The organism is uncultured Chloroflexus sp. (genome assembly GCF_938091255.1).
Taxonomy (GTDB): domain Bacteria; phylum Chloroflexota; class Chloroflexia; order Chloroflexales; family Chloroflexaceae; genus Chloroflexus.
In genome coordinates this window covers 115344-173014 of record NZ_CALLJH010000002.1, presented here as the reverse complement: position 1 = coordinate 173014, position 57671 = coordinate 115344, and the positions used below count along the sequence as shown (strand labels likewise).

Annotated in this window: 52 protein-coding genes, 1 tRNA gene and 1 pseudogene (2 of these 54 cut by a window edge); 32 read left to right on the top strand and 22 right to left on the bottom strand. The window is 59.0% G+C overall.

Annotation, left to right across the window (positions count from 1 at the left end):
- Positions 1–96, top strand: partial view of an adenylosuccinate lyase gene (gene purB / locus Q1A00_RS01155; protein ID WP_298404620.1) — the 3' end only. It extends 1305 nt beyond the left edge of the window; only the last 96 of its 1401 coding nucleotides appear in the window; its start codon lies beyond the left edge, outside the window; it ends in the stop codon at positions 94–96.
- Positions 97–531: 435 nt separating this feature from the next.
- The gene (locus Q1A00_RS01150; protein WP_366144839.1) at positions 532–816 is read left to right on the top strand and encodes an NAD(P)H-dependent oxidoreductase subunit E; all 285 of its coding nucleotides are present in this window, start codon (positions 532–534) and stop codon (positions 814–816) included.
- A 238-nt stretch (positions 817–1054) separates the two neighbouring features.
- Here Q1A00_RS01150 and Q1A00_RS01145 read toward each other — a convergent pair whose 3' ends face one another.
- The 10 genes from Q1A00_RS01145 to Q1A00_RS01100 form a co-directional block, all read right to left on the bottom strand.
- On the bottom strand, positions 1055–2002 hold the full coding sequence (locus Q1A00_RS01145) for an ABC transporter ATP-binding protein (protein ID WP_298404615.1): 948 nt from the start codon (positions 2000–2002) through the stop codon (positions 1055–1057).
- Between the two features lie 16 nt (positions 2003–2018).
- Positions 2019–3890: a hypothetical protein gene (locus tag Q1A00_RS01140; protein ID WP_298404613.1), complete on the bottom strand. Its 1872-nt coding sequence runs from the start codon at positions 3888–3890 to the stop codon at positions 2019–2021.
- Positions 3887–5578, bottom strand: a complete 1692-nt coding sequence (locus tag Q1A00_RS01135; protein WP_299754837.1) for a PH domain-containing protein — start codon at positions 5576–5578, stop codon at positions 3887–3889. The genes Q1A00_RS01140 and Q1A00_RS01135 overlap by 4 nt, the downstream gene beginning before the upstream one ends.
- 39 nt (positions 5579–5617) lie before the next feature.
- Positions 5618–6310: a (d)CMP kinase gene (cmk, locus tag Q1A00_RS01130; protein ID WP_298404608.1), complete on the bottom strand. Its 693-nt coding sequence runs from the start codon at positions 6308–6310 to the stop codon at positions 5618–5620.
- Between the two features lie 33 nt (positions 6311–6343).
- Entirely contained in the window at positions 6344–7885 is a 1542-nt protein-coding gene (guaA, locus tag Q1A00_RS01125; RefSeq protein ID WP_298404605.1) for a glutamine-hydrolyzing GMP synthase, read from the bottom strand.
- A 111-nt stretch (positions 7886–7996) separates the two neighbouring features.
- A complete protein-coding gene (locus Q1A00_RS01120; protein WP_298404603.1) occupies positions 7997–8389 on the bottom strand; it encodes an isoamylase early set domain-containing protein in 393 nt (130 codons plus the stop codon).
- A 149-nt stretch (positions 8390–8538) separates the two neighbouring features.
- On the bottom strand, positions 8539–10125 hold the full coding sequence (locus Q1A00_RS01115; RefSeq protein ID WP_298482283.1) for a diguanylate cyclase: 1587 nt from the start codon (positions 10123–10125) through the stop codon (positions 8539–8541).
- A 210-nt stretch (positions 10126–10335) separates the two neighbouring features.
- The gene (locus Q1A00_RS01110) at positions 10336–11259 is read right to left on the bottom strand and encodes a branched-chain amino acid transaminase (protein WP_298404597.1); all 924 of its coding nucleotides are present in this window, start codon (positions 11257–11259) and stop codon (positions 10336–10338) included.
- A gap of 94 nt (positions 11260–11353) precedes the next feature.
- Positions 11354–12571 (bottom strand): MFS transporter, encoded by a 1218-nt coding sequence (locus tag Q1A00_RS01105; RefSeq protein WP_298404595.1) that lies wholly within the window; start codon positions 12569–12571, stop codon positions 11354–11356.
- A gap of 341 nt (positions 12572–12912) precedes the next feature.
- Complete coding sequence (locus tag Q1A00_RS01100; RefSeq protein WP_298404592.1) at positions 12913–14100, bottom strand: methyltransferase domain-containing protein; 1188 nt, start codon at positions 14098–14100, stop codon at positions 12913–12915.
- Positions 14101–14228: 128 nt separating this feature from the next.
- Between Q1A00_RS01100 and Q1A00_RS01095 the strand changes: the two genes are divergently transcribed.
- The 5 genes from Q1A00_RS01095 (at position 14229) to hutH (ending at position 21504) form a co-directional block, all read left to right on the top strand.
- Positions 14229–15482, top strand: a complete 1254-nt coding sequence (locus tag Q1A00_RS01095) for a hypothetical protein (protein ID WP_298404590.1) — start codon at positions 14229–14231, stop codon at positions 15480–15482.
- 227 nt (positions 15483–15709) lie between these two features.
- Positions 15710–16435 carry an MBL fold metallo-hydrolase gene (locus Q1A00_RS01090; protein WP_298404588.1) on the top strand — a complete coding sequence of 242 codons (726 nt, stop codon included), beginning with the start codon at positions 15710–15712 and terminating at the stop codon, positions 16433–16435.
- A gap of 103 nt (positions 16436–16538) precedes the next feature.
- Complete coding sequence (gene hutU / locus Q1A00_RS01085) at positions 16539–18191, top strand: urocanate hydratase (protein WP_366144838.1); 1653 nt, start codon at positions 16539–16541, stop codon at positions 18189–18191.
- 44 nt (positions 18192–18235) lie between these two features.
- A complete protein-coding gene (hutI, locus tag Q1A00_RS01080; RefSeq protein ID WP_298404586.1) occupies positions 18236–19522 on the top strand; it encodes an imidazolonepropionase in 1287 nt (428 codons plus the stop codon).
- 428 nt (positions 19523–19950) lie between these two features.
- Positions 19951–21504: a histidine ammonia-lyase gene (gene hutH / locus Q1A00_RS01075; RefSeq protein ID WP_298404584.1), complete on the top strand. Its 1554-nt coding sequence runs from the start codon at positions 19951–19953 to the stop codon at positions 21502–21504.
- Between the two features lie 284 nt (positions 21505–21788).
- On the opposite strand, the pseudogene Q1A00_RS18440 reads toward hutH, so the two are convergent.
- The 5 genes and pseudogenes from Q1A00_RS18440 to Q1A00_RS01055 all read right to left on the bottom strand — a co-directional run.
- Positions 21789–21875 (bottom strand): annotated as a pseudogene (locus tag Q1A00_RS18440) (hypothetical protein); the annotation flags it as partial.
- A 111-nt stretch (positions 21876–21986) separates the two neighbouring features.
- On the bottom strand, positions 21987–22208 hold the full coding sequence (locus tag Q1A00_RS01070) for a hypothetical protein (protein WP_298404582.1): 222 nt from the start codon (positions 22206–22208) through the stop codon (positions 21987–21989).
- A gap of 148 nt (positions 22209–22356) precedes the next feature.
- The gene (locus Q1A00_RS01065) at positions 22357–23433 is read right to left on the bottom strand and encodes an aminopeptidase (protein ID WP_298404580.1); all 1077 of its coding nucleotides are present in this window, start codon (positions 23431–23433) and stop codon (positions 22357–22359) included.
- Positions 23434–23444: 11 nt separating this feature from the next.
- Positions 23445–25946 carry a DUF3656 domain-containing protein gene (locus Q1A00_RS01060; protein ID WP_366144841.1) on the bottom strand — a complete coding sequence of 834 codons (2502 nt, stop codon included), beginning with the start codon at positions 25944–25946 and terminating at the stop codon, positions 23445–23447.
- Positions 25947–25979: 33 nt separating this feature from the next.
- Entirely contained in the window at positions 25980–26981 is a 1002-nt protein-coding gene (locus Q1A00_RS01055; protein WP_298404576.1) for a radical SAM protein, read from the bottom strand.
- Positions 26982–27475: 494 nt separating this feature from the next.
- Between Q1A00_RS01055 and lepB the strand changes: the two genes are divergently transcribed.
- From lepB to Q1A00_RS01025, 6 genes are all read left to right on the top strand, one after another.
- Complete coding sequence (lepB, locus tag Q1A00_RS01050; RefSeq protein WP_298404574.1) at positions 27476–28186, top strand: signal peptidase I; 711 nt, start codon at positions 27476–27478, stop codon at positions 28184–28186.
- Positions 28187–28197: 11 nt separating this feature from the next.
- Entirely contained in the window at positions 28198–29331 is a 1134-nt protein-coding gene (locus tag Q1A00_RS01045; RefSeq protein WP_298404572.1) for a glycosyltransferase family 1 protein, read from the top strand.
- Positions 29332–29445: 114 nt separating this feature from the next.
- Complete coding sequence (gene tatA / locus Q1A00_RS01040) at positions 29446–29634, top strand: twin-arginine translocase TatA/TatE family subunit (RefSeq protein ID WP_066791399.1); 189 nt, start codon at positions 29446–29448, stop codon at positions 29632–29634.
- Positions 29635–30048: 414 nt separating this feature from the next.
- Positions 30049–31368, top strand: coding sequence for a GTPase ObgE (obgE, locus tag Q1A00_RS01035; protein ID WP_298404571.1), 1320 nt, complete (start codon positions 30049–30051; stop codon positions 31366–31368).
- Entirely contained in the window at positions 31365–32843 is a 1479-nt protein-coding gene (locus tag Q1A00_RS01030; protein WP_299643701.1) for a peptidase S10, read from the top strand. The genes obgE and Q1A00_RS01030 overlap by 4 nt, the downstream gene beginning before the upstream one ends.
- Positions 32840–33670: an alpha/beta fold hydrolase gene (locus tag Q1A00_RS01025; RefSeq protein ID WP_298404566.1), complete on the top strand. Its 831-nt coding sequence runs from the start codon at positions 32840–32842 to the stop codon at positions 33668–33670. The genes Q1A00_RS01030 and Q1A00_RS01025 overlap by 4 nt, the downstream gene beginning before the upstream one ends.
- Before the next feature lie 2 nt (positions 33671–33672).
- Here Q1A00_RS01025 and Q1A00_RS01020 read toward each other — a convergent pair whose 3' ends face one another.
- A complete protein-coding gene (locus Q1A00_RS01020; RefSeq protein ID WP_298404564.1) occupies positions 33673–34626 on the bottom strand; it encodes a tyrosine-type recombinase/integrase in 954 nt (317 codons plus the stop codon).
- Positions 34627–35230: 604 nt separating this feature from the next.
- Here Q1A00_RS01020 and Q1A00_RS01015 point away from each other — a divergent pair.
- On the top strand, positions 35231–35596 hold the full coding sequence (locus Q1A00_RS01015; protein ID WP_299643708.1) for a hypothetical protein: 366 nt from the start codon (positions 35231–35233) through the stop codon (positions 35594–35596).
- A 20-nt stretch (positions 35597–35616) separates the two neighbouring features.
- Complete coding sequence (locus Q1A00_RS01010) at positions 35617–37932, top strand: RNA-binding domain-containing protein (protein WP_298404561.1); 2316 nt, start codon at positions 35617–35619, stop codon at positions 37930–37932.
- A 97-nt stretch (positions 37933–38029) separates the two neighbouring features.
- Here Q1A00_RS01010 and Q1A00_RS01005 read toward each other — a convergent pair whose 3' ends face one another.
- From Q1A00_RS01005 to Q1A00_RS00990, 4 genes are all read right to left on the bottom strand, one after another.
- Positions 38030–39127, bottom strand: coding sequence for a DICT sensory domain-containing protein (locus Q1A00_RS01005; RefSeq protein ID WP_298404559.1), 1098 nt, complete (start codon positions 39125–39127; stop codon positions 38030–38032).
- Between the two features lie 281 nt (positions 39128–39408).
- Entirely contained in the window at positions 39409–40158 is a 750-nt protein-coding gene (locus tag Q1A00_RS01000; protein ID WP_298404558.1) for a class I SAM-dependent methyltransferase, read from the bottom strand.
- Between the two features lie 30 nt (positions 40159–40188).
- Positions 40189–42087, bottom strand: coding sequence for an ABC-F family ATP-binding cassette domain-containing protein (locus Q1A00_RS00995; RefSeq protein ID WP_298404557.1), 1899 nt, complete (start codon positions 42085–42087; stop codon positions 40189–40191).
- A 51-nt stretch (positions 42088–42138) separates the two neighbouring features.
- Positions 42139–42214, bottom strand: a tRNA-Gly gene (locus Q1A00_RS00990).
- Positions 42215–42307: 93 nt separating this feature from the next.
- On the opposite strand from Q1A00_RS00990, the gene Q1A00_RS00985 reads away from it, so the two are divergent.
- Positions 42308–42934: a hypothetical protein gene (locus tag Q1A00_RS00985; RefSeq protein ID WP_298404556.1), complete on the top strand. Its 627-nt coding sequence runs from the start codon at positions 42308–42310 to the stop codon at positions 42932–42934.
- Positions 42935–43113: 179 nt separating this feature from the next.
- Here the strand turns inward: Q1A00_RS00985 and pufM are convergent, their stop codons facing one another.
- Together pufM and Q1A00_RS00975 are read right to left on the bottom strand one after the other, a co-directional pair.
- Positions 43114–44028 carry a photosynthetic reaction center subunit M gene (gene pufM, locus Q1A00_RS00980; protein WP_298404554.1) on the bottom strand — a complete coding sequence of 305 codons (915 nt, stop codon included), beginning with the start codon at positions 44026–44028 and terminating at the stop codon, positions 43114–43116.
- 16 nt (positions 44029–44044) lie between these two features.
- Entirely contained in the window at positions 44045–44980 is a 936-nt protein-coding gene (locus Q1A00_RS00975; RefSeq protein ID WP_298404552.1) for a photosynthetic reaction center subunit L, read from the bottom strand.
- Between the two features lie 301 nt (positions 44981–45281).
- Between Q1A00_RS00975 and Q1A00_RS00970 the strand changes: the two genes are divergently transcribed.
- From Q1A00_RS00970 to nuoL, 16 genes are all read left to right on the top strand, one after another.
- Positions 45282–46181 (top strand): glycosyltransferase family 2 protein, encoded by a 900-nt coding sequence (locus Q1A00_RS00970; RefSeq protein ID WP_298404550.1) that lies wholly within the window; start codon positions 45282–45284, stop codon positions 46179–46181.
- On the top strand, positions 46135–47622 hold the full coding sequence (locus Q1A00_RS00965; RefSeq protein WP_298404548.1) for an undecaprenyl-phosphate glucose phosphotransferase: 1488 nt from the start codon (positions 46135–46137) through the stop codon (positions 47620–47622). Before Q1A00_RS00970 ends, Q1A00_RS00965 begins: the two co-directional genes overlap by 47 nt.
- 275 nt (positions 47623–47897) lie before the next feature.
- The gene (locus Q1A00_RS00960; RefSeq protein ID WP_298404546.1) at positions 47898–48263 is read left to right on the top strand and encodes a hypothetical protein; all 366 of its coding nucleotides are present in this window, start codon (positions 47898–47900) and stop codon (positions 48261–48263) included.
- A gap of 87 nt (positions 48264–48350) precedes the next feature.
- Positions 48351–48872 carry a tRNA (adenosine(37)-N6)-threonylcarbamoyltransferase complex ATPase subunit type 1 TsaE gene (gene tsaE, locus Q1A00_RS00955; RefSeq protein ID WP_298404544.1) on the top strand — a complete coding sequence of 174 codons (522 nt, stop codon included), beginning with the start codon at positions 48351–48353 and terminating at the stop codon, positions 48870–48872.
- Entirely contained in the window at positions 48872–49558 is a 687-nt protein-coding gene (gene tsaB, locus Q1A00_RS00950) for a tRNA (adenosine(37)-N6)-threonylcarbamoyltransferase complex dimerization subunit type 1 TsaB (protein WP_298404541.1), read from the top strand. The genes tsaE and tsaB overlap by 1 nt, the downstream gene beginning before the upstream one ends.
- 19 nt (positions 49559–49577) lie before the next feature.
- Positions 49578–50294, top strand: a complete 717-nt coding sequence (locus Q1A00_RS00945) for a DUF3662 and FHA domain-containing protein (protein WP_298404539.1) — start codon at positions 49578–49580, stop codon at positions 50292–50294.
- A 3-nt stretch (positions 50295–50297) separates the two neighbouring features.
- The gene (locus Q1A00_RS00940) at positions 50298–50762 is read left to right on the top strand and encodes an FHA domain-containing protein (protein WP_298404536.1); all 465 of its coding nucleotides are present in this window, start codon (positions 50298–50300) and stop codon (positions 50760–50762) included.
- Positions 50763–50892: 130 nt separating this feature from the next.
- Positions 50893–51249, top strand: a complete 357-nt coding sequence (ndhC, locus tag Q1A00_RS00935) for an NADH-quinone oxidoreductase subunit A (protein ID WP_298404534.1) — start codon at positions 50893–50895, stop codon at positions 51247–51249.
- A 2-nt stretch (positions 51250–51251) separates the two neighbouring features.
- Positions 51252–52046 carry an NADH-quinone oxidoreductase subunit B gene (locus Q1A00_RS00930; protein ID WP_298404532.1) on the top strand — a complete coding sequence of 265 codons (795 nt, stop codon included), beginning with the start codon at positions 51252–51254 and terminating at the stop codon, positions 52044–52046.
- The gene (locus Q1A00_RS00925) at positions 52039–52566 is read left to right on the top strand and encodes an NADH-quinone oxidoreductase subunit C (RefSeq protein WP_298404530.1); all 528 of its coding nucleotides are present in this window, start codon (positions 52039–52041) and stop codon (positions 52564–52566) included. The genes Q1A00_RS00930 and Q1A00_RS00925 overlap by 8 nt, the downstream gene beginning before the upstream one ends.
- Positions 52567–52778: 212 nt before the next feature.
- Positions 52779–53888: an NADH-quinone oxidoreductase subunit D gene (locus Q1A00_RS00920; RefSeq protein ID WP_298404527.1), complete on the top strand. Its 1110-nt coding sequence runs from the start codon at positions 52779–52781 to the stop codon at positions 53886–53888.
- Complete coding sequence (locus Q1A00_RS00915; protein ID WP_299643721.1) at positions 53885–55006, top strand: 4Fe-4S dicluster domain-containing protein; 1122 nt, start codon at positions 53885–53887, stop codon at positions 55004–55006. The genes Q1A00_RS00920 and Q1A00_RS00915 overlap by 4 nt, the downstream gene beginning before the upstream one ends.
- Positions 55007–55093: 87 nt before the next feature.
- Complete coding sequence (nuoH, locus tag Q1A00_RS00910) at positions 55094–56416, top strand: NADH-quinone oxidoreductase subunit NuoH (RefSeq protein ID WP_298404521.1); 1323 nt, start codon at positions 55094–55096, stop codon at positions 56414–56416.
- 60 nt (positions 56417–56476) lie between these two features.
- The gene (locus Q1A00_RS00905) at positions 56477–57130 is read left to right on the top strand and encodes an NADH-quinone oxidoreductase subunit J (RefSeq protein ID WP_298404518.1); all 654 of its coding nucleotides are present in this window, start codon (positions 56477–56479) and stop codon (positions 57128–57130) included.
- 3 nt (positions 57131–57133) lie between these two features.
- Entirely contained in the window at positions 57134–57451 is a 318-nt protein-coding gene (gene nuoK / locus Q1A00_RS00900) for an NADH-quinone oxidoreductase subunit NuoK (protein WP_298404515.1), read from the top strand.
- A 45-nt stretch (positions 57452–57496) separates the two neighbouring features.
- Positions 57497–57671: the start of an NADH-quinone oxidoreductase subunit L gene (gene nuoL / locus Q1A00_RS00895; RefSeq protein ID WP_298490179.1), read on the top strand. 2018 nt of this gene lie beyond the right edge of the window; only the first 175 of its 2193 coding nucleotides appear in the window; the start codon lies at positions 57497–57499; its stop codon lies off the right edge, out of view.

Here is a 57671-nt window from a genome sequence, read left to right as displayed (position 1 = left end):
GCCGAGTTGCAGGCGCTGACGCCGGCAGCCTATATTGGGTTAGCCGTAAAGCTTGCCCAACTTCGCGATGAGGCGACCGTCGGCAATTGGACGTGAGACGGCGGTCGTTATCGCGCGTGCTCTCTTGTCGTGGCCAAGCTGCTTGAGCAGGAGCATCGCACCACGATGCCCCTGCTTAGGCGGTATATAACTATCGTTCGCTTCCCAATGGACGGAGCGAGATTCGTTTGCCAGATAATTCCACGACTCCAACTGGGAGGTTGGAGCCGCGCTGTTCGTTTGGCTCAACGTATGCACAATTTTGTATTTGCAATCTATTGGCAAAGCGTGTACACTAGAAGAGTACGTTGTGCTTGTTTGCACAGATATTGCGTATCGGCCTCGATATTCATTGCAGCAACGGCGACTCGCTCAATGTTGATACGATGCCTCGTAGTTTATTTCAACCTTGCAGCGGTGGCCGTTCTGGCATCTCTACACGCATGAACGCATTGTACACATTTCATTGCACCCTAGCAATCCAATGGCCTCTTGCCTTTGGCCCGGCGCTCAGATCAGAAAGGAAGGCAGAGGATGGCCGTGGTTGAATTAACCGTCTGCCGGCTTTGCGCGCGTAGCCGCCCCGATATTTGGCAGACGTTGGCCCGCCTGCGCGCTGCCCATCCCAACGAGCTGCACATTGTTGAGCTTGATTGTATGGCCGCCTGTGATGACGTGCCAGCAATTATGATCGAGTACGACTATCACCCCCGCGTGACGCCTCAGCAACTGGTTGAGTTGATCGAGAGCCGTCTGAAGGCGATGGCTGCGTCGTAGGGCAATATTTTTCACCTGCCGGTATGAGATTGGTCGTAAGATCCTTTCACACTGTCAGTGGGGAAGACTGGCGCGGGGAAGCGACGAGTTTACCGCCACGATGGGCACAGAGGATAAAGAAATGATGCTTCATGCTCGCCTCCGCTGCCCTCTGCGCTTTTGCGTTTCACCCTCTGCGATCTTTATGCCCTCTGCATCTTGATGTTAGCATCTTTACCTGCCGGCTGGGTAATCGCCCTCACCCCACTACGCCCTCAGTCACTTTGAGGAAGATCTCTTCCAGATTGCTAGTTTGGGCGGCAAAATGGGTAATCTCGACCTTATTCCGCACTAATTGCCCTAACAAGGCACTCACCGCATGGTCATCGCCGTCGATGTCTACCTCAATCCGCGGTGGGCCATCGTCGTTGAGCACCCGTACTGCCAGTACGTGTTCCGCGGTAGCGGCCACCTCAGCCGCTGCTTGCGCATCGCTGATCACATGCGCCACAAACGTGCGATGCGGGCGTAACGAACGCATAATGGTCTCGACATCACCCGATGCTAGCAACGTGCCGCGCTCGATAATGCCGATATGGGTACACATCTCGGCCAGCTCGGTGAGGATGTGCGAGCTGATCATGATCGTCTTGCCCAGCCGGCGCAACTCGCGCAGCAGTTCGCGCAATTCCACCCGCGCGCGCGGGTCTAGCCCGCTGGCCGGTTCATCTAAAATCAGCAACTGCGGGTCGTGGATGAGTGTGCGGGCTAGACTGAGCCGCTGTTTCATGCCGCGCGACAGCGACATCACATCGCTATCCCGCTTGTGACCGAGATCAACCAGTGCCAGCAGATCGTCAATGAGGGCAGGCCGGCGGGCCGGCGGCACGTGGTAAGCAGCGGCAAAGAAGTCAAGATATTCGGCGGCGGTCATGTTATTGTAGAAGCCGAACGAGTCGGGCATAAAGCCGACTGCGCGCCGCACCTCAGCGCGTTGATGCGTGACCGACGATCCCGCCACCCATGCTTCACCGCCTGATGGACGCAGCAGGGTTGTCAGAATCCGCATGGTGGTCGTCTTGCCGGCACCGTTAGGGCCAATAAACCCGTATACAGCTCCCGCCGGGATCTGCAAGTTCAAATGGTTGAGGGCAAGGTGTTCACCGTAGTAACGGGTCAGGTTTTTCGTTTCGACAATAGCGGTCATAAGCGATTCCAATGTGCTAACGCAGCGCAATGATATACAACGTTTCGCCGCGGGCAGCCGCCGGTGCGCCATCGATCTGCACGACCGGCGCCACCTGATCGCTCCATCCGATCAAGTAGATGTCATCGCCGGGTAGTGCCGGGCCGTTCATGAATGGATCGAAGCGACTCGACACGTACCAAAACAAGTTTTCGAGCACAAAGGTATGGCTAAACAGACTCTCTGCCTCGATGGGCATAAAATCGCGCAGAAAGTTATCATTGTCGATACTCAGATCGATTGCGACTTCAGCGCCGGGAGCCAGCGCGCCGATCCACTGCATATCATTCCGATGCACCACCATCGCATCGCGTAAGGGTATCGAACTGGCGTTGGCGAGGGTTCCAATCCAGCGCTGGCCATTCAGCGCGATTTGGTGGCGGATTTGCACTGGGCTAGTTGTCATTTGTTCGACGATCAAGGTGCGGAAGGCCGCCGCATCCAGCAAGAGGTCGGGGATGGTGAGTCCGGCATCGCTATGTTCGATCACAAGGCGTTCGTCTATCCGCAACGGTGTGACGAGAGCCGAGTCGGCAAAGGTCAAGGTATAGCTCTGCCGTTGCGGCGCAAAGATGCCGGCAAAGGTCGTAGCTGTCGCCTCGCCGCCGGTGGCTGCGCTTTGCACGATCGCCAATTGCAGCAGTTGGGTTTGCGTGCCGCGCAGCGCAAAACTCATTCCGTAAGACGTAGCCAGAAAGATGACGACAAGGAGCGGTGTCGTTACCCAAGCCCATTCTAACCGGCGCAACCGGCGCAGGGCGAGGAAGTTGATCGGGCCGATTACGATGATGTATACGCCAATCAATGCCAGCAATGCCATCGTGGAGGGAAGCGGGAAGAGGCTGGTGTTTAAACTGCTTTGCAGCAGGTCATTGAAGCTGAAACGGAAGGTAGCACCGATATCGAGCCGCGGTTGCAGGTCGAGCACAGTTGCCCACACGTTGCTCTCTCCCGGCCATGCCCGCAGCGCGGCGAGATCGAACGAGGCGAAGATGATCTTACCGGCGCCGATCGTTATTTGGCTAATCAGTCCATCGTTGGTCAGCGTTTGCGCATTAGGCCGGAGCGTCACCGTATTGGCGGTGAGCGATGGCACGAAGTTGCTGATCCCGCTCAGATTCGCCAATCGCTCCAACTCGCCAACCGGCGCATCGCGGCGCAGCGGCCCTACCGTGACCGGCAAGACATCGGCAAACGCGCGGATCGCCGTCTCGCCCACGGCGCCGCCACCGATTAGCAAGGTGCCTCCTTGCTGCACCCAGAGGATGATCGCGTCACGTTGGGCTGGCCGTAAATCCGTGGTCAATTCCCGTACAACCAGCGCGTCGAACGTTTTTAGCAAGAGCGGATCATCAGCTAGCACGGTAGGATTGAGCGGCAAGATCACTGCGCGCCGTCCGCCGTCAAAATCGGCAGTGGCAATGCTGCTCAATACGGATGGATCGGCGCTGAGTAACCCGATTGTCATCAGATCGTTTCTCAGTTGATTGAGGTTGATCCGCTGGCGGAAGATCTCTGACCCATCAGTGGTAGCGACGAGCTGCGCTGATGATCCCGACTGCATCACCGGGAAGGTAATCTGCTTGCGCGCGCCGCCGGGCAAGTCAATTGCATACCGTTGGCTCAGGATGGCATTGTTCAGATCGCGCCATTCGAGCGTCACCCGGCGATCAGGCCCGTCATTGGCGAGTGTGACCTGTACCGGAAACCAGTGGTTAGTGCGGAAGGAACCCTCGCCATCAATACCGGCCTTCAACGAGATGCTAATCGGTGATGGCGGTTGGGCAGCGACGGGGAACGGCGCTAACAACAGCGCCAACAGCAAGATCAAACCAAGATACCGGATCATGCAGACTTCTGCTCCTCGGTAGCGCGCGGTTGCTGATCGTCGTGGCTTGGTGGCGTCCTATTCCCTTGCGGTGGGAGCAGTTCAACCATTGCGGGCGGCGATTGGCCGGCAGCAGCGGGTGCTTTCTCATCTCCCGGTGGTAAGAGCAGTGTGGTTGTCGCCTCTGGCGCTGGTGCAATATGCGTGGCGCCATTGGGATGAGGAGAGAGGATTTCATTGTGCCGTTGCTGGGCAAGATGATAATGGCGCAACAATTCGAGCATATCATTCAGCGAGCGCTCTTTTTCGCTCCGCTTGAACATGACGTAGTAGTCATTAATAATCGACACGACATTGCGCGGGTTAGGCACGTGCGTAAACGTGAACTTGCCGCCGCTGCCTGCCGTCTCGACCACAACATTGCCGTAGCCGAGCAGGTTGCTGACAAACGTCGTCTCAAACGAGACATTGGTAATCGCACCGAGACTAGCGGCGCGCCGATCTTCGGGGCCGATCGGTTTCTTCTCTACGTCAATAATGTTGGTGGGGGTGAGAATGTACACATCGTTGCGATAATCCTCCACCTCCCACGCCGACCATGCCAGAAATGCGATCACGAGGGCAATGCTCAGCACCGTCAGCCACACGGGCGGTAACAACCCCCAACTCCCCAGCAACACGATCAGAATCCAGCCAATGAAGAGCATCACCAATGGCGGAAAGATGCCTTGCAACAAAAATAGCCAATGTTGGCGCCAGATGATGGTCTCTTTTTCAGCTTGGACTTCCGGGTTCGGCGGCAAGATCCAGCTCAACCATCCCAAACTTGGCCGTATTTCTGGCAGCGGGCGCTTCACCTTGGGCGGCGGTTCATTATACACCCGAGTTTCGATCATCTTCTCTAAATCGGCTTCGCTCCGTTTGCGCCGGTTTTCATTCACCTGCGTCATAATCCGGCGCTGCATCTCCTTCGGGTTGCGCGCACCGTGAAACACGATGTTGCCGCCAATCCGGGCCGATTTCACTTCGATCGTGCCATACTTGAGCCAGTGTTGTGGGTAGGTCTTGGTGGCCGCCTGCACGTCTTGGATTTCTTCGATGAAAATCTGTTGCTGGATGCGCTGTTCGAGCAATTTAGGGATGAAGACTTGGTCGTTATCATACACAACACGGCGGTTGGTGAGAATCAGCTCATCGTTGAGCCAGTCGTAGACGACGAAGAAGACAAAGAAGAGACTCACCGTCGCTAACCCTATCAGCAGCAGGTTAAGCGGATCGAAGGCTTGGCCGAAGAAGCGACCGGGATCGATATAGAAGATGCGTCCGCCATTGTAGCGGAAATAGATTAAGCCGAGTACGGCCAGATTGGCTGCCAGCAGCACCCGGCCCGGATTAGGATCTTTGCCGCCGCGCACCCACAACGCCACCCAGAAGAGCATCAACACCGCTTCGATCAAGACCAGAATAATGTTGAAGAGATCGAAGCCGGTTGGCTCGCCGGTTTCGGTGACGAGAAAGCTGCCACCGATCGCGCGATAGATCGCAATGCCGCCAAAAAAGCTAATTCCCAACAATGGGATAATAAGCCGTGACAGGAGAATGACCCAATGCCGGCCCGTCACGTAGAGAATCTGCTCATTTTCCGCCAGATCGAGGGCGGCATCGGCGTCTTCATATAAAAGCTGGTCGATGAGATTGCCGAGCTTCATGGCGTTCTCCCCTTCTGCAACCCGCAGCGGGGCGAGTGCTTAGTGCCCGCTCTCAAGCGCTTGTTCGCCATGCACAAATTGGCGCAGCACCCATGCCACCTCTTCATCGGGCGATAACCCGTCGTTCACCAATACAATCGCATCGGCAGCCGGTTGCGACACGTGAGCATCGAGCGCGTCACGTTCGGCCAATGCTGCGGCAATCTGATCGAGCGGCAGATCAATATTGCGCTGGCGCAGATCGGCTAACCGCCGGCGGGCCCGTTCGGCCAGCGACGCCTGTAGGTAAATCTTGAGGTCGGCGTCGGGCATGACCACCGTGCCGATGTCGCGCCCGACCATCACCACCCGCCCACGGCGGCCAATGATCTGTTGTTGGCGCACCATTTCGCGCCGTACCGCCGGGAAGCGGGCTGCACGCGAGACGATCCGTTCAACTTCTGGCGCCCGAATCGCCCACGTCACATCCTCGCCATCGATCAGGACCGTGTATTGCCTCCCGTCGGCAACGGTTGGCGGGAGCACATCAATGGCCAGCCGGTGCGCCAATTCCGTCAGCGCCGTTTCGTCATCAGGATCGATGCCGGCGCGCAGGGCAGCTAACGCCAATGCGCGATACATCACGCCGGTATCGAAATACAGATAGCCGAGCGCATTGGCCAACAATGCGCCGAGCGTGCTTTTGCCTGCGGCTGAGGGGCCGTCGATTGCGATGGTTTGTGGTACGCGCATGGCTTCATTGTAGCATGTCAGCGGTGATTGTGGCTACTCCCACTCGATCGTTGCCGGCGGTTTGGAAGAAATATCGTACACGACGCGGTTAACGCCTTCGACCTCATTGACGATCCGGCTGCTGACGTGGGCTAGCAGTTCATACGGCAAGCGCGCCCAATCTGCCGTCATATAGTCTTCGGTTGTGATGGCCCGCAGCGCAATTGTCACCCCGTAGGTGCGGCCATCACCCATCACGCCGACGCTCTGCACCGGCAGCAGCACCGCAAACGCCTGTTGGGTAGCGCGATAATAGCCGCTCGCGCGCAGTTCATCGAGGAAAATCTTGTCGGCTTGGCGCAATATCTCTAACCGCTCCCATGTGACTGCGCCGATAATTCGCACCGCCAAGCCGGGACCGGGGAAGGGGTGCCGCCAGACCCACTCTTCGGGCAGGCCGAGCTGTAAACCGGCGGCACGTACTTCATCTTTAAACAAGTAGCGTAGCGGTTCGACCAGTTTCAACTCCATATCGGCAGGTAAACCGCCGACATTGTGGTGAGTCTTGATCTTGGCCGCCTTGGGTCGGTCAGGCGCCGTCGACTCGATCACGTCGGGGTAGAGGGTGCCTTGGGCGAGAAACTCGACCCCTTCCAGCGCGCGTGCCTCGCGCTCGAAGATGCGGATAAACTTCTCGCCGATGATCTTGCGCTTCTGTTCGGGATCGACGACCCCCTCTAGGGCAGCGAGAAACTCTTCGCAGGCATCGACCGCGATCAGCGGCACATGGAAATGTTCGCGGAAGGTGCTGATCACTTGTCTGGCTTCACCAGCGCGCAAAAGACCGTTATCTACGAACACACAGGTCAACCGGTCGCCGATGGCGCGATGGATAATCAACGCTGCCACCGCCGAATCGACCCCGCCAGAGAGGGCGCAGATCACGCGCCCCTGCGGGCCGACTTGCTCGCGCACTCGCTCGACCGCTTCGGCTACGAAACTGCCCGGTTGCCATTCGGGTTGGGCGCCGCACAGTTTGGCGAAGTTGGCTAGCAACGCCCGCCCGTACACCGTATGCACCACTTCGGGATGGAACTGGACGCCGTACCAGCGCCGTTGATCGTCGGCGATCGCGGCAAACGGCGTCGCCGGGTTCGCCGCGATCGAGCGAAACCCAGCGGGCAATTGCTCGATCCGGTCGCCGTGGCTCATCCAAACCGGCTGCTCGGTGGGCGTATCGGTAAAGAGCGGGTGCGGTTGGGTGACGGTAATCATCGCCGGGCCGTACTCGCGTCCGGCTGGCCGGTTGACGACCCCGCCGAGGGTGTGGCTGATCAATTGCATCCCATAGCAGATGCCGAAAACTGGCAGATTACTCTCTGCTAGCCACGCCGGCAAGGTAGGTGCATCCGGTTCGTACACGCTGGCCGGCCCGCCGCTCAGCACGATCCCAACCGGGTTGAGGGCGCGCACCTGCGCTTCGGGCGCATCGTGCGGCAATAGTTCGCTGTAATAGCCCAATTCGCGCAGCCGGCGCACGATTAATTGCGCTGTCTGCGAACCAAAATCGAGCACGGGTATGCTGTGTGTGGTCATGATATACCTTATGCTGGTAGCGTGTGATCGGTGATTAGCCATCAATATGCGAAAGGGCGCAGGTTGCTGCGCCCCTCTCGCATCGCTACCGGCATTATAACAAACTTTTTCTTAGCCGGTTGAGACGAGGCGAAGGCGCGTGTGAACGTGCGGAACAGGCGTTATCGACTCACCCACTGCGCGCACTTCTTCTTGCTTCAGTTCGGCAAAAATCGTTGTATCGATGACCGAATTGTCGCCACCATAGGGGTTTGGCGCATACCCGTCAGCGTTCCAGTCGTTATGCCATTCGTTGTCATTAATCAAATAGCGGTACTGGTAGGTGCGGCCAGCTTCAAGGTCAAGCGTAATCATCCAGCCGTGTTCGGTGGCGCGTAGCGGGGTAGCGTGGCGATCCCAACCGTTAAAGTCGCCGACGAGGTAGATGGTGTCGGCCCATAATGCTGAAGGCAGTGAAAAGGTGACACGCACTTTACCGGAAGGGTCGAGACGTTTCGTGATCATGGCCAAACTCCTTTGTCGGGCCGTTGGTTTGACAACATTGTCACAGTTTGATTGCCATTATAGCACGGCTGCTGCGGTGAGTCGAGGGGAAGAATACTTGTCCAATCCCAACCATCGTTTGCCGGCTAAGCAGAGGAATGTCGGCTCGCTCATTGACCCGCGGCAAATGGCAGTTCGGCGATGATGGTCTGGTTGCGCCCATTCTGTTTGGCCTGATAGAGCGCCACATCGGCGCGTTGCGCCAGTTGTTCGAACGTTTCGTCGCGGGTATGCGTGCTGATGCCGGCGCTAAACTTGATGGCTAGAGGTTCGTTGTGAGCGGCTAACGGTGTGGTTAGCGTCTTGCCCCGGACGCGCTCGACTAGTTGCCGGGCTTGTTGCTGGTTGGTTTCTGGCAGTAGCAAAATGAACTCTTCGCCGCCCCAGCGGGCAAAGATGTCTTGGGCGCGCTTTTCCGCCGTCCAAACTGCCGCGAAGTATCTTAACACTTCGTCGCCGGTGTGATGGCCAAACCGGTCGTTGATCGCTTTAAAATGATCAATGTCGATCAAAACCAGTGCTAGATCGTGCTCATAGCGTTGCGCGCGCCCGAGTTCAATAGCAGCCAGCCGCACGAATTCACGCCGGTTGTAGATGCCGGTCAGGGGGTCATAGTTGGCGAAATGTTGCAATTGGGCTTGCAGATGTTTGAAGTCGGTAATCTCACGCCACACAATCAAATGCCCGAGCAGTCGGTGACGTAGATCGTAAATTTGGGTCACTTGTAGGTCGAGCACACGCCCCGTTCGTTCGAGGGTGACTTCGAGCCGCTGGTCGTGATCGAGCGGAAGCTGTTGCAATGTGACCGGTAATTGATCCCGCAGTTGGTTGAGCGAGTCTCCAATCGCGACATATGGCAACCATTGTTGACCCGCTAAGTTGATATCAACGATCCGCTTGTTGGCATCGAGCACTAACACGCCATCTTTCATTTGTTCGATGACTAAACTGCGCGCTATCGGCACAACATCGAATAGGCGATAACGGAACAAGGCATACGCAAAGAGGCTACTTGCGATTGAAAAGGCAAAGGGCGTGTTATCGGTTCCCGGCAGCGGATTGATACCGGTGACGAAGATGATGCTGTTGGCCCACGTGATGGCAAAGCTCAGCAAGACGATCAGAATCTGTTTGCGGAAGATGCCGTTGGCTCGCGCATAACCGGCGGCCAGAATGCTCAGACTGAGCAACAAGAGCAGATATGAATAGATGACATTGCTCCAGAACAATAGACCGCCGCGTAAAATCACGCCTTGATAGTTGGTGCGCAACCCGGCAAAAAAGAGGTTGTGCCACTGGTCAGTCCATAATGCCAGCAAGGTGAGGATTGGCTCAATCGCCATCACGAGAAAGAAGGGCCAGCGCAGCAGCCGTGAGGAGTCGAACAGGCCACTGATCTGGATCGCAAAGATGAAGATGAGCGTTGGCGTGCTGACGACGCCAACGTAGGTCACATCAACCCAGAATTGGTCAGTGGGCGCCGGTGCGTCAATCCAGTACAACGCATAGGTGATGTCCCACCAACTGAGGGCAATCAGGAGTAATCCTAGAGTGATGGCGTCCGGCGAGTGGCGCGCAAGTAGGAAAATCTGCAAGGCTAGGATGAGGCATATCAGCCCGATTGCGAAAAGCGCTGTCCCATACCAGAGCACTGGTGGAACTAAGGTGGTAGTTGCTAGGAAGAAATGCTCTGGCAAGGACTAGCTCCTTTGCGCTGATGGTTGGGAGTGGAATGATTGGGGAGTGCAGCGGCAACGTGTACGGATCAAGTTTGGCTTATATCATACCGCAGTGTAGATGCACGTTGAGGGGTGAACAAGTTCACGCGGAATAGTGGTGCTATAAGATTTGGATGCGGCAGGATCACTGCCGCACTCCGTATGATTTCGCTGTGATGGTGTTGCCACTCACGCTGCGTACACCGGCGTACACCAGTGGCGGTACGCGCCGATCCGTCCGCGCACCACGTCGGCGTACAAATTGACCAGCATCGTACCGATCGGGCCGATCGCACCGGTACCGATCGGGCGGCGGTCAATCTCGATAATCGGCTTAATCTCGGCCCCGGTGCCGCAGAAGAAGGCTTCGTCGGCGACGTAGAGTTCGGTGCGGTCAATCGGCGCTTCCCGCACCGGAATGCCCAACTGGTTGCGAGCCAGTTCCATTACCACCTGCCGGGTGATACCTTCGAGAATGTCGCCGCTGGTAGGCGGCGTGATCAGCACGCCATTGCGCACAATAAAGAGGTTCGCTGCCGACGCTTCGGCCACGTGGCCATCATTGCTGAGCACGATCGCCTCGTCGTAGCCATTGAGCAGCGCCTCGCTCTTAGCCAGCGCCGAGTTGAGGTACGAGCCGCAGGCTTTGGCCCGCGAAGGAATGATGTTGTCGTCGATCCGCCGCCACGATGAGATGCATGCTCTGATAGCTGAACCGGCGAGATACTGGCCGAAACCGACTGCGAACATGGTGAAGCTGTCAGTCAGATGATGCATCTGCACCGCAATCGCCGGATCGCTCTTGTAGAGCAGCGGGCGAATGTAGACATCTTCGCGAAACTCTTCGCGCCGCAGCAGATCAATCGTAATGTGGCACAGTTCATCAACACTGTATGGCAATTTCATCAACAAAATGCGGGCCGAGCGGTGGAGCCGCTCCATGTGTTCGCGCAGACAGAAGACGTAGAGCTGTTGGTAGTCAGGGTTCCAGTAGCCGCGAATACCTTCAAAACAGCCAGTTCCATAATTGAGCGCATTGGTCATCACGCTGACCTGCGCTTGCTCAATGGGTACAATCTCTCCGTTAAAAAAGGCGAAACGATTATTGGGCACGGTGGTTATCCTTTCTTGGCTAACAAGGTGTGGCACCTATTGTAAAACATCGATGCCGATGCATGGTAGCGCCGGTAGCGCGGCGTATGCTTTGTTACCGCTGTTGCACCCCGACCAGATGGGCGGTGGCACGACGTTGTTGCAGGTAGTTGCCGAGGATCATCAAACCAATCGCGCTGGCCAACCCGATACAGGCGAAGGCGATCCACGGCAGGGCCGGCGCTTGGAGCGCATTGGCGAGGTCAATCAGCAGGCCGCCGCTGAGATTGCCCAATCCGCCGCCGACAGCCAAGGCCAGCGCGTTGACGCCGAAGTATGAGCCAAGCGCGCGCGGATCGGCCAGTGCTGCGGTCACACTCTGTTGCGAGGGGGTAGCGAGGAGAGTGCCGAGGGTGAAGACGATGACGCAGCCGATCAAGCGTGGGAACGAGTCGGCCAGTGCCACCATGCCCAGCCCCAACGCCATCAGGGCAATGCCAAGAATGAGAATGCTGAGCGGGCGCAGCCACCGTTCCAAGAATCCGATTAGCGGCAATTGCAATATGACCGTCATCCCAGCGTTGACACCATAAATCCAGCGCACCGCATCGGCAGCGTTGGCCAGCCGTTCGCCGGCCAATGGTAAGCTGATGGTCAGTTGCACCCACATATACCAGAAACCCATCAGCAGGGCGGTGAAGATGAGGAAGGGTCGGTCGTGCAACGCCAGCCTTAAGCCGAAGCCGAGGCGGCTACGGTCGGTGGCCGTCTCGATCGGGGGCAAGAGCAGGCTCATCGCGCCGATCAGGGCGAAACAGGCTGCCGCCGCCAGCGCCACGGTACTGAAGCCGAATTCGAGCAGTAGTGATCCTGTAAAGGGGCCAATGACCATGCCTAGCCCGCCGCCAACGCCGTTGATCGAAAAGGCGCGCGCCCGTTCGTCTTCGGTGGTGAGGGTGGCGATCCCGGCCCGGCTCGGCGCTTCAAACAGTGCGCCGCCCAACGCCGAGAGCAGCATAGCGAAGAACAGAAACGGCGGCGTGTTGGCGAACGCGAGACTGGCAAAACCGGCAGCGCGCACCAAGACGCCGGCAGTGATCAAGCTGCGCCCGCCAAACCGATCTGAGAGCACGCCGCCGCCGACGCTGACCCCTTGCTGCACCAATTGGCGTAACGCTAGCGCTATTCCTACCGTTACCGCGGCAAAGCCGAGCGTTTGCACGTAATGCACCGACACCAGCGGGATGACCATAAAAAAGCCGGCATACATCATGAAGTTGATGACGATCAAGAGAATCAAGCCCCGGTAACGGGCGGCGCGCGAGAGGGTCATGGCGTACAACTTTCTGATCCGTCAACTAATCTCGGTATACAGTACCATAGCCGGTTGTGGTTTGCGATCAATCGTTGGATGGATCGTTGCGTCCCTCATCCCCTGTCTCTCTCTCACTTCGTGGGAGAGGGGCAATCATTGCGTTCGGCGGAGGGTATGGCTTGGCCGGCAGTGCAGCGGCTCCCCCTCGCCCGCCGTCAGGTGGGCGAGGGGGCTGGGGGGTGAGGGAAGCTGCCGCCGGACGAGTTGCCCCGCGAAGGGCGCGGAGGACGCAGCGATCCGTTTCCTAATCCTTCGCGCCCTCTGCGTTCTCTGCGGTAAAATACGTTATCCCCACCTCCCTACACCCCCCTCCCCACTCCCTCAGCACACACCACCGCTACCGGCCCGCTTGGCATCTGCGTCAACACCACCACTAACGCCCGGCGACCCTTCCCGCTTAGTTGGCGCGCCAGCGCATCGGGATCGAGGGGCGAACCGCGCTTCTTGACTGTCACCGGCCCGGCGTTGAGGTCGCGCAGCAATGTGCGCAGCCGCTTGAGTTGGAACGGAATCCACGTGATCACCGGCCATGCGCGGGCAAATGGCGTCGGGCGATAGGCCGGTGCGGTGAGGTAAGCAATATCGGGCGCGAGTTGGGCTGCGCCGAGTTCGGCGGCCAAGGCGGCCACCAAGCCGGCGCGAATCACCGCCGGATCGGGTTCGTAGAGGATGGCCAGCGGTGCGCTCAACGGCGGTGGCGATGCGGCGGCGTCCGCCATTGTTGCCGTTGCACCATCGCTGCGCAGCACCGTCGCTCGCCGGTTGGCCGTCGCCAACGGCCCGCACCAGAGCACTGCTTCTTTCAGTTCACCATCAAGTGAAACAAACTCCACCTCGGCATCAATCGGCAGGTGTGCCAGATCAATCCCCGGTGCCAGTTTCACCGCCAGCGCTGCAGTCTGTTGCCGCCAACCCAGCACGTGACTAAGCGGCGGTTGGAATGATTCAGGATCGAACACGCGCCGGTCGCCGGCGCGGCGGGCCGGATCGCAAAATAACGCCGATGCCGGTGGCGGCGGTTCACGCAGCAGATCGCGTTCAAGGAACGTCACCCGTTCGCTCAGCTCTAGCGCCGCAACGTTCGCATGCGCCAGCGCCAGCCGCACCGGATCGCGATCAACGGCTATCACCTGCGCGCCGGCGGCGGCCAAGGCAATCGTGTCACCACCGATGCCGCAGCCGAGATCAGCTACCAACCCAGCTTGGGCCAAACGCTGCGCGCGTTGGGCTGCCACTGGCGCTGCTGATGCCTGCTCAAGCGCCTCGCGGGTGAAGAGCATGCGGTCGGCATTGGGAAACTTGGTCGCCGCTTTTCGTCGCAGCAATGCCTGCTCAACTGCTGCTCGCGCCCGTTCAGCAGGCAAATGGCGGCGCAACCGGCTCAATTCAGCCAAGACATCACTCTCGCGCAGGTCGCGTCCGGCTAGGTCGGCCAGCAGTGCCGCGCCTGCGGCTGAACGCAGCCAGTTGATGAGGTCGAGATCCATAGTGAGGTGACGTTTATAAATGGCTTTCCTGCAACTTCTCGCGTTGCGCTGCGTAGTATACCCCAAACCCACCGCAAGCGCGGTACAATAAATGAACGAGATCAAATGCTCTCTGGGGAGGTTCTGTGATGCGCAGGATTAGCTGGTTCATCCTTGTTGCTTTTGTGTTGGCGGCTTGTACTACTCCAACCACCCAATCGCCAACCGCTACAGTCGCCCTGCCGCCCACAACGGTGCCAGCCACCAATACACCGGTGCCAGCGCCGAGCGAACCAACGCCGGTTACCGGTGCATTGACGCCGGAAGCGGTTGCGTCTGGTATTCAAACGGCGCTCGATAGCTATGTCGAAGCTTACAACACCAACAACATTGAACTGCTCCGCTCAGTCGTTGACCAGACTAACGCCCCATTCCGGCGCTTGGTCGAAGAGCGGTTCAACACGTTTCAACAATCATCGTTCAGCGGTTCGCGGTTTAGCCGCATGCGCGTGCTTGAAGTCAAGCAACGTGAACACGGCTTCTGGCAGGCGGCGATCGATGATGGCGGCTACCGGCGTGACATTCTCTTCTGCCAGATGGAGGATGGACGCTGGGTGATGAGTGAGCCGACCGAAGAGCAGTTGGGTGCGAAGATCAAGATTGACAACGAGTATTTCACGCTCAATACCTACGAATGGTCGGCGGAAGTGAATGAGGTGATCGAAGATATGGTGCTGCGGGCGCGCCAGCAGGTGATCGATACCCTTGGCCGCACACCTGAAAATAAGTTCAATGTGTACCTGCGCCCAATCTTCGGTATCACGCCGCCGGTCAATCCCAACTCGCTGGCGTGGTACTCTGCCGGTTCGCGCCCGCGCAACGATCGGGTTGATATCTTTGCCCCCTTCTCGTATGCCTTTGGCTTCTACGATCCGCAGGCCGGTTGGGAGGAGGATTTGTACGGCACGATTGTGCATGAATTGACCCACTGGGCTTATACTCGCGCCTTTGCCCAAGAGTACCGGATTACCGACTGGATGAGCGAAGGGTTGGCTGAGTATGTCTCAAACAATCCGCGCCGCAACGCAGTGAGTGCCGCAGTGCGGATGGGTCGGATCATCCCGCTGGTTGATCCGAATGGTGGTGTGCGCCCGCAAGATATGGATCACATGACGACGCTCGAAGTCGATCGGAGCCTTGCCTATGGGTTTGCCTACTCGCTCGTGGCCTATATCGTCGAGACGCAGGGCGGGCTTGATGGCTTCTGGCGTCTTGCCGCGGCAGTGCGCGATACGCCGGGTACCGGGATCGAGTTCTACGATAAGGCGTTGCAGAAGGCGTTTGGCATGACCTACGCCGAATTTGATGCCGGCTGGCGGCAGTGGCTGCAAGAAAATTATTGACCCAGTAGCGATGGCCGGCCGTCTCCTCAGCGATGGACACGCCCACGCAGCGGGAAGGGGGGCGGGCGGTAGAGGTAACGCCATCACCACGTCGCAAAACGTAGCGCCGGACGGCCTTCCGGATCCGCTACCGTACATTGAGCGACAGATGGCCGTCTCCAAGACGGCGTAAAACCTAGTACCGTCCACCCGTCCGGATTCATCATTGTAAGGAAGGAGCACCCCGTATGCCAGCGCCGCGCCTGATTCTGCCCGGATTGTACGAGCTGTCGTTACCGATCCCGCTGGGATCGGTCAACGTCTTTTTCATACTGACGGCGAGCGGCGTGATCTTGATCGATACCGGCTACCCCGATCGCGGTGCCGGGGCGCTCGCCGGGTTGGCTGCGTTAGGCCGCAAGCCAGAAGATGTGCAGCACATTATTGTCACTCATCATCACATCGATCACGCGGGGAATGTTGCCACATTGCAATCACGTACCGGCGCAACCGTGTGGATGCATCCGCTCGATGCCGAGCTGGTTGCACAAGGGCAGGCACTGCGGTCAACCGCTCACAGCGCTGCCGGTTGGGTTAACCGGTTGGCGTTTGGGGTGGGCAAATGGCTGATGCCGGCGACGATCAATCCGGCTCGCGTTGACCGGCTGGTCACCGATGGCGCTGTTATTCCGGTCGCTGGTGGTCTCAATGTGATTCACATTCCCGGACATAGTGCCGGTCAGATCGGGTTGTATTGGCTGGCGCAGCAAGTACTCTTTGCCGCCGATGCGGTAATGTATCGCGGCAAGGGGTTACAGTCGCCGATCGTGCTTGAAGACGAAACGGCGGCGATCACCAGTCTTGCCCGCCTCGATCGCTACCAGTTTACGACTCTTTGCTTTGGTCACGGCCCGGTCCTGAGCGAGAATGCCGCCGCGGCTTTTCATCGCTATGTAGCAGTACAGGCGAGGTAGCTTTGTGTTGCTGCATTCGGCAAACGCTTGCCGCACGCCTCATTTTACGGTACCATAGCGCCATACCGGCAACGCATGCCATTCCCGTACAAGGAGGTACGTTATGCCCCGCACTATCCGCGCGCCTCGCGGTACGACCCTAACTTGCGCCAATTGGCTGATCGAAGCGGCGTACCGCATGATCCAAAATAACCTCGACCCTGATGTAGCGTTTGATCCTGACAACTTGATCGTCTATGGCGGGCGCGGGCGCGCGGCCCGCAATTGGGAATGCTTTGACGCTATCCTTGCTACGCTACGCCGGCTCAAACCCGACGAGACGCTGCTTGTGCAGTCGGGCAAGCCGGTCGCCGTCTTCCGTACCCACCCCGATGCGCCGCGAGTGTTGCTGGCCAATTCCAATTTAGTGCCGGCATGGGCAATACAGGCCAATTTTGATCGCTGGGAAGCGGCTGGGCTGACGATGTACGGCCAGATGACGGCGGGGAGTTGGATCTATATCGGTACGCAGGGCATTTTGCAAGGCACCTACGAGACCTTCGGCGCGCTGGCTCGCTCGGCTGGCTGGGGGACGCTGCGCGGCAAACTAGTGGTGACGGCTGGTTTGGGTGAGATGGGTGGCGCGCAGCCGTTGGCTGTGACGCTGAATGAAGGCGTGGTGATTGCCGTTGAGATCGATCGCTGGCGAGCCGAGCGCCGGCTACGTTTACGGCAGGTTGACCGGTTGAGCGATGATTTGGAAGAAGCGATGACATGGGCTGAAGAGGCTCGTGCTGCTGGTAGACCGCTTTCGATTGCGCTGATCGGCAATGCGAGCGAGTTGTTGCCCGACATGCTCCGCCGGGGTGTTACCCCCGATGTGGCGACCGACCAGACCAGCGCCCACGATGTGCGTTATGGCTATATTCCCGCCGGGTTGTCGCTGGCCGAAGCCGCCGCGTTGCGCGAACGCGAGCCTGCTGAGTACGACCGCCGCGCTATGGCCTCGATGGCCGAGCACGTGCGCGTGTTGCTCGAGTGGCAGCGACGCGGTTGCATTGTGTTCGATTACGGCAACAATCTGCGCCAGCGCGCCTTTGATGCTGGTGTCAGCGATGCTTTTAGCTACCCCGGTTTCGTGCCGGCCTATATTCGTCCGCTCTTCTGCGAAGGGAAGGGGCCGTTCCGCTGGGTGGCTCTCTCTGGCGACCCCGAAGATATTTACGTGACCGACCGCGCGATCAGCGCGCTGTTCCCCCACGACGAGCATCTTGGTCGTTGGCTGCGACTGGCCCGCGACTACGTTGCTTTTCAGGGGCTGCCTGCCCGGATCTGCTGGCTCGGCTATGGCGAGCGGGCTAAGGCCGGTTTGCTGCTCAACGATCTCGTCGCCAGCGGTGCGGTCAAAGCGCCAATTGTGATCGGGCGCGACCATCTCGATGCCGGCTCGGTGGCCAGCCCCAACCGCGAAACCGAAGGCATGCGCGACGGTTCCGATGCGATCGCCGATTGGCCGCTGCTCAACGCATTGATCAACGCGGTCGGCGGGGCGACGTGGGTCAGCATCCACCACGGTGGCGGGGTGGGGATTGGCTACAGCATCCACGCCGGGCAGGTAATTGTGGCCGATGGTACCCCCGAAGCAGCCCGCCGGATCGAGCGGGTGTTGACAACCGATCCCGGTATGGGGGTGGTGCGTCATGCCGACGCTGGCTACTCTGAAGCGATTGTATTCGCTCGTCGCTATGGAATTGATATGCCGATGATCGCGCCATAATCGTCGGGGCGACCCATACGTTGCTCGTGTTTCCGAGGAACCTTATGGAACCATGCGACCTGCTTATCCATTCCGCCGCGCAGGTTGTCACCTGCGCCGGCCCTCCCGGCCCCCGGCGGGGTGTGGCTATGCGCGAACTCGGCATCATCAGCGATGGCGCCGTAGCCATCCGCGGCGCGACGATTGTTGGTGTGGGGCCGAGCACCGAATTGCGCCGCCGGTTTCACCCAGCCCGTGAGATCAATGCCCGTGGCCGCGCCGTCTGCCCCGGTCTGGTCGATTGCCATACCCATATCGTCTATGCCGGCGATCGGGTGGCCGAGTTTGAACAACGCTGCGCCGGTGCGACCTACCAAGAGATTATGGCTGCCGGCGGCGGGATTCTGCGCACTATGCGCCTCACCCGCGCCGCTACTACCGCCGAGTTGGTCGAGGCGACGCTGCCTCGCCTGAAGCAGATGCTGCGCCTCGGTACCACGACCACCGAAGTCAAAACCGGCTATGGTCTCGCACGCGATCCCGAGCTGCGCCAATTGGCGGCAATTGTGTTGCTGGCCGCCGCCCAACCGGTCGAACTCGTGCCGACCTTCTTGCCGGCCCACGCAGTGCCGCCGGAGTTTACCGGACGAGCTGATGCCTATGTCGATCTTGTGATTGAAGAGATGTTGCCCCTCGCTCGCGACTGGTACCGCACCTCGTCATTTGCTGCTCGCGGCATCCCGCTTTTCGTCGATGTCTTCTGTGAACGCGGCGCGTTCGATGTCGTCCAAAGCCGGCGCGTGTTGGCAGCGGCGCAGGCGCTTGGTTTTCCGCTCAAGGCACACGTTGATGAGTTTGCCGAGTTGGGTGGGTTGGCAATGGCGCTCGAACTCGGCGCAACGTCGGTTGATCATCTTGACGTAACGAGTCCGGCGCTGTTCCCTGCGCTGGCTGCGAGCGCTACGGTCGCCGTCTTGCTGCCATTAGTCTCGCTCAACCTTGGCCTGAGCCACTTTGCCGCCGCTCGGCAGATGATCGACGCCGGCGTCGCTGTGGCACTCAGCACCGATGCCAACCCCGGTTCGGCTCCGTCGCTGTCGTTGCCGTTGACGATGGCGATTGCCTGCCGCTACATGCGTATGGTCCCTGCTGAGGCGCTGCTAGCGACAACGGTCAACGCCGCGCATGCGATCAGCTTGGGTGGGCAGGTTGGCGCTATCATGCCGGGGATGCAGGCCGATCTGCTGCTGCTGGCCGAGGCGGATTATCGTTGGTTGATGTACGAATTGGGCGGGACGCCGGTTGAGCTGGTGATTAAGCGCGGGCAGGTTGTGGTGGGGGATAATGAATGATGTTTTCTGCGAGATGATAGCGGAGGGGTGGGGCGTGCCCTGATGCCGTGCCCTGTTGTCATTGCGAGGGGGTGTAGCGGGTAGTGCGCCGCACTGCCTGCGCCCCCGCAGCAATCTCCCACTTCAGCGGGAAGGATGCCTGTACGGGCTCCAATAGCACTCCCATCCCTCAGCGGAGGTGGGGCAACATCGTTGTTTACCGCCGAGGGCGCAGAGGACACGGAGGAGGGCGGGGCACAAGTGCGCTTGGTTGCGTTCTATCGAATCTTTTGCGTGTAGCTCCTCTGCGGTTGTCCTTACCCTCCCCATTTCCTCCCGCAGCGGGGAGGGGCTAGGGGTGGGGCAACCGAGGGGCTAGGGGGGCAATATGTTTCATGCGGGCCGGTGGCTCGCGTTCCTACGTGTTTTGCACAAACGGCTGAGGGGTTATGAACGACATTCTTCTCGACGGTGCCAGCCTGACCATCGAACAGAGCTTAGCAGTTGCCTATGGTCAACCCGGTGCTCCGGCGGTGCGCTTGGCGCCATCTGCCCGCGAGCGGGTGGTGCGGGCGGCGCAGGCGGTGCAAGATTTGTTGGCGCGTGGGGTGATGGCGTATGGTATTACCACTGGCTTCGGTGCGTTTAAGGATCGGGTGATTACGCTTGAGCAGGTTGAGCAGTTGCAATACAACATTCTGGTCAGCCATGCGGTGGGAGTAGGGCCGGTCTTCGATATTCCCACTACCCGCGCAATCATGCTCATCCGGGCTAATACCCTCGCCCGCGGCCATTCGGGTGTGCGCCTCGCGACGCTCGAACGGTTGATCGATCTACTTAACGCCGGGGTGCATCCCCGCATCCCCAGCAAGGGGTCGCTCGGCGCGAGCGGTGATTTAGCGCCGTTGGCCCACATGGCGCTGCCGCTGATCGGCTTGGGCGAGGTTGAATGGCGGGGCGAGGTGATGCCAGCCGCCGTTGCGTTCGAGCGGCTCGGTTGGCAGCCGCTGCAACTAGCCGCTAAAGAGGGGTTGGCCTTGACCAATGGCACCGCAGTGATGTGCGCGCTCGGCGTGCTCGCAACTGCGCGGGCCGAGTTGCTCAGCGCCACGGCTGATATTGCCGGCTGTCTCAGCCTCGAAGCGCTCTATGGCACGCCGGCAGCGTTTGATGAGCGTCTGCACGCCTTGCGTCCCTTCCCCCGCCAGATCGAGTGCGCGGCTCATCTGCGCCAGTTGCTGGCCGGCAGCGAATTTGTCCGCCACAACGATCCGCGCCACGTGCAAGATGCCTATACTTTGCGCTGCATTCCGCAGGTTCACGGTGCGGTGCGCGACGCAATCGCTTATGCCCGCTGGGTGTTTGAGATCGAATTGAATGCTGTCACCGATAACCCGCTGCTCTTTGTTGGCGATGATGGCGCGGTTGAGGTGATCTCCGGCGGCAATTTTCACGGTGAGCCGCTGGCGATTGCGCTCGATTATCTGGGGCTTGCGGTAGCCGAGTTGGGTAATATCGCCGAGCGGCGGCTGATGCGTCTGACCGACGAAGCCTCGAATACACATGTCTTGCCGGCCTTTCTCACTCGCGCTGGTGGTCTCAATTCGGGCTTTATGATTGTGCAGTATACGGCGGCGGCTCTCGCGACTGAGAACAAAGTGCTGGCCCATCCGGCCAGTGTTGATAGTATTCCCACCTCAGCCAACGTCGAAGATCACGTCAGTATGGGTCTGACTGCTGGCCTCAAATTGCGCACGATTCTCGATAATGTCAGCCAGATTTTGGCGCTTGAGCTGTTTGCCGCAGCGCAGGGGATTGATTTCCGCCGCCAAGAGCTAGGAGCGCAAGCCCGGCTGGGGCGCGGCACCGGCCCGGTCTACGAGCTGATCCGCCGCCACGTGCCGTTCGTGGCCGAGGATACGCTGCTGCATCCCTACATTACTGCCATCAGCGAACTGGTCGCGCAGGGCCGGATCGTGGCCGCTGCCCAGCAGGGAGGATGAGGGTTGGGGCTTGTATCGTGCGCTGGTGGTGAAGCACTGGTGGTTGTCGTAGTGCGACGGCTGCCTTTGCAAGAGAACGGCTAGCCAATCAAGCCGGTGACGAGCCTTCAATACATCGGCTTGCCCACTCAACCACACGCCGGGCACGCGCAACCGCAGCCGCATGCTCTTGCTCGGTCACCGGCTCTTCGAAGCCGGGGTGGCGAGCTTACTGCGCAAAATGGTCAGCGTCACCGCTTCATACACCTCTGGCGGTAGCGCAAGACCGTTGCGGTGTAAACCGGCTAATAACTCTTGATATCGTGAGTGTACTGAAAATGCCAGCGGTCAGGGTGGTAGATAGCTTTAATGGCGTTCTCCGCTGTTTGCTGAGCATGAAAACATTAATTTCGTAAACGCTATCAGGTGGCAGCGTGATGCTCGCAATTGCGAGATCAGAGCGAGCGCGGCGCAGCCATTCTGCCGGATCGTCGGGCATAGGGCTATCCCTTGGCGGCATAGAGTTCTTTCCCTTCACGCAGCGCCGGATATAACCCCAGCGATAGGTAGTCGCTGTAACGTTGGACATCGCTCTTGGTGACAACAATCAGATCTTTCGCTACGCCAAGAGCCATCAAATCGTGGTACAGATGTTGCGCTGTCTGTCGGCGATGGACGCCATCAGGCATCGCGATGGGGATGTCAATATCGCTGTCAGCATGCATTTGACCGCGCTATCGATCCAAAGAGGATGCTGCGGCGCAGGTGGGCGATGGCGACCATCTGCTGCCTAGGATCATGCAGCAGGCGATTACGATCAACCGGCGTATTGCTCATAGCATTCGGGTTGAAACGTAGCCTTGCCTACCTCGATCATACCACCAACCTGCCCCCGTCCACGATCACCCGATCATCGGCGCGCAAGCTGGCGGCAGTGGTGGCGAAGTCGATCGCGAGTGACGAGACATTGACCCCGCCGAGATACTGGTTCTCGCCAAACGCGATGCTGATCGCCCCCTGAATGTGCCGGTCAACCAGCGGCCAGCCAATCGGCTGGCGCAGGTGTGGGTTAAGGCCAATCCCGATCGTGCTGATCCGGCCCAGTTCACCACTGCGTTGGGCCAAGAGCGCCGTGAGCTGATCACCGCCGCTGGCAGCTTCAATGCGGGTGATACGACCGTAGTTGAATTGGAGATGGGCGGCGCGCGCTGGGCCAGCCACCGGCAGGAAGAGTTCACCCTCGGCGCTCTCCTCAACGATCGTGGTGTAGAGCAAGCCTGCCGGCACGTTGCTCACAATCGTGTCTGCGGTTCCGCTGGTCGTTTCCAACCGGCCCGTATCGCGCAGCCATGACCGCTCGCCGCGCTGCACGCGCAGTTTGTAACCCGGCCCGCTGGTGATGGTGATAGTCTGCACCTGTGCCAACGTGCTTAGCACCCGCTCGCTGGCTGCGACCAATGCTGCCGGATCAAGCAGTAGCGCCGGCATTATGCGCAATTCCAAGTCTTCATGGCTGAGACCGAGCTGGGCCGCTTTGCCGATGGAGGGAATGGCGGCGATCACTTGCGGGATGCGGCGTTCGCACCGGATCGTTTCAAGCTGGTTGTACGTGGTTGTAAACGCGCGCAACGCTGCGTCCGGCGCGCGGCGCAGATCGGGTTGCGCGCCGATCAATGCCAACGAGCGATCTACGTGCTGTAGCCACTCCATCCGCCGCCGGTCACGGGAGGCGAGGATGTCTGGCGAGGTTGTGACCAACAATCGTTCGACGTGCTGCGCCGGTAGAATAGCGACCAGCGGCTCAGCACCAATGCTTTCCAGCGCCAGTAACACCGCATGCAACAGGCGCTGATTACCCGCCTCATCGCGCACCTCGACCAATTCGCCGCGCTGCGCGCCGAGCGCATCAACTAGCCGCGCTGCTAGTTGATTCCACAAACTCTCGGCCATGGCTGATCTCCTTACATCAACGGAATGTACTGGTAATTCGCCGGCACAAAGAAGCTACCTTCGGTGACGCCTTGCGGCGCGCTGTGCCGCCAGCGCCGGCCTAATTCGGCGGCGTCGATCTGCTGGTTGAGATAGGCACGGAACGCTTCGGTGACAGCAGTGATCTGCGCTGCCGATTCATGCACGAATTCGAGTCGGTAGTGGGCGATGCCGGCGGCTCGCCAGCGGTCGAGGTATTTGCTCGCCTCTTGCGCTTCAGCGCCAAACACGGTGTTGCGGCAGCCGACGTCGGCGATCACCGGATGCGCGCGGCCCTGCGCGTCGCGCAACGCTACCCGGTGCCGTTCGCACGGGCGGCCACAATCTTTGTAGCTGGTACCGTTCGACAAGAAGCGGCAGAAGACGCAGTGTTCGGTATGGAACACGGGCAGATGGTGATAGGCGATCGCTTCCAACCGGCTACCACCGATCTGCTCGGCCAGATGGGCGATCTGGTCGGCGTTGAGGTCGTGCGTCAGGGTGAGCCGTCGCAAGCCTAGACCAAGCAGCAGATCGGCGGTAAGAATGTTGGCAGCGTTGAGGCTGAAGTCGCCGGTCAACTCTACTGCCGGATCGTCGCGCAGCATGTTGAGCAAACCGGTCGAGCGCACCAAGAGCGGCGCGTCGAGTTTGCGCAAGAAGCGCACGACCCGATCGTCTTCCGGCTTGAGCACGCGCGGTGCAGCGATGCGAACGGCGATGCCGGCGGCGCGCACTTGCGCTAACGCCGGCTTTAGCCCTTCCAGATCGAGATAGTCGAGCGTAATGCTGTCCGGACGCAGCGCAATCGCTGCTGCAAGCTGGTCAGGTGAGCGGATGAGCAGATGGAGATGGGTGGTGTCCGGCGGCGCTGCCGGCGCCACAGTGGCCAGCATCTCATCGAGCACGCGCGTCGGGTCGTGGATGGTGATAGCCGGCGGTTGGCCTTGCAATTCGGCGAGGGCGGCGGTAGCTTGCCGGCGCAACTGGTTGAGCAGCGAAACCGGCACGAACGGCTTGCCCTCGATCACGGCAGTGAGTTCGGTTAACTGATACGCTGTGTCACCCAACCGGCCCAACTGGTCGCGCAGCGTTGCTTCATCAAGCGGGCGGTTTTGCGCTGTCGTCAGCGGTTCCGCACTCTGCACCACAACGGTGAGGTCTGGCTGATCAATCAGCGTCCAGCGCAGTATGAGCGGCGCGCCGGCGCGGGCGCTAGCGTCCACCCGCACCGGTTGGCGGCGCACCGGCGCGGCGGGCTGCACGAACGGACGGGCCACCCGTTCGGTCTGCGGGTCGCTGGTGCGCCAGAGCAGATCGCCAGCGCGGATGCGGCGCCGGTTGATCGCGCCTTTGGCAAAGGTCAGCGCCAGCAGGCCATTGCCGGCTGGGGTGACGGTAAAAATGCGCCCGCCCTCTTCCGGCTCTTCCGGGCTGCGCCAATCGGCGGCATCAAACACCACCCCATCGCCGGGTTTGAGTGGAGCCGCATCGCGGCCCGGCTCCGGTGCGATGAGAATGGCGTCGGGCCGCACCTGCACCACCCGGCCCATCAACAAGCCGCGATGGCGCGGCGCGCGGCCCTCCACGACCGCCTGATGGTTGGTGCCGCGCAGGAAGTGCGGCCCTAACCCGCGTGAATAGACCTGCTCGAGGTGTAAGCGGTCGGCACTAGTTAGATCGGGCGGCAGACCGGCCCACGCCGCATCAAGCGCGCGGCGGTAGGCGTTGGTGGTAATCGCCACATACTCGGCATCTTTGTAGCGGCCCTCGATCTTGAGCGCGCTCACACCGAGGCGGGCAATCGTCGCCATCTCGTCAATCGCCGCCAAATCGCCGGGTGAGAGCAGGTAACGGGCTGCGCCGAGCGGCTGATGTTGGCCGTCAACGATCAGATCGTAAGGCAACCGGCAGGCTTGGGCGCACTGGCCGCGATTGGCGCTGCGCCCGCCCCATGCTTCGGATGAAAAGCACTGGCCGGAGTACGAGACACAGAGCGCACCATGGACGAAGATTTCCAGTTCGATCGGGCTGCGGGCACGGATCGCCGCGACTTCTGCCAGCGATAACTCGCGAGCCAACACCACCCGCGACACACCGTAACGAGCGGCTAGTGCGACTCCCTCGGCGCTGGTAATGCTCATCTGGGTACTGCCGTGGATCGGCAGATCGGGCGCGATCCGGCGGGCCAGCACCGCGATGCCTACATCTTGCACGATAATCGCATCGGCCCCGGCAGCGGCAATCGCGGCTAGCGCCGTCGCCGCTGCACGCAACTCGTGGTCAAACACGAGCGTGTTAAAGGTCACATACCCTTTCACCCCCCGCCGGTGCAGCGTCTTCATCACCTCTGGCAGCTCATCAAGCGTAAAGCCTACTTTGGCGCGGGCGGTGAAATGGGTCAAACCAAAGTAGACCGCGTCGGCGCCGGCTTCAATCGCGGCGTGCAATTGCGGCCAATAGCCGGCGGGACTCATAATCTCAGGCTTGCGCATGGTTGATTGTTCCATAGGATGATCGCGTCGCCGTCATCCACGATGTACCTTAAAAATCGACAGATACACATTCGCTGCATAACCGCAACTCGTGCAGCGGTTGCCTTCTAGCCCGACCTTCCGGCTTACCCCGTTCTGCCGGCTAATCAAGGTTGCTTGGCATACTGGGCAGCGCGTTGGCTGGTTAGGTTCCGGCCCATAGATAAACTGCAAACCGCTTTCGTGCCCGATGCGGCGCGCGCGCATGGTTGCGGCGGCAGTTTCACTGCCGGCATCACCCGGCAAAACGTGCCACGGCGTGTCCTCGCCGAGCGTGGTCTTGATCCAATTGACCATCTCACGTAGCTCATCGGGATGATCGTTAACGCCGTGGTGGATGCGGGTCGTTACTTCGATATGGCACTGCCAGCGTTGTTGCGCCTCTTCGGCGAAACGCAAAATCTGCCGCCAGTCGCTGATCCCGCCTAGCCGGTGGTAGGCATTATCGGAAAAGCCGCGCAGATCGAGGCTGATGCCGTGCAGGTACGGCCCTAACTCGCTCAGCGCCTCGCTACTCAGCATGCCGCTGGTGACAATAGCGGTATAGCGGCTGACAGCGCGGCTCAGTTGCAGCAACGCGAGCAGGTATTCAAAGTTCACCGCTGGCTCGCCAAACGCCCACACCACGCCGCGACAGAGCCGTTCGAGGGCGAAGTCGGCTGCGCGTTGCGGATCAAGCCGTCGTTGTTTGGCCGGATCAGTGGGCAACGCGCCGTATGAGCCGCGCTGTTGATCAACCGGCAATGCATAGCCCCAGCCGCCGATAGCTAGCGCCGTGGTGTCAGGGAAGAAGTGCCAAAGGCGATGATCTTCGATTGGGCCAATGGCGGCGCCGCTAATCAAGCCATGATTGAGCAGCTTGATGCCATCTGTACTCCCGACCCGCATCTGGCAGCGTCCTACCTCTCCCGGCGCCAGTGTGCATCTCCAATGGCAGGCCAGACACTGAAAGCTTCCCTCGCCAAGCGGCTGTGCTAAGGTGGCCAGCGATGACATAATCTCAGCTTTCTTCTATCTTCAATCAAGATGTGCGAGTGCCAAACGAATGCCTATGCTTGCTCTTCCCCCTCGCGGAGAGGGGCGTAGTCAGAACATTTGATAAAGTATAACCGTTGATTGCTGGGCGATGCCTCGACGCTCGCCTCCGCGCTCCCCTCTCCCGCGTTGGTAGGAGAAGGGCTGGGGGTGAGGGTGAACCGGCTCATCCTACAGCAGGGATGCTTGTACCAACGCGATCTGTCGGCTGGCAGAGCAGCAAGCCCGCCGCCTGTCACCCAGCGCGTCATAATCGCTCCTCAAGACCTTCCCGGTTTTGCGTTGTTTGCGGCTTGTCACGCCTTTATCTACACTTTATCTATAGGTATGGGTTGGCAATTTGCCCCGTGTTCGAGTATAATGCCAACGACTGCGGAGGGAAACCTTCCCTCCGCACGCCATTCTCATGTTGCGCTCTATCCTGTAGTGTAGCATAGAGCACGCAAAACGGTGCTATGAGCGACAGTCATTCGTCACCAGATCCATTGGCTACTTCCCTTGAGGTTGAGCCGGTGCGCCATCCGCGTGCGCCGTTACGCTATGTGGTGCGCGAATTGCTTGAGACAGCGATCTTTATTCTGCTCATCTTTCTGATCGTGCGCGGCGTAGTGCAGAATTTTAAGATCGAAGGCTCAAGTATGGAGCCAACGCTTCATACAGGCCAGTATATTCTGGTCAATAAGCTGATCTATTTTCACTTTGACCTGAATGCGCCGCTGCGCCTGCTTCCCGGTCAGGCCGATTTGCCGCCACGCGTGGTCTACCCCTTCCGACCGCCGCAACGTGGTGATATTGTCGTCTTTGAGTATCCGCGTGATGTACGGAAAGATTATATCAAGCGCGTAATCGGTTTGCCCGGCGATGTGCTCGAATTCCGCGAGGGTCGGGTCTATGTCAATGGCGAGCTGCTCGACGAGCCGTACCTGCGCGGCGCGTTTACCTACTGTCTCGGCGGCTATCCCTGCGCGCGGGGGCCGATCACTGTGCCGTCCGGTTCGATCTTTGTGATGGGAGACAATCGCGGCAATAGCTCCGATTCGCGGGAATGGGATGCGCTGCCGCTCGATCGGGTGGTCGGGCAGGCGTGGCTGATCTATTTTCCTTTCAGCGATTGGGGGTTGGTACCCCACCATCGCTACGATACCGTGACCGCCGCGACGCCGTAAGATGTGTTGCTATGCGCATTGCTGTTAATGCCCATCTCCTTGCTCATACCCGTTCGTTTCGCCGGGCCGGTGTTTCGCACTATATCGAGCAGGTATTGCTCCATTTGGCGCAGATCGATCCCACCAATCACTATACCGTGTATACCACTCGCGGCCTTGATCAGGCGGCGTTGGGTCTGCCGGCCAATTTTGTAGTGAAGCCGTCCCGTTTGCCGACGATCAATCCGCGGGTGCGGATTCCTTGGGAACAGGGGATTGCGCCGCTGATGTTGCGCGGGACGGCTGATCTCTACCATGGCTGTCTCAACGTGGCCCCGCTGCTCAGCCCGGTGCCAACGGTAATTACGATCCACGATCTGGCCTTTATCCGCTTTCCGCAGACCTTTCGCGCCTACAATCGCATCTATCTCGATCTGGCGACCCGGCTGAGCGCCCGCCGCGCGAGCCGGATTTTGGCGGTTTCCGAACACACCAAGCGCGAGGTGGTTGGTCTGCTCGGCATTCCGCCAGAGCGGGTGATCGTGACGCCGAACGCTGCCCGCAGCCATTTTCGCCCACCGGCGCCGGCGGCCATCGAGCAGTTGCGCGCACGGTATGGCTTGCCTGAGCGGTTTGTGCTTTATGTCGGTACGCTGGAGCCGCGCAAGAATCTGACCACACTGCTGGAGGCGTTCGCATTGGTGAGCCGGAGCGTGCCTGATGTGCCGTTGTTGATCGGTGGCGGCAAGGGCTGGATGTATGAGCCGATCTTCGTCCGGCTGGAACAGTTGAATCTGCGCGATCGGGTGAAGTTTGCCGGCTATATTCCTGAAGAGGAGTTGCCGCTCTGGTACGCGGCGGCGACCGTCTTCGTCTTTCCTTCGATCTATGAGGGGTTTGGGATGCCGCCGCTTGAGGCGATGGCCTGCGGCACGCCGGTGATTACTTCCAATACCTCGAGCCTACCTGAAGTGGTCGGTGAGGCGGGGTTGATGGTCGCGCCTACCGATCCGATCGCGCTGGCCGAGGCGATCCGGCGCGTGTTGGTTGACGCCGATCTCCGTGCCGAGTTGCGCCAACGCGGTTTGGTCCATGCTCGCCGCTTTTCGTGGGCGGATACCGCTGCCAAGACACTGGCGGCCTATCGGGAAGCGGTGGCGAGGTAGGGGTGTTGCCGCCGCAACGTTACCCTTTGCGTTGACACACCTTTACACTAGGGTATAATGATGAGGGACGCGCATCGCTGGTGCGCGCCGGTTGCACGAGGAAGGAGTGCGAGTATGATTGGCGGTCTTGGTTGGGGTGAATTGTTAATTATCCTCGTGATCGTGATTGCGATCTTTGGCGCTGGCAAGCTGGCTGGCCTCGGCGGCGCGCTCGGCAGCAGCATCCGCGAGTTTCGCAAGGCGGTAAAGGGTGACGAAGAGCCGCGCAATGACGCCAAAACCGAGGGCGAAACCAAAGCGTAGCGGTGGGTTTGGCGAAAATTGAGTACATTCACGTGTTCACTGGTTGCGGTGAACTCTCAACGTAGATGCTACTCTATGAAGTGTGGCAGTTTAGCTGCTGCCCTGTTGTGATAGGGTCGCAAACGTTTTCTGATAGCGGCAATCCACTGCTTATGTCGCGCAGCTTCCGGTAAGGCAAGCCCGAGCATAGCTTTGTTGTCCAATTTCTTGGGTTGTACCGGTAACGGTGCGCTCACTCCCTTGTGATTGCGTGCAGCGCAGAGGGAAATGCGGCGCATGATCCCTCCATGCGTCAACGCAGCCCCCTTCGCTAGCGCGATTACTGCCTGAAGAGGGAGCATCACGAAAATAACCGTATCCGTGACATTGTTGCTAAAAAGAAACGGGGCGCGTTGATCCGCGCCCTCGTGCTGTTTGCGTATGACCACCGATTTTTTTGATCAGGCAACCATCGTGGTGCGAGCCGGCAATGGCGGCAACGGGGCGGCAACCTTCCGCCGCGAGAAGTATGTGCCACGTGGCGGCCCCAATGGCGGCGATGGCGGGCGCGGCGGCCATGTTTACCTCGTCGCCGACCCTGAATACAATACTCTGCTGCATTTTCGCTATCAGCGCAAGTTTATCGCCGAGAATGGCGGCCATGGCGGCAAAAATGCGATGCATGGCCGCAATGGCGCCGATGTCTATGTACCGGTGCCTCCCGGTACGGTGGTGCGGGCCACGATCAATGGCGTACCTTACACCGTTGATCTTGCCCGGCCCGGCCAGCGGCTGCTTGCTGCGCGCGGTGGGCGCGGCGGCTTGGGGAATATCCATTTTGCTACGCCTACCCGCCAAGCGCCGCGGCTGGCTGAGTTGGGCGAACCCGGCCAAGAACTGACGCTGGAGCTCGAGCTGAAGATGCTGGCTGATGTGGGGTTGGTTGGCTTTCCAAACGCCGGCAAATCAACCCTGCTTTCAGTCATCAGCGCCGCTCGACCCAAGATTGCCGCCTACCCGTTTACCACTCTTACCCCCAATCTCGGTATTGTCGAGGTTGGGTTGCAGCGGTTTGTAGTGGCCGATATTCCCGGTTTGATCGAAGGGGCGCATGCTGGCGTCGGTCTTGGTCACGATTTTCTCCGCCATGTCGAGCGTACACGCTTGCTCATTCATATCATCGATGCCGCTGGTGTCGATGGCCGTGCGCCGTGGGATGACTACGAGCAGATCAATACCGAACTGCGCCTGTACCAGCCTGAATTGGCCCAGCGCAAGCAGGTGGTGGCGCTCAATAAGGCCGATCTGCCTGCGGCGCAGGAAAACGTGCCTATCTTGCGTGCCCGCCTGCCAGTGGCGCCAGAGGATCTGTTTGTGATTTCGGCAGCAACCGGCGCCGGTATCGAACCGCTCTTGCAGCGGGTGGCCGAGCTGTTGCGCGCCGATCCGCCGCCCCAGCGCGATCCGGTTGATCCCGATGAGCCGCCGCTCGAGTGGCCGTTGCCGCCGGTTGATGAAAATGCCTTTACCATCGAGCGCGAAGGCGATGCATTCCGGGTGCGCGGGGTCAAGATTGAGCGCCTGATCGCGATGAGTAATCTCGACCAAGATGAGGCGCTCGACCGGATTCAGCGCGTGCTGGAAGCGAGCGGCATTAACGAGGCCCTGATCGCGGCTGGCGTCCAAGATGGTGATCTGGTGCGCATTGGGCGCGCCGAATTGGTGTGGGATGATAGCGGACGGCATATCGCATGACAACAACGCAACCTACTGCCCCGGCGTCGCCACCCGCCGATCAGCTTGTGCAGACCCAGCATACGGTGGTGATCAATGGCGTTGAGATCGCGTATACGGCCACCGCCGGCGTGATCATTATGAAGGAGGAGGCGGAGAAGGATGGCGTCAGCGCCGGTGAGCAGGCGCGAGCCGGTATCTTCTTCGTCGCTTATACCCGCGATGATGTGAGCGATTATAGCCGGCGCCCGATTACCTTTGCCTTCAACGGCGGTCCCGGCTCGTCGTCGGTGTGGCTGCACCTCGGCTTACTTGGCCCGCAGCGGGTGCTGATGAACGAAGAGGGGAGGCCGTTGCCACCTCCCGGACGTCTCGCGCCTAACCCGTACTCGTTGCTCGATGTCAGCGATCTGGTCTTTATCGATCCGGTCAGCACCGGCTATAGCCGTCCCGTTGCTGGCGAGTCTGCCAAGCAGTTTCACGATTTCCGCAAAGATATCGAGTCGGTGGGCGATTTTATCCGGCTGTACACCAGCCGTTACGGGCGCTGGCTATCACCCAAGTATCTGGCCGGCGAGAGTTATGGCACCACCCGGGCCGCCGGCTTGGCCGGCTATCTGCAAGAACGGCACGGCCTCTACCTCAATGGCCTGATGCTGATCTCAGCGGTGTTGCACTTTCAGACCCTCTCGTTCGATCACGGCAACGATTTGCCGTACATGCTCTTTTTGCCGGCCTACACCGCCACTGCCTTCTACCACTACCGGCTCGAACCAGCATTGCAGCGCGATTTGGTCGCGACTCTGCGCGCTGCTGAAGCGTTTGCGCTCGGCGACTATGCGCTGGCCTTGTTGCAAGGCGATCAGCTCGATCCGGACACCTTTGATCGCATCGCCATTCAATTAGCCCGCTACACCGGCCTCAACTACGACTATATTACCCGCTCGCGCTTGCGGATTCGCGACGACCGGTTTGTGAAGGAATTGCTACGCGATCAGCACCGCACGGTGGGCCGGCTCGACAGCCGGTTTATCGGCCGCGACCGCGACGCGGCAGGCGAGACGGTCGAGTTCGACCCGAGCCTTGCGGCGATTACCGGCCCTTATACTGCCGCACTCAATCATTACGTGCGCGAGCAGTTGGGTTTTAGCAGCGATCTGCCCTACGAAATCCTCACCGAGCGAGTGTGGCCGTGGAGTTTCAACGATCACCAAAATCGCTACGTTGATGTCGCCGAGACGTTGCGGCGGGCCATGCACCGTAACCCGGCGCTGCGGGTGCATGTCGCCAGCGGCTATTACGATCTGGCAACGCCCTACTTCGCTACTCGCTATACGCTCAACCATCTCGCCCTCGATCCGGCGTTGCGCAGCCAGATCAGCGAGAGCTTCTACCCTGCTGGCCACATGATGTACATTCAGGAATCGTCATTAGCGGCACTCAAGGCGGTGCTGGCCGATTTCGTCGCTGTTGCGCCAGAGGGAGCAAGCCAATGACCGAACCATGCCATATCAACGCCCTACGCCATGTTGCCCAACTCGGCCATGGCCGGGTCAGTTTTCTCGAATGGCCCAACGCCGGCCCTACGGCCCTGCTTTGCCACGGTATCACCAGCAGCGCTGTTACGATGTGGCGGTTGGGGGAGGATCTGGCTGCCGAGGGCTGGCGGGTGATCGCGATTGATATGCCCGGCCACGGCCAGAGTGATCTCAGCCCGGCCTACGATATTGATACGGTGGCCGGCATTGTGGGTGATCTGATCGTGACGTTGGGGTTAAGCGACGTAGTGATGGTTGGTCATTCGTGGGGTGGGGCAACAACGCTTGCCTTGTTAAGCCGTGACCATCCGGCGCGGGCAGCCGTGCAGCGGGCTGTGCTGATCGACCCGCTGATCCGGCAAGAAGCGGCGGTGGCGCCGTCGTGGCTGCCCCAGTTTAGCCGAGGAGTGGGTGAGCCACCGGAAGCGACCTTGCCGATGCTACGTGAGACAAACCCTGATTGGCATCCGTGTGACTATCATTGGAAGGCGCAGGCGTTAGCCGAGTGCCGCTATGAGCAAGTGGCCGGCTTGTTCCTCATCCCGGATGACTGGACGCTGGCGCCGCGGATTGGGCAGGTGCAGGTGCCGTTGCTGATCTTGCTGGCCGAACCGGCGTACACGATAGTACCGCCGGCGGTGCAAGCCGAATTACGGGCTGCGGCGCCGCCGGGTCTCGTTCGGATGCAGCTTATTCCCGGCACGAATCATAATATGCTGCGCGGGCCGGGGTATGGCCCAACATACGCGGCAATCCGCGCCTTCCTTATCGCACCGTTGTCATAACCTCACATCGCCTCGCGCCGGGGAGACGGGTGCAGATGGGCCGTCCGTTCGGCGGTTCGGGGCTGGTTGCGCACCAGCTCGGTGTAGCGGCGGGTTGAGCGCGGATCGCGATGGCCCAGAATCCGGCGTACTACCTGCTCTGGGTAGAAGGTAATCAGTTCGGCAGCGGCGGTGTGGCGCAGGTGGTGTAGCGTGTAACGCGGCTGCTCGCGCCCATCAACGATATCCATCAGCCGGGCTGCCTTGCACACCGCCACCCAGCGTCGGTGCAGCGTATCGTACGATGCGCGTGTGCCGCGCGACGACCGGAAGAGCGGTGTATCAGGCGGTAAATGCTCCATCTCGCGCACCCAACTGCGCAACCCGCGCAACGAACGCGGCATCGCGTCAGGGGTTAGCGCAATCATCCGCTTATTCCCGCTCTTGCTATCGCGCACCAGCAGCATCTCGCGCCCCGGCTCAAGAATGACATCACCGAGGTTGAGATTGAGCACCTCGTCGGTGCGAATGCCGATCTCGCGCAGCAGCGTGAAGATCAGCCGGTAAGGTTGCGGCGCTGCGGCGATGGCCTGATCAAGTGCGCGCAGTTCGGTCTCGTTGGCAATCGGTTGCGGATGGTGTTCAGTCGGAATCCGGCTGTTGATCTGCTCGACCGGATTGTGAGTCACATACCCACGCGCGAATGCCCAGCGGAAAAACCGGCCCAGACTCGCAATCCGCCGGTTGGTGGTGCCCGGCTGCTCTTTCCGGCTAGCCAGAAAGTGTTGGATGTCGCTCGCGGTAATGGCCGTAAGATCTTTGCTCAAGACGGTTCCCGCTGTGCGCAAATCGCAACGGTACGAGGTGATGGTGTTTTCGCTCAATCCATCTTCCTGTTTCAAATCGGCCAAAAACTGTTCTAGCTCACTGATGATGGTGCGCGTCTGCTGCAGGCCGAATCCACTTGAATGGGACATAGGACTCTCCTCTTTCCTGCCGCGATGACAGCGCTCGGCAAAGGTCATCGGCAGCAAGCTGCTCGCAGCGCCGGGCGCTGCAACCGCCAGCGAGCGGTAGGGTTATGCGGCTGTCGCTTCCGCTGAAAAATGGAAGTACGCATCATCGCATTGTGAGGACAGGCAAGGGTACAGCGCATGCTAGATGCTTACCACCTACCGCTGTCTCACACTGTAGCACGGCATCGTTGCTTGCTCTGGCGATCTGCTGCGTCGTCGTTGACACAGCCTGATCTTGGGGCAGCACAGCTCTACTGCCCACCATTTCAACCTCACTTGGCCGGTGCGACATGGGGCGAGCACTATCGCAACGCTGATCGGCTCGCCGGCCATTGACTGCTCGCTCCTCTAAAGGAGCTAGTGAGATGATGGCTCACTAGTCGAGTTTGGATCGTGCGCTGTGACTGCCCTTTGCTGGCCGGGCCACGTTACAACCACGATCTCGGCTCGGCGTGCAAATGCTTTACCTCAATGTCGTATCCGACGTTGATTGCATTATAGCAAATACTTTGACATCATGCTAGTTCTAACCATGAATATTTTTGATATTGATTAAACGTTGACAATGGCTTTGAATCAAGTTTGCAGCCAGACAGATGACAGCAACAGATTGTTGGGCAAGCTCGGCGGTCACGGGCTGGCTGTGCTGGTTTCAAGCAACGGGTGCGTCATCGCACTGGTGAGCGTGATCGGCCTTTGCCGCTCTTGGGCAAGCTGGTGCATTGCCGGGCTTGGTTGTGCGAGCAGCGGTTTGTGCAATCAACTCCGTGTTGATCTGGTATACTATCAGTACATGGTGAAAAGTGTGTCTATGAGCCGGCATAGTCGGCTCACTCTGTCGTTAGGAAGGAGGAGCTTCCTATCGTTTGATGACAAGAAACGACAAGATAAAAACAAAAAAGACAGAAAAACATGGCTAAAAAAGATCTGAATATCTAAGGCTTTCATGATATGAATACAATGGGAGAAGCGCGCAACGGGATGCGCTGGATCCGGGTTGATTTGCATCTACACACGCCTGCGTCTGAGGATTACGCCGAACCAAACGTTTCTTACCTTGATATACTACAGGAAGCTGAGCGGCGCGGTCTTGAAATCATTGCCTTTACCGATCACAATACCGTCGCCGGCTACGAGCAGTTCCAACGCGAAATTGAGTTTCTAACCACGCTCGAAAAGGCAGGGCGGCTCACTAGTGAGGAAGAGGCGCGGTTGGCCGAGTACCGCCGGTTGCTCGACAAGATTATGGTATTGCCCGGCTTTGAATTTACGTCCCATTTTGGCGCTCACATTATCGGCATTTTTCCGCCCAACCGTCCGCTGAGTCTGATTGAGGCTACCCTGCTCCAACTCGGCATTCCCGCCGAGTTGCTGAAGGGTGGGGTGTGTAGTGTGGCCAATACCCGCCATGTCACCGAAGCCTACGAGATTATTCATCGCGCCGGCGGTATTGTGATCGCTGCCCATGCCAATGGCCCTAATGGCGTGATTACCGAGACCTTGCGCATGGGTACAAGCGGTCAAGCGCGGGTGGCGGTGACGCAAAGCCCCTACCTCCACGCGCTAGAATTTATCAATTTCTACACCGATCACGAGAAGTTCACTTCGCCCGGCTTCTACAACGGCAAGACCGAGCACTATGAGCGCCGCATGTTCTGCATCCAAGGCAGTGATGCCCATCGTCTGCGCCGCTTGGCCGAGGCTGACGCACAAGCGACTCATCGCCACGGCATCGGCGATCGCTATTTCGAGGCGCTCTTGCCTGATCGTAGTTTCGAGGCGCTCAAGGCGCTCTTTTCTAGCCAAGACTTTGACCGGGTGCGCGTGCCCAAGCGCGATCAGAAGCAGTGGTCGCTCGATGTTGCCCGTTTCAGCGGTAGCACTGATCGCCAATTGCTGCGCGCGGTGGCCGATCCATCCGCAGCGGCGGCGCTCTGGCCCGATGTGGCGGCGTTGGCGAATATCGGCGGCGGGGTGCTGATCGTGGGCTGCGATCCCGGCGGCAAGGTGATCGGGGTGGAACGGCCTGACCAGATTACCGAGGCACTGCGCCAGAGTGTGGTGGATAATCTAATCCCTGCCCCCTATTTGTCATTCGAGCTGATGCACTATGAAGGCCGTGATGTGATCCGGGTCGAGGTGAAGGCGCATGAGCCGCCGCCGTATGTTGGCAGCAACGGCACGGTGTATGTCCGCCGCGATAGCGAGACGGTGGCCGCTAACCGCAGCGAGATTATCCAGCTTTGCCGGCAGGCGATTGCCGCTGGTGAGCCGTCGCCACTCGAGAATGGCGAGACGCTCGAATTGCCCCGCTCTGGCGTCGAAATTGTCGGCAGTCAGCGCCGCGGTGGGACGTGGGTTTACGAGGTGCGCGATCTGCGCACGACTGCCGGCGTGACTCGCGACCGCGCGCAGGGGTTGTGGGCTTATGCGATTGGCCGTCACGAAGATTTGCGCGATGGCCGGATCGATTTGCACAGCCAAGTGCGCTGGCGTGGCCGGCTTGGCCTCTGGCGCGCCTACCGGCAGGGTTCGCGCGTGAAGTACGATCTGGTGCATCGCGACCAGAATGGTGTGATCGACCATATCTTCTACGGCGTGAGCGATTGGGGGCTGGGTGAAGCGTGGATGAGCCTGCTCACCGAGGCCGGTACTCGCGTCGAGACCGATACCGCCGATTTCGATCAGGAAGAGACGGTGGAAGCGCCGCCGCCGCCGTCTGAAATCGAGACGTGGGGTGAACGCCGCATCCGCTGGCGCGGCCGAGGTGGTTTGGTGCGAATTTCGCTCGATAACGATGGCCAGCCCCGCTTCGATCTGGTGATGAAGGATAAAGAGAGTGGCGCGGTGCAAGAGTATAACAATGTGCCCCGCGAGAAGCTCTCTGACGCATGGCTGGCGCTAATCCGGGTCGCTCGCCCTCGCACCGGCATCGAGGTCGTGAGCGCCACGCGCAATGAAGAGGGTGAGTGGCTGTACGTCTTCCGTAATTTGCGCACTGGTGATGTCAGCAGCGCACCATGGCGCTTGCAAGACATCGAACCCGGCACGGTGCGCGAGTATGCGGCTCGCATGTACCACCAAGATATGCCGCTCGACCAAGAAAAGGTGCGCTGGTGGGGCAATATTGGGTATCTGCGCCCGATGCGCTCGCAGGTCGATTTGGTCTATGTTGACGAGCAGGGAGTGACTCACGTCTACTACGCTGCTCGCCGCGATGAGTTGACCGGTGAGTGGCGTGAGTTGCTGCAATTGTACGATGAGTGATCAGGGACGACCGATTGGTTGCTCCTTCCTACGACTCAGTAGATGGCGTTTCACCCTTCCGTTTCATGATCAGGGGCGACAAGTCTGTCGCCCCTTCCTACACTTCACCAGATGTCGTGCCACTCTTCCGTTTGCGGCAAATTTCAAGCCCCAGTACCCCAAGCGCTGCCTCTATCCCTTCCCGAAGGTTGTTCTTGGTGGTGACGTCGGCGAGATCAATGCCAAGATTGACCATCGTCTGCGCCACTGATGCATGAATGCCGGTAAGGATGATCTGTGCTCCAAGCAGGCGGGCAGCACGGATCGCTTGCAGTAGGTAATTTGTGACTGCTGTGTCAACAATTGGCACGCCGGTAATGTCGATAATCGCAACATCAGCCGCTTGCTCGGCAATGCCGGTCAGGAGCTGTTCCATTATTCGTTGAGCACGTTGTGAGTCAATACTGCCAATGAGGGGTAAGAGAAGAACGCCTTTAAGCAGTGGTATTACTGGCACTCCTAGTTGCGCGATGGTTTCTTCTAATGTGCGTTGCCGTTCGTTGAGCTGCTGTAGCTCAATCAGTAGTTGACGCTGCTGATTGTAGCGCCGTTGCATGTGTTCCATTAGCGCACCTACAATTTGGGTGAGGTAGGGGCCTTGCGGCGAGCGAGGTGGAAAGTTCTGCCGTGCTTGGCGGAGTTCGGCTGCTCGATCAGGTCGATAACGTTCAACGGTCGTCATCAGTATATCGATAACTTTCTCAACAACTTCCGGCTGGAACGTAAGAATGGTTTCAAATGTGCGATCACCTTCGTTATCCACCGCTATTTGATTGTCAAGCCCACAAAGAACTGCACAAAAATATTCAGTTAACACGAGAACAAACCATTCTTGTCTGAGCGGATCACTTGGTTCGAGGGTGACGGCGATATGTTTTTCTTCGGGTATGGGTGGAGTGCCACCGGCAAAAATGCAGATTGAACTGGCAATGTGGGCTAATTCAAGGTAGCGTTGTGTTTCTTTCCGCCAGTGGCTGCTCTCTTGAAATCCGGTGAAGATGACGCTTGGTAATTTGTTGCGTAGCACACAGTCTTCTAAGGTGTGACTAAGATCAACTAACGTCGTTTTCGTTGCTGTGAACGGTGGGACATCTGGCGCTATCGCTTCTTGAATAATACGGTAGAGAGAGGGTAGTCTAGTTGATGCATTGCTCATTCTACTGCTCCTACGTAGTCTTTTTTATTTTTGTGTGGGTTAAACAGTACCATGTTCTCTCTCAGTCTGCTAACAAGTATGATTGTGTTTCGTTAGAGCAATGACCTTTATTCGTCCGATAAGTAGTTGTTGGTAACCCTAACGCATGGGTAAAGGGATAACCGTTTGGATCACGGCTACTATCACAAAGTGCGAGCCGATACTTGTCCGATCATCCGAGCGCAGATGCTCTATGCTTGCTTGTTCAGGTTTTGGTGTGGCGAGTCAGGGGTGTTCTGATCTTACTCAGCATACTTCTCGCTGATATACACCACCCGCGGCGCATCCTCTGTTGCCGGCGTCCATTGCGGGGTGAGGCGCATAACCAAACGTAATCCACCGGCAGCGAGTGCTGCGGCGATCTGAGCGTCACTCCATGGCCGTTCGCAGTGGGTCTCTTCCCCGCGCCACCACCGCTCCCCGCGCCGCTGAAACCAGACGAACCGGCCATACGCACGTTGCTGGTGCTCATCGAAGTGCAGTCGGTTGACAACGAGCAGATCGCGCCCGTCGAAGAGCACCTGATCGTATTCATGCCACGTGCGAAAACCGGCGAGGGTGTTGAGGTCGAAGATGAATTGCCCACCGGGACGCAGCAATCGGCCTACTGCCCGGCAGACCTTGGCTAGATCATCATCATCGGTGAGATGGTTAAGGCTGTCAAAGAGGCTGGTGCAGAGGTCGAAACTGCCCGGCGGCAACCGCGGGTCGTCCGGCAATGCGCGGATGTCAGCCTCGATCCATTCGATCGCCAACCTGCGCTGGTGTGCCTGCTCGCGGGCGATGGCCAGCATAGCCGGTGAACTGTCAACTCCCACGACTGTTGCGCCGGCAGCCGCCAGCACTAACGCCGCTGCGCCGGTGCCACAGGCGAGATCAAGCGTGCGCTGCGGCAGCACCGGCAGGTGGGCAAGGATGATCTGCGCCAGCGCCGTGCCAAAAGCGGCTTGCCCGGCGGCATGGTAGATCGGGGCGTAATCGTGGTAGATCATAGACCTCTCTGAGCGGTTCACCCTTCCTGCTCACGCCGCTAGTTGCTCCCATTGGGCGTATTTTTCCGCCAGCAACCGTTCGAGTTCGGCGTACTGCGCTCCTAGCGCCGTTAGCCGGGATACGTCTCGCGCTTGACTGGCCGCGTCGAGTTCGCTACTCAGGCGAGCAAGGTCTTGTTCAAGCGCGGTCACTTCGGCTTCTAAAGCGGCTAGCCGGCGCTGCTTGGCCCGCTCGGTGTCGTCGGGTCGGGCCGGTTTGGCCGGCGCGGCCTTCGGCTCGGCGGTTTTAGGCGCTGGTGTAGGCGGCGCGGCGCTCTGGGCGGCCATATACTCGCTGTAGTTGCCGGCGAACTGCTTGATCCGGCCTTGCTCGACAATCCACAACTTATCGGCCAGTGTGTCGATAAAGTAGCGGTCGTGCGAGACAAACAAGATCGAACCGGTGTACTCTTTCAACACCGCTTCGAGCGCCTCGCGCGCATCAATATCGAGGTGGTTGGTCGGCTCATCGAGCAAGAGCAGATTACCCGGCAGCAGCGTCAGTTGGGCCAGTGCCACTCGCGATCGCTCGCCGCCGCTGAGGTCGGCGATGCGCTTGAACACATCGTCGCCGGTAAAGAGAAAACGGGCAAGCAGGTTGCGCGCCGGCCCCTCACCAAGACTTGGCGCTACCCGCAGCACCTCTTCCAGCACGGTATTGTTCCATTCCAGCACGTCATGGCCTTGCGCGTAGTAACCCACCCGCACTTCGTGGCCAAAGCGGGCCACGCCTTGCAGCGGCGGCAATTGCCCGATTAGCGTGCGGAGCAGGGTGGTCTTGCCGCAGCCGTTTGGTCCGAGCAACCCGACCCGCTCGCCGCGCCGGATGGTCAAGTCATCGGCCCGCAACAGCGGCTTGCCGTCGCCGTGCGGCCCGTGATAGCCAACCACCAACCCATCGAGCCGCAAGACTAGCTCCCCCGACCGCAATTGGCTGTCGAGCGCAACGCGCAGTTTGGCCGCCTCTTTTGGACGGTCGAGCAACTGCTCGCGTTTGAGCCGCTCTAACCGTTTTTCGCGCCCTTTGGCCTCGCGTGCGCGCTGGCCGGCCTTGTAGCGCCGGATGAACTCTTCAGTGCGGGCGATGAACGCTTGCTGGGCTTGGTACTCTTTCAGCCGCCGTTCCATCCGCTCGGCCTTGAGCGCCAAATACTTTTCATAGCTGCCGGGGTAATCCTCCAGCCGGTTAAAGCTGATCTCTAGCGTGCGTTTCGTCACCCGCTCGAGGAAGTAGCGGTCGTGCGAGACCACGATCAGGGTGCCATCCCAATTGCGCAAGAACTGTTCGAGCCATTCGAGCGCCTGCATATCGAGATGGTTGGTCGGCTCGTCGAGCAGCAGCAAATCGGGGTCGCTGAGCAGAGCGGCAGCCAGCGCGGCCCGCGTCTTTTGCCCGCCCGAAAACTGGCCCATGCGCTGGTGGAACTGTTCAGGCCGGAAGCCGAGACCGTGCAGCGTGCGTTCGATGCGATGCTCGATCTCGTAGCCGCCGGCATGCTCAAAACGAGCGCTCAGTTCGCCGTAGTGTTCCATTACTGCTTCCCAATCGGGGGCGGACGTATCGGCCAGCCGGCCCTCAAGGGCGGCCAGTTCGGCGCGCCAGTCGCGGATCTCGGCCAGCGCCGCTTCCATCTCTTGCCAGAGGGTCAGATCGTCGCTGAAGCGCGTCTCTTGGGCAAGATAGGCGACGCGGGTGCCGCGGGCAAGGCTAAGACTGCCACTATCCGGCGTCTCATAGCCGGCGATTATGCGCAGCAAGGTGCTCTTGCCGGTGCCGTTCATGCCGACAATTGCCACCTTTTCACCTCGCGCGATTTGGAAGCTGACATCGTGGAAAATCAGCTCAGCGCCGTAGTATTTGCTGAGATTCGTTGCGTTGAGCAGAGTCATAGGTTTGGTTCTTACAATAGAAAAGACCAGCGCTCCGGCGCCGGTCTTGATTGGAGCGGGAGACGGGATTCGAACCCGCGACCTACACCTTGGCAAGGTGTCGCTCTACCAACTGAGCCACTCCCGCATCGCGCTTAGAGTATAGCACGATCTGCCGATTCGTGCAAGTGTGGTAGGATCGTAGAGAGGAAGCCTTGCTCATCGTTCATTGTGGAATGCTATGACATCATCCCTGCGTCAACGCCTCGGTCGCCGTCTCGGCCTCACCCCGTACTATCAAGTCATTGTTGCTGAACCTGATCGGTTGCATTTACGGTCATACCCGCAGGCGAATCGCGCTGCGGCTCTTCCGCTCTTTGCCGGTGGCGGGGTATTAATGGCCATTGCCATGGCCGCGTTACTCGCTGGCGTGTTAGCATCGCTGCAAGAGTTCGGTTTTGCCACGGCTGCCCTCAGCGCTGCTGCCGGCGGGTTGTTTGGCGGCTTGGCGATCCAACGCTTGGTGGGAGGCTACGCGATTGCCACCACCGCCAATGAAATCATGCTCGATGCCGAGACCTTCACGATTCGCCAATCCAGCCGGGTCGGGCGGCCACGGGAGCAACAGATCGATCGCACCGCGATCACGGGTTTGCGCTTGCGCCCCTACCGGATCGTCGCCGGCGGTCTGATTCGCCGTTTGCAGCCCGTGCTCGCGTTTGAGTTGCTGGTTGGCGATGAAGTGTGGATTATTGATAGCGCCGCCGTACCAGCGGCGCTGCAACCACTGGTCAATGCAATGGTGTTAGCGTTGGGGATGCCGGTCGAGCGGGTGGCTGAAACTGTTAATACGAGCGCCAAGGTGTGAAGAGATGAAAATCTAGTTGCCTTACCACGCTGAAAAAGCCCACAACGCGCAGAGGTATGGAGAGGAGTGAAGACAGCGATCCTCCCTTCGCGTTTTTGCCTCTGTCGCGCTGTCACATAAAAACCCCTCACCTGCCACACAGCAAGTGAGGGGTTGGAGGAAGGTGGGCGGTGTATAGGTTAGGGCAAGGGTGTTGGACCCTGCGGATAGGCAATACCAGCCTCAATACCCCACTGGAACCAGTTATTCACGAAATCGGGCATCGAGAAGAAAACGCCAAGCGCACCGGTGATACCACACAGCCACGCAAACCAGAAAGCCCACAGGTGGATCGAGTAGGCATTGGCGTTGAAGCCCATACACCAGCGCCAGAAGAGTTGCGCCCGCTCGGTACCAGTACCGGGCGCCTGAATCTCATCCCACTCTTCGTGGGCAGCATACTTCTCGAGTGCCCAAATCGTACCGGCGTGCATTGCCAGCAAGAGTGTCGAACCGAGTAAGAAGAAGATTGAGAGCATGTGGAACGGGTTATAGTAGAAATTGCCGTAGCGCACGCTCACGTTGTTTGTCCAATCGAGCAGAGCTTTGATCCCGTGAGCCGGCGCTTCCGACCAATCACCCATCCACATTGGGCGAATAATGTAGATCACCAGATAGAGCGCAATTGCGCCGGTGAAACCATAGGCCAGATAAGGCTTAATACCGAGCGCCTTGGCGCGGGTATAGATATGCATATACCACGCGAAAATCGACACCGTCAGGAAGAACGTAGCGATCAACCACCAACCGCCCTCATTCAGCGGCGGGAAGCTCAGGCCGTAGCGTGACGACGGCGGATCGATCTGCAGCACGACAAAGTATTTGATAAACGCCACCGGATTATAGTTCACCTGTGCCAGCATCACTACCAGCCAAATGAAGGTGAAGATGCCGCCGGTGACATAGGCCACTGTATTCCAAAAGCCAAGGTAGAACGGGCCAAGCTGGCTATCGAAGCCGAAATTCTCGAGCAGAGGAACCTCAATCGGTTTGCCAATGCGACCGCGATCCCGGCCCAGTTCCAGATCGCCCGGCGTCATGTTGATTGTTGCCATACCAATGCGCTCCTCTCTAGACGCCGCTCCAGAAGGGGAGGTTGTTCCAGAAATTCCAGAAACTCACCCAGTCTTGCACCGGCCAGCCTGATAGCAAGATGCAGAGATCAGCCGACAGAATGCCGCCAATGGCGAAGATATAGCCAAGACGGTGGACACCCGACTCACCGACTGAATAGTACTGCACATCGCGGAAGAAGACGTTTTCGATGTCACCGCCTTCTGGTCCACGGTACTGTGCTGCGCTCAGGATCAGCGAGCCGTGACAAGCAAGTAACCATGTAGAGGCAAACAGACCGGTAATGCCAATCGCATGGAATGGGTTATAGAAAAAGTTGTTGTAGCGGTAGCCGAAGTTCGACACCCAGTCAAGGTGGGGCATGACGCCAAGGACGAAGCCTTCATGCCACATTCCTAACGCGATCGGCCGAATAACTTGCAGCACTAACCACGCTGAAAAGGCGACGCCGAATGCGATTGGTACATGGTAGCCCATATCGAGCTTCATGCTGATGTCAACCTGCCGCATCATCCAGCCGAAGAAGGCGATCGTAGCGAAGAGCACCGTCATCTGCCACTCAAACCCTTGCTGGCCCGGCATAGCGAAGCCGAGACCAATTTCGGCTGGCGGTGGGTCGAGTCGCCCAGCAAAGAAGTTTTGGGGGATAGAGTAGGGGCCATTTAGAATAGTGCCATTCACGTAAAAATACGTCCCAAAAATAATGCCGATCACCGACACAAATCCCCAGAACCCGACGTAGAACGGACCTACCCAGAAATCGAAGGGATCGTAGCGGAAGAGTGCGCTAAAGGTTGTGCGCCCTTTGATTTTGTACTCCGGCTCGATTTCCTCGATCGTGCGCCCTCCCGGTACCCGCGTCGATCGCGCACCCTCAACGACGGTGAACGAAAAATCGGGAAAGCGGGGGTCTTTCGCTTTTGCTCTGCTCATAGCGACTCCCTCTGCTGACGGTTGGCGCGGCGACCGCCTGTCTCCATCGCGCCTGTCCACTGCCCTGACATTGACAGCGTGTAATGATAAGCAAAATATCGCGCCCTTTTCGGCCAGTATAATACGCTTGACAGGCATTGTCAAGCAAGAGGTGTTGATATTTAATTTTGCATTATAAAGCCTCAAACCACGTTGCTTGCACCTTGAACATCTCTTGTTCACTTCTTGCATATAAAACAAGAGGGACTTGTGGTATACTGAGGGTGCGTCAGCAAGCTAAAACTGACCGAACGGGCGTGCAATGACCAGTCTTGCCGTTGTCATTCTCAACTATAACCGGGCCGATCTGCTCACTGATTGTTTGGCCTCGATCGCCGCTGCTCCCACTCGTTGTACGTTGTCGGTATGGGTGGTTGACAATGCCTCGACCGATGACAGTGCAGCGCTCGTGCGGGAGCGGTTTCCGTGGGTGCATTTGCTTGAAAGTCCGGTCAACGGTGGCTTTTCCGCCGGCAATAATCTGGCCTTGCGCCAAATACTGGCCTTGCCCGATCCGCCGGTCTATATTCTGTTGCTGAATAACGATACGATTGTGCCGCCGGGTGCGCTTGACGGCTTGGTTGATTATCTTGAGTACCATCCGGCGGTAGGGGCGGTAGGGCCAAAGTTGCTCTTGCCCGATGGCTCGCTCGATTTAGCCTGCCGGCGCAGCTTTCCCACCCCGGCCATCGCTTTCTACCGCCTGTTCGGTCTGTCCCGCCTCTTCCCGCGCAGTCGTCGTTTTGCCGCCTACAACATGACCTACCTCGATCCTGATGTTGAAACCGAAGTCGATTCGGTAGTGGGGGCATGCATGATGGTGCGCACAGCGGTGGTGCGCGAAGTTGGCCTGCTCGACGAGACGTTTTTTATGTATGGCGAAGATCTCGATTGGGCCTACCGGATCAAGCAGTATGGCTGGAAGATCGTCTATTATCCTGCGGTGACGGTCTACCATTACAAGCGGGCCGCTTCCAGTCGCCGCCCGATCCCGTCGATTCGCGCCTTTTACGATGCGATGCGGCTGTTTCATCGCAAACATTACGCCGCAACTACGCCGGCGCCGCTCAATGGCCTGATCGAGCTGGGTATCACTGTAAAGGAGCTGTGGGCGCTTGGCCGCAATCTCCTCCTCCCATCCAACGCGCACCGCGTCAGTTAAAGTGCGGTCGTTGCTGCGCCCGCGCTCGTGGCGCGCGTTGCTACGCTTGCTGCTAGTTGTTCTTGATATGGCGGCGCTGAATCTGGCAGCGCAGCTTGCTTATGCCTTCGGCACCGATTCGCTCGCCGCTGCCGGGTTTCGCATGCCTGCCGATCCACTGACTCCCCTCCGCCTGAGTGTGCTTGGCAGCGTGACCGCTCTGATCGTGTTTGCTAGCCATGGCCTCTACGAGATGAAACGCGGCGCCTCACGCCTTGATGAAGCAGTGAAGGTGGTGACGGCAGTCTCGTTTACGATGGTCTTGGTCATTTTCATCAATGCCCTCATCGGCGAGTTCGGCGGCGAAGAGATGCCATGGACGCGCGATATTCTCGTTCAGGGTTGGGGGTTGGCAGTGGCGGTCTGTCTGCTTGGCCGCTTCCTGCATCGCGCGTTGGTTTATGCGTTGCGTCGTTATTTTGACATTGATACCCGCCGGGTGTTGATCGTCGGCGCGCGCGAACCCGGTCGCTTGGTGTGGAATACCATCCGCCGCCGGCCCGAATTGGGCTATCGCGTGCAGGGCTTTCTCTCCGATACCGTCCCGATTGGTGAGATTGTCGATGGCTTGCCGGTGCTCGGTCGCACCGAACATATTTGCCGCGTGATCCGGGCAACGCGCGCCGATGAGGTGATTATCGCCCTCTCGGGTCGTTCCTCGCAGGATCTGGTGGAAGTGATTGCGTTGGCCGAAGATGAGTCGGTCGAGATTAAGGTCTACCCTGATACTTTCCAACTGATTACCAACAATGAGGTTTCGATCGGCGATCTGCGCGATTTGCCGCTAGTCAGCGTCAAGAATGCTGCACTCGATAATCCGTGGAATCGGGCGCTGAAACGTGGCCTCGATCTAGTGGTGGCCTCGTTGGTGTTGTTGTTTGCGGCGCCGGTGATGCTGTTGATCGCGCTCGCTATCAGGCTTGAGTCGCGTGGCCCGGTTTTCTTTTTACAAGAGCGCGTGGGCCTCGATGGCAAGCCGTTCTGGATGATTAAGTTTCGTACAATGCGCCCCGATGCTGAACAGTTTGGTACATGGACGGTGCAGAACGATCCGCGGGTGACGCGCGTTGGCCGGTGGTTGCGCCGCACAAGCCTCGACGAGTTACCGCAGTTGATCAATGTTCTGATCGGTGAGATGTCAATCGTTGGCCCCCGTCCCGAACAGGCGCGCTGGGTTGAACAGTTCCGCCAGCAGATTCCGCGCTATATGCGCCGTCATAAAGAGAAGGCCGGTCTGACCGGTTGGGCGCAGGTGAATGGCTTGCGTGGCGATACCAGCATCGAAGAACGCACCCGCTACGATCTCTATTACGTGGAAAATTGGTCGCTGCTATTCGATATTAAGATCATTTTGCGCACAATTATTAACTTCATCACTGGCCGGCAAGAGAATGCGTATTGAAGGGCGCTATTCCACACCCCTCCTGTCAAGGCGAGCCGCCTCCGGCGGCGAAGGAAGCTCCTGCGAGTATGGGAAGGGCCAGTTTTAGCCATTGGTGGCGCGAAAGAGAGATTGCTTCGGGCGCTCCGCGCCCTTGCACTGACAGCCGTCATCATCTCAAGTGAACTTGCATCAATCGGTGTGAAGTGTGATATACTGAGCACGAATCTCCCCCATCAGCGTAACGCCCCGTCGCCCGCGTGCGAGACCAGTGTCCTCAATGGAGGAGGGTAACGATGGATGTAGTCGCTCGTGAAGCCGCCGCCCATGCCCGCCGGCTTGGCTATCAGGTTATCACTGCCGAACAGTTGCGTGCGACGCGCTGTTTGTTGGTCTTGGCCGAACCATCTGGTCAAATGGTTGCGGTGCTGGTTCAGCGCCGCGCGCTCATTACCGCTGCTGATGTGCAAGATTTTGCTGAAATGCTCTTCCTCCGGCGCCTAACCCGCGGGTTGCTAATTGCCGTTGACGGCGTCTTTAGCAATGAAGCTCGCCGTACTGTCCAAGAGTTGCGTCACGCGACGATGACGCTTGCCACTGATCTCCCCCCGGCCAGCACAAATGCGGCTACTGGTCTTAACCCGGCAGTTGACCTCGGATGATAAAAGATGATCGCGGGGACGGGCGGGTTGCCAACCCGCCCGTCTTGCTATCCTTGTCTGTCTCCTCCCCTATGGTAGAATAGTGCTATGACCGAATCATTGTTACCGGCGGCGCAAACGCCGCACGATCTCGATTTTATCAGCCATAGCCCGGTGCAAACCGAACGGATCGGTGCCCGGCTCGGCCATTTGTTGCGCGCCGGCGATGTGGTGCTGTTGTCGGGGCCGCTTGGCGCCGGCAAGACTCATCTGATCAAGGGGATTGCGCGCGGGTTGGGGTATGACGGCCCGGTGACCAGCCCCACCTTTGTGCTGATCAATGAGTATCGCGCCGACGCCGCGCATGGCCGGTTGCCGATCTATCACGTTGATCTCTACCGCGTTAGCGGCGTGACTGAGTTGGCTACGATTGGCCTTGATGAACTTTGGCTGACCAATGGCGTGTGCCTGATCGAATGGCCTGAACGAGCGGCAGCGGCATTGCCGCCCGACCATGTGCATATTACGCTGAGTTATGTGAGCGAGACCAAGCGGCGGGTGCGGTTGGCGCCGCACGGCGCTCGCTACCGCGAGCTGCTGGCAATGTTTAAGGAGGCAACGTTCGGCTAATGTTGCTCGCGATCGATACCGCTACCACCCTCACCGGTCTGGCGCTCTATGGCCCTCATGGCCCGCTCGCCGAAAGCGTATGGGAGTCAGGGCGGAATCATACTGCCCAGCTGTTGCCGCAGATCGATGCGTTGTTGCGCTATGCTGGCGCGGCGCCGCCTGATATTACCGTGCTCGCCGTGGGGCTGGGGCCGGGGAGCTGGAGCGGCTTGCGGGTTGGTTTGAGTCTGGTAAAGGGGATGGCCTTGGCTGCTGATCTCCCGTTGATCGGTATCCCGACGCTCGATGCGTTGGCGTATCAATATGTGCCCACAACGTTGCCTGTCTATCCCTTGATCCGGTTAGGCCGGGAACGTTATGCGACCGCGCCTTTTGCTGCGCGTGACCGGCTCGAACGCCTTGCTCCTGACCGTAATCTGACCCTCAGCGAGCTGTGTGCCGAGGTGAGCGGGCCGGCGTTGTTTTGCGGCGATCTGGACGCTGCTACAATCGCTGGGTTGCGACGCGGTTTAGGTGATCAGGCGGTGCTGCCGCTGCCCGCCGCTCGTCTGCGCCGGCCCGCTTTTTTGGCCGAGCTAGCATGGCAACGCCACCTCGAACAGCGTTACGACGATCTGACCACTCTCGAACCAATCTACCTTGGCGAACCGGTGCGCGCGCCTGCCGCTGGGGCGCGGCCAAGCTGATGTTCTGCGGGGGGAAGCTATGTCTGCCCTACGTCGCTTTGAACAGTTTATGGAGCAGATGGTTGAAGGATCAGTGGCGCGGATGTTCCGCAGCCCGATCCAGCCCATCGAAATTGCCCGCCGGCTTGAAAGGGCAATGGAGAGCAATCAGAAGCTTAGTTTCAAGCGGGTGATTGTGCCGAGTTTCTACCGCGCCTATCTGCATCCGCAAGATTTTGCCGCATTCCAACCGGTGCGCCAGCAGCTCGAACAAGAGATGGCGACCTATCTGAGTGAGCTGGCTGCTGAACGCAACTTTAGCCTGCTTGACCGGCCGCGGGTTGTGCTGGCTGAAGACCCCTCGGTGCCGCGCCGTTCGATCCAAGTGGTGGCTGAAATGAGCGATAGCCAAGCCGACCAGCCAAATATGACGATGATTTTGCAGGCTGATCGGGGCGTTGGCCGCTCATCCGGGGCGTTTCTGCTCTTGCATACCGGCCACGAACCACAGGCGCTGCCGATCGAGACCACCATGGTGACGATTGGCCGTGGCCTCGACAACGATATTATTCTGGAAGATACGCGAGTGTCGCGCAAGCATGCCCAGTTGCGTTACCGCCAACGCCAGTTTTGGCTGTCTGATCTCGGCAGCACCAACGGTACGTTTGTGAATGGTGAACGGATCGCTGAACGCGCGTTGCGCGATGGTGATGTCGTCTCGCTAGGTGGGCTTGAGTTGACCTTTCGCGAGGGCTAGCCGATGTTTTTCGATATCGCCAGCATCTCGATCGGCATTATCTTGCTCTTACTGCGAGTCGCGGTCGTCTTTCTGCTGTACTTCTTTCTCTGGCAGGTCGTGCAGGTGATCCGGCGCGATCTAGCTCGTCCCGCCATAACCCCGACTGTTGCGAGTCCTTATGGTCAGTTGGTGGTGACGATTTCTGGCCAGAGCGGGGTGGCGGTTGGCAAGACCTTTCCCCTTAATCCCGACACCTTGATCGGGCGCAGCCCGCACTGTGATATTGTGCTGAATGATACCTTTCTCTCTAGCGAGCATGCGCGTCTCAAGCGTCGCGGTAACGTCTGGATCCTCGAAGACCTCAATAGCACCAACGGCACCTTCCTGAATGGCTTTGAAGTGACCGAGCCGACCGAAGTCCATCCCGGCGATGCGATTCGGGTTGGCCGGGTCGAACTACGTTTCGAGCCGTCAGCCGGCACATAGTTGTCATTTCGCTACCAACTATGATTAATACTCATTAAAATTCTGGCCGGAAGGTTGCGCCGGTTGGTACGTATTTGTGATATACTTCTCATCGCCTTTTTCGTTTCACCCGCCCAACGGAGGATAGGCAATGCTTGCCGACTATGCTCTGATAGGCATCTTTCTGCTTGCTGCAATCAGCTTCCCGCTGATCCCGCTTGTGCTCGCCTTCTTCCTACGCCCGAAACGCCCGACGCCGCTGAAAACCAGCACCTACGAGTGCGGGTTGGAAGCAATCGGCGATGTCCACGTTCAATTCAAGGTGCAGTATTATCTCTACGCCCTCGCCTTCGTGATTTTCGATATTGAAGTAATCTTCTTGTATCCGTGGGCGGTAGCATTCAATGTAGTGGGTCTCTATGGCCTGATTGCGGCAGCGATCTTTCTCCTCATGCTGTTTGCTGGCTTGCTCTACGAATGGCGCAAAGGCGCTCTAGAGTGGGTGTGATTATGGCTGATGTCGATCCGACCCAGCTCGAACTTGAGCGGCAGGGTGTGTTGTTGACGACCATCAATCGGTTTTACAACTGGGGCCGCCGTTCGTCGATCTGGCCAATGGCGTTTGGGTTGGCCTGTTGTGCAATCGAGATGATGGCGTTTGGTCTGAGTCGCTACGACGTGGCCCGGTTTGGCGCCGAGTTGTTCCGCGCGTCGCCCCGCCAAGCCGATCTGATGATCGTGGCCGGCACTGTGACCAAGAAGATGGCTCCGCAGGTGGTGCGGCTCTATAACCAGATGGCCGAGCCGCGCTATGTGATTTCAATGGGGGCCTGCGCTACGTCTGGCGGCCCGTTTCGCGATGGCTACAACGTGTTGCGTGGAATCGATTTGCTTATCCCAGTTGATGTGTATGTCCCCGGTTGCCCGCCGCGCCCCGAAGCTCTCCTGCACGCGCTGATGACGCTGCAAGAGCAGATCGATCAGCAGAAACTAGGCCGGGTGCGTTGGTACGGCAGTGGCGACAAGCCGCAAACCAGCGATTTTCCAGTGCCTACGTTCGGCCCCAAGGGGCTTGAGATTGACGGTAAGCTGGTTGATCCGGTCGGCGGCTTGCCGCTGCTCAGCTCGTATACCTCGCCGAGCCACGGCGAACGGCGGTCAGGCCAGATCGAGCATCCTGAAGTGGTGCGTCAGTTCCCGATTATGGATCCGGAAGTTGAATTGGAGCATGCCTTGAAGGCACGCGGTATCTCGCCTGAGATCGCCGCCGATGATTTGAAGCGGAGCGGGGTGAGCGATGCCTGAGATGACTCCTGCCGAGCTGCGTGCCCGCCTTGCCACGGCATTGCCGGCTGCGTTGGTCGAGGCGGAACCGCTGGCGATAACGCCGCCGCCTGCGCATGGGCCACAACCCGGTTTGTTTAACCCGCCCGACCCCCTTGTGCGGCCTGATTATCTGGTTTCAGCGGCGCTCTGGGTGCGTGATACGCTCGGTTATGCCTATCTGTCGGATATTGCCGTGGTTGATTACCTCTATGCCGGTTGTTTTGAGCTGGTCTATCGCTTCTACCATCCGACCGGCGGTTCGAGTGTCGTGTTGCGTGTGCGTGTGCCACGCGATGAGCCGGTAGTGCCGTCGTTGACGCCGCACTGGCCTGCCGCCAACTTCCACGAGCGTGAGGCGTTCGATTTATTTGGGGTCGAGTTTACCGGGCATCCCTTCTTGCGCCGCATCTATATGTGGGATGAGTTTGAAGGTTTCCCCATGCGCAAAGACTTTCCCCGGCAGGGGGATAAGTATTTGGGTGGCGAGAGCGAGGGGTAATAGAGCAGTGATGCCGATGTATTTTACTATGAACAGCGTCGTGTATGCACTAAGCGCGCCGAATGCAGGCTGCAACGTATAGCGTGAGCCTTTCTACCGCCTTCGGCAAAAAACCGCTACGCTCATAGATTCGGTTTGAGGCTAAATCAATCAATGTAGCCTGATCTCGCCAGAGGCGAATGGGCTATCAGCATAGAAAAACCGGTGCTGCTATGCTCCAGACTCAAGAGCTGCAAGTCAATATCGGCCCGCAACACCCGTCAACCCACGGCGTGTTTCGCATGCTGGTGACGGTTGACGGCGAGACGGTGGTTGATCTGAAGCCGGTGTTTGGCTATCTGCATCGCAACCACGAGCAGATCGCCGAGGCTAATTCGTATTTGCAGAATATGCCCTACACCGACCGGCTCGACTATTTCAATTCCATGGCCAATAACCATGCCTACGCCATGGCGGTCGAGCGGCTGGCCGGGATTGAGGTGCCCGAACGGGCTGAGTATATCCGGGTGTTGATGGTCGAGCTGACCCGGATTCTTAACCATGCCAGCGCGGTTGGCTTTATGATCAACGATATGGGAGCCTGGCAGACGCCGCTGGCATTTGGGATGCGCGAACGCGAGAAAATTCTCGATCTCTTTGAGATGGCGAGTGGCGCGCGCCTTATGTGTAACTATTTTCGTTTCGGTGGCGTGGTGCGCGATCTGCCCCCAGAATTCATTCCCAATTTGCGCGAATTGCTGCGCGCGCTGCCGGCGTATATCGATGAGCTGGAGCGGTTGCTGCGCGATAACGAGATCTTGTTACAACGGGCGATCGGGATCGGCATTCTGCCGCCGGAAGTGGCTCTGTCGTATGGCGTCAGCGGCCCGGTCTTGCGCGGTTCGGGCATTCCGTATGATGTGCGCAAGGCCGAGCCGTACAGTGTTTATGACCGGTTCGATTTTGATGTGCCAATTGGCAAGGTGGGCGATGTGTATGACCGCTTTCTGGTGCGGATCGAGGAGATGCGCCAGAGCAAGCGGATTATCGAGCAGGTGCTTGAGCAGTTGCCCGATGCTAAGGGTGGTCATATTAACCCCAAAGCGCGCCAGAATGTGCGTCCACCGGTTGGCGATGCATATGCCCGTATAGAGTCGCCTAAAGGCGAACTCGGCTTTTATCTGGTGAGTGATGGCAGTACGAAACCGTACCGCTACAAGGTGCGCGCGCCGTCGTTTATCAACCTCACGCCGCTCGCCGATATGTGCCGCGGCTATAAGGTGGCTGATATTGTGGTCATCCTTGGCAGTATTGATATCGTGATGGGGGAGGTGGATCGATGACAGCCTCACCGTTTGAGATAGAGATTCCGCGTGGGCGGGTAATCGAAGTGCAGCGCGACGATACCCGCGTGCGGTGGGGTGGTGGGTTGTTGCGTGGGATGGCGGTGGTCTGGAAGCACTGGAAGGAGTCGTTTAAGCTTAATCGCAGTTATAGCCAGATTCACGGCACCTTTACCATTGAATATCCAGAGGAGCAGCCGCGCATTCCAGAAGCCTACCGCAACATGCCGATCCTGCTCTACGATGACGAGACGGGTCACGAACTTTGCACCTCGTGCTTTCAGTGCGAACGGATTTGCCCGCCGCAGGTTATTCACATGACACAGGCCAAAGACCCTGCGACTGGTAAGCCGGTGCCGGCAGTAGCTGAGTTTATCATCGAGTACGATGCCTGCATGAGCTGCGGTTTTTGCGCTGAAGTCTGTCCGTTCGACGCGATCAAGATGGATCACGAGTTTGAGTTGTCCACCGACGATCACACTCGGTTGACGGTGCATAAAGAGCAGTTGCTCCGGCCAATCAGCTACTACGCTAAGATTGCGCCGACGATGTGGGCTGAGGTACGCGAGAGTGCGTTGAAGAAGTTGCAGGGCAACGTGCGCCGCCGGCCTGACGTTATTGGCTTGGCGCCGCAGCTAACCGAGAAGATCGCGGCGCGGCGGGCTGAGTTGGCGGCACAAGCGGTGCAGGCAGCGCAAGCAGCGGCGGCTGCGCCGGCAGCTCCAGCGGCTGCGCCAGCGGAAGGACGCAAGTTGACGCCAGAAGAGAAGGCGGCGAAGCTAGCGGCGATTCGCGCTGCCAAAACAGCGCAGGCCGGCGAGAGCGCAACGCCAGCGGAGGCTGCGCCGGCGCCACCATCACCGGCCCCGGCTGGCGAAGCTGCGCCGTCGGCTGACAAAGCGGCGAAGCTGGCGGCCATCCGCGCCGCCAATGCGGCCAAGAAAGCCGCTGCTGGCGAAGCGCCGGCCACGCTGCCTGTCGCGCCCGCTGATGGCATGGCAGGCGACACGCCAGCGGATGCACCACCCGCCGCCCCGCCGGCTGACAAAGCCGCCCGGCTGGCGGCCATCCGCGCCGCCAATGCGGCCAAGAAACAACAATCCGGCGACGGTTCGTAGAGCTGCACGTTCGTGTGGCTCCTGATAATAAGTCAGAGAGAGGGATGTAAAGCCGCACGGCAGTGTGGCTCTATGACGGAGACATCCATGTACGACATGCTCACTGCCTTAATCAACGGCGCTTTAGGTTGGGGATGGCCGGAATGGGCGCTGAACCTACTCAGCTACATACTGATCGTCACGATTGTGTTGGTCGTTGCGCCGCTCCAGATGCTCTTCTTTACCTATTACGAGCGCCGAGTGATCGCGCGCATGCAAGATCGTGTCGGCCCGAATCGGGTCGGCCCCGAAGGCATTTGGCAACCAATTGCTGATGGCGTCAAGATGTTCACTAAGGAAGACATCGTGCCGCAGGCTGCCGACCGGATTGTGCATTTCCTCGCTCCGTGCGTGGTTGTGGCGCCAACAGTCTTGATGTTTGCGGTGGTGCCGTGGGGGCCGGGGATGGTGCCGGTTGATCTGCCGACCGGCTTGCTCTTCTTTTTTGCGATCTCGTCGATCAGTGCAGTCGGCTTGATGATGGCCGGTTGGGCGAGCAACAACAAGTTTTCGCTGTTAGGGGCGATGCGGGCCGTGGCCCAGATGGTGTCATACGAAATTCCGGCGGTGTTGTCGCTGATCGCGATAGTGATTATAGTTGGCTCGCTCTCGATCAATGAGATTATTGCCTATCAGGCCGGCTTGATCATCAGCAACCGCGATCTGCCCGGCGTTCCCGATCTAGGGTTAGGTTGGTTTGTATTTACCCCGGTTGGCTTTGTAGCCTTCGTCGCCTTCTTTATCGCTGCGCTGGCTGAAGGCGAACGCACCCCGTTTGATATTCCCGAAGCCGATTCTGAGATTGTCGCCGGCTACATGACCGAGTATAGCGGCATGAAGTTTGGTCTCTTCTATCTTGCCCAATATGTGTTGAATTTCCTGCTCTGCGCGATCACCGCAATCATCTTTTTCGGCGGCTGGCAAGGGCCGGGGGTCGGCTGGCTCTACGCGCAAGGCATTACTCCGGCGAATCCCAACGGTAACGGGTTGTTCAATGTGCTGGCCGGTATTTTGGGCGTGTTTTACTTCTTGCTCAAAACCTACATCTTCTTCTTTGTGATGGTCTGGCTGCGCGGTGCCTTCCCCCGGCTGCGCATCGATCAGTTGATGGATTTCGGCTGGAAGTTTCTCATTCCGTGGACACTGGCCAATCTGTTTAGCGCGGCGTTGTGGGTAGCTTTCACCCGCTGGGGTCCTGCCGAAGGGATGTTGATCACGGTCGGTTGGTCGCCAGTGCTGCGCTGGTTAGCGGCGTTTGTGGTGACGTTGGCGATCAATCTGGGGGTCTATTTGTGGCTGACGCGCGTCTATGCGGCGTCGCAGGCCGAACGGCGCCGGGCCGAGCTGGAAGAGTTGAGCGCGGCGGCGTAGTTGTACAATCGCTGCGCGACGCGCCTTTGCGTTACGCAATTCAGACAGCAGGAACGTGTGATGGAAGTCGTTGTCCAAATGGTGTTTGGGCTAATCGCCCTCTTTATTCTGGTTGCGGCGGCGATGGTGGTCTCGGTGCGCAATGTGATCCACTCGGCGCTGTGGCTGATCGCCTGTTTCTTCGGTGTGGGCGCGCTCTATCTGCTGCTTGAAGCTGAGTTTCTGGCAGTGGTGCAGGTGCTGGTCTACGTTGGCGCGGTGTCAGTGCTGATCTTGTTTGCGATTATGCTCACGCGCCAGATCAGCGGCGAGGGGGTACGCCAACTGACTTCGCGCTGGCCAGTGGTGCTCGTTGTCACTGTGTTGCTCTTTGCTACCGTGATGACGCCAACCTTGATTAACCAGCAGTGGAATGTGCCGCCAGCCCCGCCGTTGGGTACGCCGGAACCGATTGCTGGTCCCGCCGAGTTGGGTCGTGGGTTTGTGAACGAGTTCCTGATCCAGTTTCAAGTGGTTGGGGTGCTGTTGACGGTGGCCCTGATCGGCGCGATCGTGATTGCGTTTGAAGAGCGGGCGCGGCGGCGCAAAGTGTTGACGTTGGCGGAGGAATTAGAGTTGAAGCGCCTGCGTGAACGTACAACCCAGACCGAAACGCCTGAACCGGTTGAGGCCGAGCCGGTGGCGCGCGAGACGCGCCCCGCCAGTGAGGGGTGACAGATGCTGAATGCAGTGCCATTGCCGGCGGTGCTGACGCTGGCCGCCGCCCTCTTTTGCATTGGGTTGTTTGGCGCCCTATCGCGCCGTAATCTGATTGGGGTGTTGATGGGTGTTGAGTTGATGCTCAATGCCGTCAATGTCAATCTGGTCGCGTTTTGGCGCTATTTCGAGCCGCGCTACATCACTGGCCAGACCTTTGCCATCTTTATTATTGCGGTGGCTGCTGCCGAGGCAGCGGTCGGTTTGGCGATGGTGATTGCGGTCTATCGCCATTATGCGACCGTCAATGCCGACGAAGTGGATCAACTGCGTGGGTAACGGTACGTGCGAACGAGAGTGGTGTTGATCTAACCCGGAGCGCGTATGGCATTTTTCTTGCAAAATGCATGGCTGATTCCGCTGTTGCCGTTATTGGCCAGTGCCATCATCACGTTGACGCCGATCCGGCGGCAGGCGATGGCGAGCGCGTGGCTGGCCACCGGCCTGATGATGGTCGCGACGGTGTTGGCGCTCGGCTTGTTGGTGGCGGTGTCCGGCG

Excerpts from the sequence above, each read along its gene's own strand:
- Q1A00_RS01145 (WP_298404615.1), bottom strand. The coding sequence starts at position 2,002 with ATGACCGCTATTGTCGAAACGAAAAACCTGACCCGTTACTACGGTGAA.
- Q1A00_RS01140 (WP_298404613.1), bottom strand. The coding sequence starts at position 3,890 with ATGATCCGGTATCTTGGTTTGATCTTGCTGTTGGCGCTGTTGTTAGCG.
- Q1A00_RS01135 (WP_299754837.1), bottom strand. The coding sequence starts at position 5,578 with ATGAAGCTCGGCAATCTCATCGACCAGCTTTTATATGAAGACGCCGAT.
- cmk (WP_298404608.1), bottom strand. The coding sequence starts at position 6,310 with ATGCGCGTACCACAAACCATCGCAATCGACGGCCCCTCAGCCGCAGGC.
- guaA (WP_298404605.1), bottom strand. The coding sequence starts at position 7,885 with ATGACCACACACAGCATACCCGTGCTCGATTTTGGTTCGCAGACAGCG.
- Q1A00_RS01120 (WP_298404603.1), bottom strand. The coding sequence starts at position 8,389 with ATGATCACGAAACGTCTCGACCCTTCCGGTAAAGTGCGTGTCACCTTT.
- Q1A00_RS01105 (WP_298404595.1), bottom strand. The coding sequence starts at position 12,571 with ATGACCCTCTCGCGCGCCGCCCGTTACCGGGGCTTGATTCTCTTGATC.
- Q1A00_RS01100 (WP_298404592.1), bottom strand. The coding sequence starts at position 14,100 with ATGGATCTCGACCTCATCAACTGGCTGCGTTCAGCCGCAGGCGCGGCA.
- Q1A00_RS01095 (WP_298404590.1), top strand. The coding sequence starts at position 14,229 with ATGCGCAGGATTAGCTGGTTCATCCTTGTTGCTTTTGTGTTGGCGGCT.
- Q1A00_RS01090 (WP_298404588.1), top strand. The coding sequence starts at position 15,710 with ATGCCAGCGCCGCGCCTGATTCTGCCCGGATTGTACGAGCTGTCGTTA.
- hutU (WP_366144838.1), top strand. The coding sequence starts at position 16,539 with ATGCCCCGCACTATCCGCGCGCCTCGCGGTACGACCCTAACTTGCGCC.
- hutI (WP_298404586.1), top strand. The coding sequence starts at position 18,236 with ATGGAACCATGCGACCTGCTTATCCATTCCGCCGCGCAGGTTGTCACC.
- hutH (WP_298404584.1), top strand. The coding sequence starts at position 19,951 with ATGAACGACATTCTTCTCGACGGTGCCAGCCTGACCATCGAACAGAGC.
- Q1A00_RS01070 (WP_298404582.1), bottom strand. The coding sequence starts at position 22,208 with ATGCATGCTGACAGCGATATTGACATCCCCATCGCGATGCCTGATGGC.
- Q1A00_RS01065 (WP_298404580.1), bottom strand. The coding sequence starts at position 23,433 with ATGGCCGAGAGTTTGTGGAATCAACTAGCAGCGCGGCTAGTTGATGCG.
- Q1A00_RS01060 (WP_366144841.1), bottom strand. The coding sequence starts at position 25,946 with ATGCGCAAGCCTGAGATTATGAGTCCCGCCGGCTATTGGCCGCAATTG.
- Q1A00_RS01055 (WP_298404576.1), bottom strand. The coding sequence starts at position 26,981 with ATGTCATCGCTGGCCACCTTAGCACAGCCGCTTGGCGAGGGAAGCTTT.
- lepB (WP_298404574.1), top strand. The coding sequence starts at position 27,476 with ATGAGCGACAGTCATTCGTCACCAGATCCATTGGCTACTTCCCTTGAG.
- Q1A00_RS01045 (WP_298404572.1), top strand. The coding sequence starts at position 28,198 with ATGCGCATTGCTGTTAATGCCCATCTCCTTGCTCATACCCGTTCGTTT.
- tatA (WP_066791399.1), top strand. The coding sequence starts at position 29,446 with ATGATTGGCGGTCTTGGTTGGGGTGAATTGTTAATTATCCTCGTGATC.
- Q1A00_RS01030 (WP_299643701.1), top strand. The coding sequence starts at position 31,365 with ATGACAACAACGCAACCTACTGCCCCGGCGTCGCCACCCGCCGATCAG.
- Q1A00_RS01025 (WP_298404566.1), top strand. The coding sequence starts at position 32,840 with ATGACCGAACCATGCCATATCAACGCCCTACGCCATGTTGCCCAACTC.
- Q1A00_RS01020 (WP_298404564.1), bottom strand. The coding sequence starts at position 34,626 with ATGTCCCATTCAAGTGGATTCGGCCTGCAGCAGACGCGCACCATCATC.
- Q1A00_RS01015 (WP_299643708.1), top strand. The coding sequence starts at position 35,231 with ATGGCTTTGAATCAAGTTTGCAGCCAGACAGATGACAGCAACAGATTG.
- Q1A00_RS01010 (WP_298404561.1), top strand. The coding sequence starts at position 35,617 with ATGAATACAATGGGAGAAGCGCGCAACGGGATGCGCTGGATCCGGGTT.
- Q1A00_RS01005 (WP_298404559.1), bottom strand. The coding sequence starts at position 39,127 with ATGAGCAATGCATCAACTAGACTACCCTCTCTCTACCGTATTATTCAA.
- Q1A00_RS01000 (WP_298404558.1), bottom strand. The coding sequence starts at position 40,158 with ATGATCTACCACGATTACGCCCCGATCTACCATGCCGCCGGGCAAGCC.
- Q1A00_RS00995 (WP_298404557.1), bottom strand. The coding sequence starts at position 42,087 with ATGACTCTGCTCAACGCAACGAATCTCAGCAAATACTACGGCGCTGAG.
- Q1A00_RS00985 (WP_298404556.1), top strand. The coding sequence starts at position 42,308 with ATGACATCATCCCTGCGTCAACGCCTCGGTCGCCGTCTCGGCCTCACC.
- pufM (WP_298404554.1), bottom strand. The coding sequence starts at position 44,028 with ATGGCAACAATCAACATGACGCCGGGCGATCTGGAACTGGGCCGGGAT.
- Q1A00_RS00975 (WP_298404552.1), bottom strand. The coding sequence starts at position 44,980 with ATGAGCAGAGCAAAAGCGAAAGACCCCCGCTTTCCCGATTTTTCGTTC.
- Q1A00_RS00970 (WP_298404550.1), top strand. The coding sequence starts at position 45,282 with ATGACCAGTCTTGCCGTTGTCATTCTCAACTATAACCGGGCCGATCTG.
- Q1A00_RS00960 (WP_298404546.1), top strand. The coding sequence starts at position 47,898 with ATGGATGTAGTCGCTCGTGAAGCCGCCGCCCATGCCCGCCGGCTTGGC.
- tsaE (WP_298404544.1), top strand. The coding sequence starts at position 48,351 with ATGACCGAATCATTGTTACCGGCGGCGCAAACGCCGCACGATCTCGAT.
- tsaB (WP_298404541.1), top strand. The coding sequence starts at position 48,872 with ATGTTGCTCGCGATCGATACCGCTACCACCCTCACCGGTCTGGCGCTC.
- Q1A00_RS00945 (WP_298404539.1), top strand. The coding sequence starts at position 49,578 with ATGTCTGCCCTACGTCGCTTTGAACAGTTTATGGAGCAGATGGTTGAA.
- Q1A00_RS00940 (WP_298404536.1), top strand. The coding sequence starts at position 50,298 with ATGTTTTTCGATATCGCCAGCATCTCGATCGGCATTATCTTGCTCTTA.
- ndhC (WP_298404534.1), top strand. The coding sequence starts at position 50,893 with ATGCTTGCCGACTATGCTCTGATAGGCATCTTTCTGCTTGCTGCAATC.
- Q1A00_RS00930 (WP_298404532.1), top strand. The coding sequence starts at position 51,252 with ATGGCTGATGTCGATCCGACCCAGCTCGAACTTGAGCGGCAGGGTGTG.
- Q1A00_RS00925 (WP_298404530.1), top strand. The coding sequence starts at position 52,039 with ATGCCTGAGATGACTCCTGCCGAGCTGCGTGCCCGCCTTGCCACGGCA.
- Q1A00_RS00920 (WP_298404527.1), top strand. The coding sequence starts at position 52,779 with ATGCTCCAGACTCAAGAGCTGCAAGTCAATATCGGCCCGCAACACCCG.
- Q1A00_RS00915 (WP_299643721.1), top strand. The coding sequence starts at position 53,885 with ATGACAGCCTCACCGTTTGAGATAGAGATTCCGCGTGGGCGGGTAATC.
- nuoH (WP_298404521.1), top strand. The coding sequence starts at position 55,094 with ATGTACGACATGCTCACTGCCTTAATCAACGGCGCTTTAGGTTGGGGA.
- Q1A00_RS00905 (WP_298404518.1), top strand. The coding sequence starts at position 56,477 with ATGGAAGTCGTTGTCCAAATGGTGTTTGGGCTAATCGCCCTCTTTATT.
- nuoK (WP_298404515.1), top strand. The coding sequence starts at position 57,134 with ATGCTGAATGCAGTGCCATTGCCGGCGGTGCTGACGCTGGCCGCCGCC.